Source organism: Sulfitobacter sp. TCYB15, assembly GCF_040435955.1.
Lineage (GTDB): Bacteria > Pseudomonadota > Alphaproteobacteria > Rhodobacterales > Rhodobacteraceae > Sulfitobacter > Sulfitobacter pontiacus.
Window position 1 is genome coordinate 115,121 of sequence record NZ_CP159195.1, and the last position, 56,722, is coordinate 171,842.

At 60.5% G+C, this 56,722-nt stretch carries 55 protein-coding genes (2 of these 55 cut by a window edge); 18 read left to right on the plus strand and 37 right to left on the minus strand.

The genetic code is table 11. The annotated features are described in order from the left end of the window. The 3 genes in view from ABM428_RS16395 to ABM428_RS16405 are tightly spaced (each overlapping or abutting the next) and all read left to right on the plus strand, a layout consistent with a single transcriptional unit that may run on beyond the window. Positions 1–304, plus strand: the 3' portion of a protein-coding gene (locus tag ABM428_RS16395) for a UPF0280 family protein (protein WP_132997983.1). It extends 545 nt beyond the left edge of the window; the window shows 304 of its 849 coding nt (coding positions 546–849); its start codon lies beyond the left edge, outside the window; it ends in the stop codon at positions 302–304. Continuing rightward, entirely contained in the window at positions 297–881 is a 585-nt protein-coding gene (locus ABM428_RS16400; RefSeq protein ID WP_037941918.1) for an amino acid synthesis family protein, read from the plus strand. The genes ABM428_RS16395 and ABM428_RS16400 overlap by 8 nt, the downstream gene beginning before the upstream one ends. Further along, positions 878–1,462: an amino acid synthesis family protein gene (locus tag ABM428_RS16405; RefSeq protein ID WP_037941922.1), complete on the plus strand. Its 585-nt coding sequence runs from the start codon at positions 878–880 to the stop codon at positions 1,460–1,462. The genes ABM428_RS16400 and ABM428_RS16405 overlap by 4 nt, the downstream gene beginning before the upstream one ends. 3 nt (positions 1,463–1,465) lie before the next feature. Here the strand turns inward: ABM428_RS16405 and ABM428_RS16410 are convergent, their stop codons facing one another. Continuing rightward, complete coding sequence (locus ABM428_RS16410; protein WP_184583781.1) at positions 1,466–1,903, minus strand: MarR family transcriptional regulator; 438 nt, start codon at positions 1,901–1,903, stop codon at positions 1,466–1,468. 158 nt (positions 1,904–2,061) lie between these two features. On the opposite strand from ABM428_RS16410, the gene ABM428_RS16415 reads away from it, so the two are divergent. The 5 genes from ABM428_RS16415 to ABM428_RS16435 all read left to right on the plus strand — a co-directional run bounded on the left by ABM428_RS16415 (position 2,062) and on the right by ABM428_RS16435 (position 7,805). Further along, a complete protein-coding gene (locus ABM428_RS16415; RefSeq protein ID WP_353628565.1) occupies positions 2,062–3,129 on the plus strand; it encodes an aromatic ring-hydroxylating dioxygenase subunit alpha in 1,068 nt (355 codons plus the stop codon). A 56-nt stretch (positions 3,130–3,185) separates the two neighbouring features. Then, positions 3,186–4,403, plus strand: coding sequence for an ABC transporter substrate-binding protein (locus ABM428_RS16420; protein ID WP_278425704.1), 1,218 nt, complete (start codon positions 3,186–3,188; stop codon positions 4,401–4,403). A 72-nt stretch (positions 4,404–4,475) separates the two neighbouring features. After that, positions 4,476–6,338 (plus strand): ABC transporter permease, encoded by a 1,863-nt coding sequence (locus tag ABM428_RS16425; protein ID WP_005848902.1) that lies wholly within the window; start codon positions 4,476–4,478, stop codon positions 6,336–6,338. Continuing rightward, the gene (locus ABM428_RS16430) at positions 6,335–7,111 is read left to right on the plus strand and encodes an ABC transporter ATP-binding protein (protein WP_353628566.1); all 777 of its coding nucleotides are present in this window, start codon (positions 6,335–6,337) and stop codon (positions 7,109–7,111) included. Before ABM428_RS16425 ends, ABM428_RS16430 begins: the two co-directional genes overlap by 4 nt. Further along, positions 7,104–7,805 (plus strand): ABC transporter ATP-binding protein, encoded by a 702-nt coding sequence (locus ABM428_RS16435; protein ID WP_180829387.1) that lies wholly within the window; start codon positions 7,104–7,106, stop codon positions 7,803–7,805. Before ABM428_RS16430 ends, ABM428_RS16435 begins: the two co-directional genes overlap by 8 nt. A gap of 28 nt (positions 7,806–7,833) precedes the next feature. Here the strand turns inward: ABM428_RS16435 and ABM428_RS16440 are convergent, their stop codons facing one another. Next, positions 7,834–8,406: a TetR/AcrR family transcriptional regulator gene (locus ABM428_RS16440; protein ID WP_353628567.1), complete on the minus strand. Its 573-nt coding sequence runs from the start codon at positions 8,404–8,406 to the stop codon at positions 7,834–7,836. A gap of 103 nt (positions 8,407–8,509) precedes the next feature. Between ABM428_RS16440 and ABM428_RS16445 the strand changes: the two genes are divergently transcribed. Beyond that, complete coding sequence (locus tag ABM428_RS16445) at positions 8,510–9,727, plus strand: multidrug effflux MFS transporter (RefSeq protein ID WP_353628568.1); 1,218 nt, start codon at positions 8,510–8,512, stop codon at positions 9,725–9,727. Between the two features lie 314 nt (positions 9,728–10,041). Here the strand turns inward: ABM428_RS16445 and ABM428_RS16450 are convergent, their stop codons facing one another. The 4 genes from ABM428_RS16450 to hmgA all read right to left on the minus strand — a co-directional run bounded on the left by ABM428_RS16450 (position 10,042) and on the right by hmgA (position 14,326). Further along, a complete protein-coding gene (locus ABM428_RS16450; RefSeq protein WP_243252046.1) occupies positions 10,042–10,224 on the minus strand; it encodes a DUF2783 domain-containing protein in 183 nt (60 codons plus the stop codon). Between the two features lie 2 nt (positions 10,225–10,226). Further along, positions 10,227–11,852, minus strand: a complete 1,626-nt coding sequence (locus ABM428_RS16455) for an FAD-dependent oxidoreductase (RefSeq protein WP_353628569.1) — start codon at positions 11,850–11,852, stop codon at positions 10,227–10,229. 23 nt (positions 11,853–11,875) lie between these two features. Beyond that, a complete protein-coding gene (locus ABM428_RS16460; protein ID WP_005848911.1) occupies positions 11,876–12,826 on the minus strand; it encodes an MBL fold metallo-hydrolase in 951 nt (316 codons plus the stop codon). Positions 12,827–12,964: 138 nt separating this feature from the next. After that, positions 12,965–14,326 (minus strand): homogentisate 1,2-dioxygenase, encoded by a 1,362-nt coding sequence (gene hmgA / locus ABM428_RS16465; RefSeq protein ID WP_353628570.1) that lies wholly within the window; start codon positions 14,324–14,326, stop codon positions 12,965–12,967. A 283-nt stretch (positions 14,327–14,609) separates the two neighbouring features. Between hmgA and ABM428_RS16470 the strand changes: the two genes are divergently transcribed. The 3 genes from ABM428_RS16470 to ABM428_RS16480 all read left to right on the plus strand — a co-directional run bounded on the left by ABM428_RS16470 (position 14,610) and on the right by ABM428_RS16480 (position 17,572). Next, positions 14,610–15,665, plus strand: coding sequence for a glycosyltransferase (locus ABM428_RS16470; RefSeq protein ID WP_132997991.1), 1,056 nt, complete (start codon positions 14,610–14,612; stop codon positions 15,663–15,665). Positions 15,666–15,972: 307 nt separating this feature from the next. Further along, on the plus strand, positions 15,973–16,818 hold the full coding sequence (locus ABM428_RS16475; protein ID WP_353628571.1) for a glycosyltransferase family 25 protein: 846 nt from the start codon (positions 15,973–15,975) through the stop codon (positions 16,816–16,818). Between the two features lie 22 nt (positions 16,819–16,840). Then, positions 16,841–17,572, plus strand: coding sequence for a hypothetical protein (locus ABM428_RS16480; RefSeq protein ID WP_132997993.1), 732 nt, complete (start codon positions 16,841–16,843; stop codon positions 17,570–17,572). Between the two features lie 5 nt (positions 17,573–17,577). On the opposite strand, the gene ABM428_RS16485 is transcribed toward ABM428_RS16480, so the two are convergent. The 16 genes from ABM428_RS16485 to ABM428_RS16560 form a co-directional block, all read right to left on the minus strand. Continuing rightward, the gene (locus tag ABM428_RS16485) at positions 17,578–18,399 is read right to left on the minus strand and encodes a glycosyltransferase family 25 protein (protein WP_353628607.1); all 822 of its coding nucleotides are present in this window, start codon (positions 18,397–18,399) and stop codon (positions 17,578–17,580) included. Between the two features lie 154 nt (positions 18,400–18,553). Next, positions 18,554–18,718 (minus strand): cbb3-type cytochrome oxidase assembly protein CcoS, encoded by a 165-nt coding sequence (ccoS, locus tag ABM428_RS16490; RefSeq protein WP_288960107.1) that lies wholly within the window; start codon positions 18,716–18,718, stop codon positions 18,554–18,556. Beyond that, positions 18,715–20,835: a heavy metal translocating P-type ATPase gene (locus ABM428_RS16495; RefSeq protein WP_353628572.1), complete on the minus strand. Its 2,121-nt coding sequence runs from the start codon at positions 20,833–20,835 to the stop codon at positions 18,715–18,717. The genes ccoS and ABM428_RS16495 overlap by 4 nt, the downstream gene beginning before the upstream one ends. After that, a complete protein-coding gene (locus ABM428_RS16500) occupies positions 20,832–21,302 on the minus strand; it encodes a FixH family protein (RefSeq protein WP_184583910.1) in 471 nt (156 codons plus the stop codon). Before ABM428_RS16500 ends, ABM428_RS16495 begins: the two co-directional genes overlap by 4 nt. Then, positions 21,283–22,890: a cytochrome c oxidase accessory protein CcoG gene (ccoG, locus tag ABM428_RS16505; protein WP_353628573.1), complete on the minus strand. Its 1,608-nt coding sequence runs from the start codon at positions 22,888–22,890 to the stop codon at positions 21,283–21,285. The genes ABM428_RS16500 and ccoG overlap by 20 nt, the downstream gene beginning before the upstream one ends. Positions 22,891–22,986: 96 nt before the next feature. Then, the gene (gene ccoP, locus ABM428_RS16510; RefSeq protein WP_353628574.1) at positions 22,987–23,892 is read right to left on the minus strand and encodes a cytochrome-c oxidase, cbb3-type subunit III; all 906 of its coding nucleotides are present in this window, start codon (positions 23,890–23,892) and stop codon (positions 22,987–22,989) included. Next, a complete protein-coding gene (locus ABM428_RS16515) occupies positions 23,889–24,077 on the minus strand; it encodes a CcoQ/FixQ family Cbb3-type cytochrome c oxidase assembly chaperone (RefSeq protein ID WP_005848929.1) in 189 nt (62 codons plus the stop codon). Before ABM428_RS16515 ends, ccoP begins: the two co-directional genes overlap by 4 nt. A 10-nt stretch (positions 24,078–24,087) precedes the next feature. Then, positions 24,088–24,924, minus strand: coding sequence for a cytochrome-c oxidase, cbb3-type subunit II (gene ccoO, locus ABM428_RS16520; RefSeq protein WP_005848931.1), 837 nt, complete (start codon positions 24,922–24,924; stop codon positions 24,088–24,090). Positions 24,925–24,929: 5 nt separating this feature from the next. Continuing rightward, a complete protein-coding gene (gene ccoN, locus ABM428_RS16525; protein ID WP_132997999.1) occupies positions 24,930–26,540 on the minus strand; it encodes a cytochrome-c oxidase, cbb3-type subunit I in 1,611 nt (536 codons plus the stop codon). 130 nt (positions 26,541–26,670) lie between these two features. After that, positions 26,671–27,582 carry a sugar kinase gene (locus tag ABM428_RS16530; protein ID WP_132998000.1) on the minus strand — a complete coding sequence of 304 codons (912 nt, stop codon included), beginning with the start codon at positions 27,580–27,582 and terminating at the stop codon, positions 26,671–26,673. Further along, complete coding sequence (gene uxuA, locus ABM428_RS16535) at positions 27,579–28,769, minus strand: mannonate dehydratase (RefSeq protein WP_353628575.1); 1,191 nt, start codon at positions 28,767–28,769, stop codon at positions 27,579–27,581. Before uxuA ends, ABM428_RS16530 begins: the two co-directional genes overlap by 4 nt. A 37-nt stretch (positions 28,770–28,806) precedes the next feature. Further along, positions 28,807–30,117, minus strand: a complete 1,311-nt coding sequence (locus tag ABM428_RS16540) for a TRAP transporter large permease (RefSeq protein ID WP_132998002.1) — start codon at positions 30,115–30,117, stop codon at positions 28,807–28,809. Continuing rightward, positions 30,114–30,608 (minus strand): TRAP transporter small permease, encoded by a 495-nt coding sequence (locus tag ABM428_RS16545; protein ID WP_005848940.1) that lies wholly within the window; start codon positions 30,606–30,608, stop codon positions 30,114–30,116. The genes ABM428_RS16540 and ABM428_RS16545 overlap by 4 nt, the downstream gene beginning before the upstream one ends. A gap of 74 nt (positions 30,609–30,682) precedes the next feature. Continuing rightward, on the minus strand, positions 30,683–31,675 hold the full coding sequence (locus tag ABM428_RS16550; protein WP_353628576.1) for a TRAP transporter substrate-binding protein: 993 nt from the start codon (positions 31,673–31,675) through the stop codon (positions 30,683–30,685). Positions 31,676–31,841: 166 nt separating this feature from the next. Continuing rightward, positions 31,842–33,347, minus strand: a complete 1,506-nt coding sequence (locus tag ABM428_RS16555; protein ID WP_353628577.1) for an aldehyde dehydrogenase (NADP(+)) — start codon at positions 33,345–33,347, stop codon at positions 31,842–31,844. Between the two features lie 71 nt (positions 33,348–33,418). Next, a complete protein-coding gene (locus ABM428_RS16560) occupies positions 33,419–34,165 on the minus strand; it encodes an SDR family NAD(P)-dependent oxidoreductase (protein WP_005848946.1) in 747 nt (248 codons plus the stop codon). A 371-nt stretch (positions 34,166–34,536) separates the two neighbouring features. Between ABM428_RS16560 and ABM428_RS16565 the strand changes: the two genes are divergently transcribed. Next, the gene (locus ABM428_RS16565) at positions 34,537–34,884 is read left to right on the plus strand and encodes a cupin domain-containing protein (protein ID WP_353628578.1); all 348 of its coding nucleotides are present in this window, start codon (positions 34,537–34,539) and stop codon (positions 34,882–34,884) included. Between the two features lie 4 nt (positions 34,885–34,888). Here the strand turns inward: ABM428_RS16565 and ABM428_RS16570 are convergent, their stop codons facing one another. The 5 genes from ABM428_RS16570 to ABM428_RS16590 all read right to left on the minus strand — a co-directional run bounded on the left by ABM428_RS16570 (position 34,889) and on the right by ABM428_RS16590 (position 39,263). Further along, the gene (locus ABM428_RS16570; protein WP_050752188.1) at positions 34,889–35,632 is read right to left on the minus strand and encodes a FadR/GntR family transcriptional regulator; all 744 of its coding nucleotides are present in this window, start codon (positions 35,630–35,632) and stop codon (positions 34,889–34,891) included. Beyond that, positions 35,608–36,324: a ribonuclease activity regulator RraA gene (locus ABM428_RS16575; RefSeq protein WP_005848951.1), complete on the minus strand. Its 717-nt coding sequence runs from the start codon at positions 36,322–36,324 to the stop codon at positions 35,608–35,610. The genes ABM428_RS16570 and ABM428_RS16575 overlap by 25 nt, the downstream gene beginning before the upstream one ends. Positions 36,325–36,382: 58 nt before the next feature. Then, on the minus strand, positions 36,383–37,663 hold the full coding sequence (locus tag ABM428_RS16580) for a TRAP transporter large permease (RefSeq protein WP_005848953.1): 1,281 nt from the start codon (positions 37,661–37,663) through the stop codon (positions 36,383–36,385). A 2-nt stretch (positions 37,664–37,665) separates the two neighbouring features. Then, positions 37,666–38,196: a TRAP transporter small permease gene (locus ABM428_RS16585; RefSeq protein ID WP_235602549.1), complete on the minus strand. Its 531-nt coding sequence runs from the start codon at positions 38,194–38,196 to the stop codon at positions 37,666–37,668. Positions 38,197–38,267: 71 nt separating this feature from the next. Then, entirely contained in the window at positions 38,268–39,263 is a 996-nt protein-coding gene (locus ABM428_RS16590; protein WP_353628579.1) for a TRAP transporter substrate-binding protein, read from the minus strand. Positions 39,264–39,502: 239 nt separating this feature from the next. Here ABM428_RS16590 and ABM428_RS16595 point away from each other — a divergent pair, with 239 nt between their 5' ends. The 3 genes from ABM428_RS16595 to ABM428_RS16605 all read left to right on the plus strand — a co-directional run bounded on the left by ABM428_RS16595 (position 39,503) and on the right by ABM428_RS16605 (position 42,279). Next, the gene (locus tag ABM428_RS16595) at positions 39,503–40,039 is read left to right on the plus strand and encodes a redoxin domain-containing protein (protein WP_289082144.1); all 537 of its coding nucleotides are present in this window, start codon (positions 39,503–39,505) and stop codon (positions 40,037–40,039) included. A gap of 268 nt (positions 40,040–40,307) precedes the next feature. After that, positions 40,308–41,492: a sulfite oxidase gene (locus ABM428_RS16600; protein WP_353628580.1), complete on the plus strand. Its 1,185-nt coding sequence runs from the start codon at positions 40,308–40,310 to the stop codon at positions 41,490–41,492. A 55-nt stretch (positions 41,493–41,547) separates the two neighbouring features. Further along, the gene (locus ABM428_RS16605; RefSeq protein WP_353628581.1) at positions 41,548–42,279 is read left to right on the plus strand and encodes a c-type cytochrome; all 732 of its coding nucleotides are present in this window, start codon (positions 41,548–41,550) and stop codon (positions 42,277–42,279) included. A gap of 1 nt (position 42,280) precedes the next feature. On the opposite strand, the gene ABM428_RS16610 is transcribed toward ABM428_RS16605, so the two are convergent. From ABM428_RS16610 to ABM428_RS16655, 10 genes are all read right to left on the minus strand, one after another. Beyond that, entirely contained in the window at positions 42,281–43,021 is a 741-nt protein-coding gene (locus ABM428_RS16610; RefSeq protein ID WP_353628582.1) for a hypothetical protein, read from the minus strand. Further along, positions 43,018–43,521, minus strand: coding sequence for an RNA polymerase sigma factor (locus ABM428_RS16615; RefSeq protein WP_132997919.1), 504 nt, complete (start codon positions 43,519–43,521; stop codon positions 43,018–43,020). The genes ABM428_RS16610 and ABM428_RS16615 overlap by 4 nt, the downstream gene beginning before the upstream one ends. A gap of 334 nt (positions 43,522–43,855) precedes the next feature. Continuing rightward, positions 43,856–44,221: a response regulator gene (locus ABM428_RS16620; RefSeq protein ID WP_005848967.1), complete on the minus strand. Its 366-nt coding sequence runs from the start codon at positions 44,219–44,221 to the stop codon at positions 43,856–43,858. Between the two features lie 9 nt (positions 44,222–44,230). Next, positions 44,231–45,883, minus strand: a complete 1,653-nt coding sequence (locus tag ABM428_RS16625; protein ID WP_132997920.1) for an ATP-binding protein — start codon at positions 45,881–45,883, stop codon at positions 44,231–44,233. Between the two features lie 135 nt (positions 45,884–46,018). Continuing rightward, positions 46,019–49,135, minus strand: coding sequence for a CHASE domain-containing protein (locus ABM428_RS16630; RefSeq protein ID WP_353628583.1), 3,117 nt, complete (start codon positions 49,133–49,135; stop codon positions 46,019–46,021). A 269-nt stretch (positions 49,136–49,404) separates the two neighbouring features. After that, positions 49,405–50,667 (minus strand): glycerate kinase, encoded by a 1,263-nt coding sequence (locus ABM428_RS16635; RefSeq protein WP_353628584.1) that lies wholly within the window; start codon positions 50,665–50,667, stop codon positions 49,405–49,407. 58 nt (positions 50,668–50,725) lie between these two features. Further along, positions 50,726–51,703: a nitronate monooxygenase family protein gene (locus tag ABM428_RS16640; protein WP_005848974.1), complete on the minus strand. Its 978-nt coding sequence runs from the start codon at positions 51,701–51,703 to the stop codon at positions 50,726–50,728. 101 nt (positions 51,704–51,804) lie between these two features. Then, entirely contained in the window at positions 51,805–52,965 is a 1,161-nt protein-coding gene (locus tag ABM428_RS16645) for an acetyl-CoA C-acetyltransferase (protein ID WP_353628585.1), read from the minus strand. A 24-nt stretch (positions 52,966–52,989) separates the two neighbouring features. Beyond that, the gene (locus ABM428_RS16650) at positions 52,990–53,751 is read right to left on the minus strand and encodes an SDR family NAD(P)-dependent oxidoreductase (protein WP_037941991.1); all 762 of its coding nucleotides are present in this window, start codon (positions 53,749–53,751) and stop codon (positions 52,990–52,992) included. A gap of 124 nt (positions 53,752–53,875) precedes the next feature. Then, positions 53,876–54,556: a DnaA N-terminal domain-containing protein gene (locus tag ABM428_RS16655; protein ID WP_009824377.1), complete on the minus strand. Its 681-nt coding sequence runs from the start codon at positions 54,554–54,556 to the stop codon at positions 53,876–53,878. 504 nt (positions 54,557–55,060) lie between these two features. Here ABM428_RS16655 and ABM428_RS16660 point away from each other — a divergent pair. Together ABM428_RS16660 and ABM428_RS16665 are read left to right on the plus strand one after the other, a co-directional pair. Then, the gene (locus ABM428_RS16660) at positions 55,061–56,359 is read left to right on the plus strand and encodes an AAA family ATPase (protein WP_005848979.1); all 1,299 of its coding nucleotides are present in this window, start codon (positions 55,061–55,063) and stop codon (positions 56,357–56,359) included. Continuing rightward, positions 56,359–56,722, plus strand: partial view of a ParB/RepB/Spo0J family partition protein gene (locus ABM428_RS16665; protein ID WP_005848981.1) — the start only. Its footprint extends 782 nt past the window's final position; the window shows 364 of its 1,146 coding nt (coding positions 1–364); it begins with the start codon at positions 56,359–56,361; its stop codon lies off the right edge, out of view. The genes ABM428_RS16660 and ABM428_RS16665 overlap by 1 nt, the downstream gene beginning before the upstream one ends.

Sequence of the window (56,722 nt, forward strand, 5' to 3'; positions counted from 1 at the left end):
CGATGCCGCGGCGACAAGGTTGGGAAATGCCGTCGAACTGCCCGCCCATCCCGCGATCCGGCGCAGCCCCGCCAACCAGTTGCACGACGACAGTGACCTTGGTGCGGCCCCGGTGGTCACCCATGTCGGGCCGCTCTCCCCTGTCGATGTTAACCACGCCCTCAATGCAGGCGCGACAGCGGCGCAGGGTTTGCGCGACCGTGGCCTCATCTCTGGCGCGGCGCTTTTTCTGCGCGACAAACATACTGTCATCGGCTTGCCCGAAACCCTGAAATCCCTAGTGAAAGCCCCCGAATATGCCTGAGGTTATGACCCGCAAAATCGTCACCAGTGTCGAAGAGATTTTCCACGAAGGCGGCCCCCGCGCCAATACGCCGCTGAAACGCGGGTCGGTCATGGCTGTGATCCAAAACCCCTATGCAGGCTCTTATATCGAGGACATCCAGCCCTTTATGGAAGACCTCAAACCGCTGGGGGTCGCGATGGCGCAAAAGCTGCTGGCGGCGCTCGGGGTCGAGGCGGCACAGATCGAAGGCTACGGCAAAGGCAGCATCGTCGGCACGGGTGGAGAGCTGGAGCACGGTGCGCTCTGGCACGCCCCCGGCGGCTATGCGATGCGCGATGTATTGGGCGGATCGAAGGCGATTGTGCCGTCGACGAAAAAGGTCGGCGCGGCGGGGGTGCGGCTGGATGTGCCTGTGACCCATGTCGATGCCTCATATGTCCGCAGCCATTTCGATTCAATCGAGGTCGGCCTGAACGACAGCCCCCGCGCCGATGAAATGGCGGTGATCCTTGTGATGACCACAGGGGCACGTATCCACAACCGCGCGGGCGGGTTGGATGCAAAGGAAATCGAAGGAAAGGATGGCCTGAGATGAGCGCCGAAATCCGCAAAATCGCCACTTGGGTCGAAGAGACTCACCGCGAGATCGGGCAGCAGATATCGCCCCCCACGCGCAAGGCCGTTGCTGTGGCCGTGATCAAAAACCCCTTTGCAGGCTCTTATACGGAAGACCTGACCCCGCTGATGGACATCGGCGCAGAGCTGGGGGGATTGCTGGGCGATAAATGTGTTGCGGCCCTTGGGATCACCCCCGCGCAGGCCGAAAGCTATGGCAAGGCCGCGATGGTGGGCGAGGGGGGAGAGCTGGAACACGCCGCCGCGATCCTGCACCCGAAGCTAGGCGCACCGCTGCGGGTCGCGGTTGAAAAGGGGGCCGCACTGGTGCCGTCTTCCAAAAAGATGGGCGGGCCTGGGCAGGTGCTTGACGTGCCTTTGGGGCACAAGGACGCCGCCTATGTGCGCAGCCATTTCGACGGGATCGAGGTGCGGTTGAACGACGCGCCGCGTGCGGGCGAGATACTGGTGGCCGTGGCTGTCACAGATTCCGGGCGCCCCTTGCCCCGTGTCGGCGGGCTGACCCATGCCGAGGCCGAAGGCAAGGACGGCCTGCGTTAGAGCCTATAGTTTCTCGAGCAGGGCCAGTAGCCGGTCCACTTCGCGCGGGGTGAGGTTGCCGACGGTCTCGGCCGAGATTTCCTGCGCGGTGGCGATTGCCTTGGCGGTCACCGCGATGCCTTCGTCGGTCAGCGAAATCTCCAGCCGCCGCATGTCGGTCTTTGACGGGGTCGAATGGACCAGCCCCTTTTTGCGCAACCGGTCGATCACGCCTTTGGTGGTCGCCGCGTCCATCCCGACCAGACGCCCCAGGTGGTTCTGGCTGATCCGCGCCTCGTCGCGCAGCTTGGCCAGTACGGCGAATTGTGTCGGCGTGATATCCGGCATCCTCCGGTTAAAGATCTCAAGGTGGCGCTGGTTCGCGAGGCGCAGCTTGAACCCGATCTGTCGTTCCAACGCATAGTCTGCGGTCAGGGTCAGGTCTTGTGTGGTTTCAACCAAGGTTCTTATCCAGTGCTCTTGGGTCAATGCGTATAGATTAGGCACTATCATCCCACGGTTTCCATCTGGGGTCTATATCAGATGGGGTGCAAGAAATTGTTTGACAGCTAACAATTTTTTGGTCCTTCATGAAGCTGTGCAGAGCAAGGAGTGAACCGATGTCCTTTGTCAGAAACGCTTGGTACGTTGCGGGTTGGTCTACCGACTTTGGCGATGAGCTGGTGCCGCTGACATTGCTTGCGCAGAACCTAGTAGCCTACCGCACCAGCGATGGCCAGATCGCCGTGCTCGAAGATCGCTGCCCGCACCGGCTGCTGCCGCTGTCCAAGGGCAAGCGCATCGGCGACACCATTCAATGCGGCTATCACGGTATGACCTTTGGCGCGGACGGGGCCTGCGTGCGGGTGCCGGGGCAATCGAACCTGCCCAAATCCGCCTATGTTGACAGCTATCCGGTGCTGGAACGCCACGGCATTGTGTTCATCTGGATGGGCGACGCCGACAAGGCCGACCCCGCGCTGGCCTTTGACTTGCCCGAGCTGGGTCAGGAGGGGTGGCACGTCCACCACGGGGACAAGCTGCATATCCGCGCACATTACCTCAACGTTGCCGAAAACCTTGTGGATCCGGCGCATGTGAGCTTTGTCCATCCGACGACATTGGGCAATGCGGCCTCCGAAAACGTACCCGTGCATGTCAAAACCGCAGACGAGGTGATCGTGGCATGGCGCTGGATCAGAGACGCGGAACCCATCGGCTTTTTCAAGGCATTCGGCGGCTTTAGCGGCAATGTGGACCGCTGGCATTATTACTATCTGCACATACCCTCGACCGCCGTGATTGACTTTGGGTCGTCTGATGCAAAGCTTGAACTTCCCGAAGATCAGCGCAACAAAGGCGTGCGTATCTTTGCGCTCCATTTCGTCACACCCGTGACAGAGGACTATACGATCGACCACTGGATGCACCTGCGCAACACCGCCCTTGGCGATGACGCCGCGTCGGACCAAATGGACGCGATGTTCCGCGTTGCATTTGCCGAGGACAAGGCGATTTTGGAAGCCGTCCACCAAGAAGAACAGCGCCCCCAAAAACGCAAACCCATCCGCATCGCTATCGACAAAGCGCCCAACGTCTACCGCAAACGCATCCGCGACCGGATCGAGGCAGAGGCGACGGTCGATCTGGGCGACCCCGTCGCACCGGTCTTTGTCCAGCATGATTGATCCATAAAAAGCAAAGCCGCAGCAGACGGCACACCCCAACACGAGAGGACCATCACATGAACAGAAAGACATTCCTGAACAGCGTCATAGGGGCCTTTGCCCTTGGCGTCACCGGCTTTGCCGCATCGGCGCAGTCAGGCGACTCGATCAAAGTCGGAGAGATCAACCACTACAAACGTCTCGCCGCCTTTGCCGAGCCGTATAAACAGGGCATCGAACTGGCGCTTGAGGAAATCAACGCCGATGGCGGTGTGCTGGATCGCCCGCTCGAATTCATCTTCCGCGACGATCAGGGCGACCCTGGTGAAGCGATCAAAATCGCCGAAGAGCTGATGACCAGCGAAGGCACCGTGATGATCACCGGTTCGATCCTGTCGAACGTCGGTCTGGCGATCTCCTCGGTCGCGGCGGAAAAGGGCTGGGTGTACCTCGCCGCCGAACCGCTGGCCGATGCCCTGACCTGGAGCCAGGGCAACCCCTGGACCTTTCGCCTGCGGACCTCGACCTATATGCAGGCCGCAATGCTGGCCGAACAGGCCGCCAAGACCGATGCCGTGAAATACGCGACCATCGCACCGAACTACGCCTACGGCAAAGACGCGGTGGCCGCCTTTAAGGAAGTGCTGACCGAACTGAAGCCCGAGGTCGAATTCGTCGGAGAGCAATGGCCCGCCCTGTTCAAAATCGACGCCGGCGCCGAGGTTCAGGCGCTGGAGCGGTCCAAGCCGGACGCGATCTATAACGTGACCTTCGGCCCCGACCTTGCCAAGTTCGTCCGCGAAGGCACCACCCGTGGTCTGTTCGACGGGCGCACGGTCTACGGCCTGCTTTCGGGCGAACCGGAATACCTTGAACCACTGGCCGACGAAGCCCCCGAAGGCTGGGTCGTGACCGGCTATCCCTGGTATGACTTCTCGGATGAAGACGGCGCGAACAAGCCTTTCGTTGATGCCTATCAGGCGAAATTCGACGAAACGCCAAAGCTCGGGTCTCTCGTCGGGTATATGACCGCGCAAAGCATCGCCGCCGCGATCAGCAAGGCGGGATCGACCGAGGGTGACGCGATCCGTATGGCCTTCGAAGGGCTGGATGTGGCGACGCCCGTGGGCGACATCACTTTCCGCGAGATCGACAATCAGGCCACCATGGGGGCCTTTGTCGGGAAGACCATGCTCAAGGACGGTGCGGGCGTCATGACCGACTGGACCTATCTGGACGGTGCCGACTACCTGCCGTCTGACGAAGAGGTGTCGAAACTGCGTCCGGCAGAATAATCCGGACCCGCAGCCAAGGGGGGAGGCCCCCTTGGCTGCATCTGACCCCATCCCCAACATCAAGAGGTGCCCATGGGCCTTTTCATCGCACAGATTCTGACTGGGCTTGCCAATGCGGGTGCGCTCTTCATGGTTGCCTCTGGGCTGTCGCTGATCTTTGGCGTCACGCGGGTGGTGAATTTTGCCCATGGGTCGTTCTATATGCTGGGGGCTTATGTCGGCTATTCGCTGATGCAGGTGCTGCCGGGCATGGTCGGCTTCTGGGGTGCGATCCTGCTGGCGGGGCTGATTGTCGGGCTGATCGGGGTGATCGTCGAGATCTGCGTGCTGCGCCCTGTCTATAGCGCGCCTGAACTGTTCCAACTGGTCGCGACCTTTGGCGTGATCCTTGTCATTCAGGATCTGGCGCTGATGATCTGGGGCCCGCAAGATCTGCTGGGCCCGCGCGCGCCGGGGCTGAAAGGGGTGATCCGCATCATGGGGGAACCCGTGCCGCAATATGACATCGCGCTGATCATCATCACGCCCTTCGTGGCCATCGCCCTGTGGTATCTGATCACGAAAACCCGTGTCGGCACCTTGGTGCGCGCCGCCACCCAGGACCGCGAGATGGTCGGTGCCCTTGGGGTCAATCAGGCGTGGCTGTTCACGGGCGTCTTCTTTCTGGGCTGTGCGCTTGCAGGGCTTGGCGGCGCGTTGCAACTGCCCAAGGGTGGTGCCGATCTGTTGATGGATTTCAGCATTATCGGTGCGGTCTTTGTGGTCGTGGTCATCGGGGGCATGGGATCGCTGCCGGGGGCCTATCTGGCGGCTGTGATCATCTCGGTCCTGAATGTGTTTGGCGTGACCTATGCGCCGCAGTCGACGCTTGTTCTGATGTTTGTCGTCATGGTGATCGTCCTGATGTTCCGCCCCTTCGGCCTGCTCGGGAAAGAGGAGATCGCGGGCGAGCACGGCCAGACCGGAGAGCCGGAGCGCCCGATCAAGCCCGCGGGCAATCGCATGCGCTTGCTGGTGATGGCGGGGCTGTTCATCCTTGCGCTGCTGCCGTTCTACGGTGGGAATTTCGCCGTGGTGCTGGTGACCGACATCATGATCTTCTGTCTCTTCGCCGCCTCGCTGCATTTCATGCTGGGGCAGGGCGGGCTGGTCAGCTTTGGCCATGCGGCCTTCTTTGGCGGGGGGGCCTATGCCGCGGCGCTGTTTGTGACCTATGCCGACACCCCGATGGAGCTGGCGCTGGTGCTGGCGCCGATCTGCGCGGGGCTGGCCGCCGTGGTGATCGGCTGGGTCTGCCTGCGGTCCACCGGTGTCTACTTCGCCATGCTGACGCTGGCCTTCGGGCAACTGCTCTGGAGCCTCGCGTTCCAGTGGGGCGACGTCACCGGCGGCGACGACGGGCTGGTCAACATCTGGCCGTCCGATTGGGCGTCGGACAATGATGTCTATTACTACCTCGCTTTTGTCTTCTGCATCGGGGGCATCCTGCTGCTGCGCCAAGCTGCACATGCGCCCTTTGGCTATGCCATGCGCGCGGCCCGCGACAGTGCGCGACAAGCCGAGGCGATGGGGATCAACACCAAACGCATCCAATGGGTCGCCTTTACCTTTGCGGGCATCATGGCGGGGCTCGCGGGCGGGTTGTTCGTCTTCTCCAAGGGCAGCATCTTCCCCAACGAGCTTGAAACCGCCCGCAGTTTCGACGCGCTGATCGTGGTGTTTCTAGGCGGGGTGAAGACCCTGTCGGGCGGCTGGGTCGGCGGAGCCTTCTTTGAGGGCGTCAAAGACTACCTGACCCGCTTTGAATATTGGCGGCTCGCCTTGGGCCTGCTGATCATCTTTGTCGTGATCCTTGGCCCCGAAGGCATTGTCGGATCGCTGCGCAAGGCGGGCGAACGCATTGGCCTGCTGAAAACACCGGAGGACGCGAAATGAGCCCGATCCTGTCTGTGCGCAACCTGTCCCGCAATTTTGGTGCGATCAAGGCGGTGGATGACGTGAGCTTTGATCTTGCCAAGGGAGAGCTGCTGGCGCTGATCGGCCCCAATGGCGCGGGCAAAAGCACCTGTTTCAATATGCTGATGGGACAGCTCAAGCCGTCGTCGGGCACCGTGCAGCTGATGGGCAAGAACATCGCGGGCATGCAACCGCGCAAGATCTGGCGCATGGGGGTGGGGCGGACGTTCCAGATCACCGCCACCTATGCCTCGATGACCGTGGTCGAAAACGTGCAGATGGCGCTGATGTCGCATCACAAGCGGCTCTATTCCCTGACCACCTTCGCCCATAAACTCTACCGCGAAGAGGCGCTGGCGCTGCTTGATACCGTGGGCATGGTCGACCAGTCCGAACGTCACTGCGCGGTGCTGGCCTATGGCGACCTCAAACGGCTGGAGCTCGCCGTGGCGCTGGCCAACGACCCGATCCTGCTGCTGATGGATGAACCCACCGCTGGCATGGCCCCGCGTGAACGGATCGCGCTGATGCAGCTGACCGCCGATATTTTGGAGCAGCGGGGCATCAGCGTGTTGTTTACCGAACATGACATGGACGTGGTCTTTGCCCATTCGCACCGCATCATGGTGCTGAACCGTGGCCAACTGATCGCCGACGGCACCGTCGACGAGATCCGCAACAACCCGCAGGTGCAAGAGGTCTATCTGGGCGGCGGCACGCTGTTCAAAGCGCAGGAGGGTGCCCATGCTTGAGGTGAACGGCGTCAATTCATTCTACGGCAAGGCGCAGGTGCTGAATGACCTGAACTTTACCGTGGATCGCGGCACTGTCGTCGCCCTGCTGGGGCGCAATGGTGCGGGCAAGACCACGACGATGAAGTCTATCATGCAGCTGGTCCGGCCACGGCAGGGCAAGATCATCTATCAGGGCCAAGACATCACCGGCTGGCCCAGCCACAAGGTCGCGCGCAACGGTCTGGGCTATGTCCCCGAGGAACGCCGGATTTTCACCCAGCTTACCGTGATGGAAAACCTGGAGGTCGGCCGCCAGCCCCCCCGCGACGGCTGCACCACCTGGACCGAGGACATGGTTTTCGACCTCTTCCCCAACCTCGCCGAACGCCGTCACAACCGCGGCAAGGCGCTGTCGGGGGGCGAGCAGCAGATGCTGACCATCGCCCGCACCCTGATGGGCAACCCCGCATTCATCCTGCTGGACGAACCCTCCGAAGGTATCGCGCCGGTGATCGTCGAACAGATGGCCCGCGTGATCCTGCAACTCAAGGCAGAGGGGCTGACGGTGCTGCTGTCCGAACAGAACCTGCATTTCGCGCAAGCGGTCGCCGATGGCGTGGTGATCATCGAACACGGCACACAGAAATTCGTCGGCACGCTCGCCGCGCTGCAATCGCAGCCGGAAATTCGGGATCAGTATTTGTCGGTGTAGGGGCAGCGCCCGCAATCACAAGGCCGGTTCAGGCAAAGGTCTCTGCCACGAGCTCTTTCGCGAAAGTCGCATCCAATACGCCGCGGTTTAGCAAGCGATACCAGAATGCACCGTGGATCATGGTCGACAATACCTCGACGTTGCGCGCGGGTGAAAGCGCCCCGTGGTCCTGCGCCCGACGCAGCATCAGCGTCATCATCTGCTCGCGCGGCAGAACGAATTTGGCATGGAACGACGCGTGAAACTTCGCGTCTTGCTGTGACGATGCAATCAGCGACCGGATCGTTGCGCCGTCCAGCTTCAGGTGTTCGAAAACCTTGATCAGGAAGTCTTCAAGCTGCGCCCTATAGTCTTGCGCGCTATCCAAAGGCGGTTCAGCGGCATAAGAATTCGTCGCCTCGAAAATCGCTTCGAGGATGAGGTCCGCCTTTGTGTTCCAGCGGTTGTAGAGCGTTTGGCGTGCAACGCCCGCCTCGGCAATAATCGCCGCAATAGAGACTTTTTCGTACCCCGTTTCCCGCACAAGCCGCAGTGCGGCGGCTCTCAAAGCGGCGCTGGCTTCCTCATTCGCGGGACGTCCGCCCGACTTCTTTACCGACATGCACAGCTCCTGTTCATCGATGCAGCGTGGTATGACGTTGATTGTTAGACTGCGATCTACTAAATGCAAGTAGACCGTAGTCTATTATCTCGTTGGAGCGAAGATGTCTCAAATTTCCTTGTCCTCAAGCCGCGCGTTCGCTGTGACCGCGACCCTCGGCCTGCTCTCCCTTTTTCCGCCCTTGGCAACCGACATGTATCTGGCTGCCCTCGGGGATCTCGCGACGTCGATGGACGCCACCCATACGGCGGCCGAGCTCTCGCTTTCTCTCTTTTTCCTGGGGCTCTGTTTCGGGCAAATCCTGATCGGCCCGTTGACCGATACCTACGGGCGCAAGGGGCCGCTTTTGATCGGCACCGTCCTTTTCACCGTGACCTCTCTTGTTCTGCCGATGCTCAGTGACATCGCGTGGTTCAACGCGCTTCGTTTCATTCAGGCCATCGGGGCGAGCGCGGGCATGGTCGTGGGGCGCGCCATGGTCAAGGACCTGTACGAAGGACGAACGGCGGCCAAAGTCATGACGGTGCTTGTCATGTTGCTGACGCTTGGCCCCATCGCCTCGCCCACGTTGGGCAGCCTGTTGCTTGAAGCGTTTGGCTGGCGTTCCATCTTTGCGACAATGGCCCTTATCAGCCTTGTCGCGCTGGCCTTGTCCGTGATCACCTTGCCCGAGACATTGCCCACCGAAGGCCGCCAGCCTCGGCCCTTCCGCACGGGTGCAAAAACCGCCAAGCGGCTCCTGTCCGAGCGCGGATTTCTCATCATGGCGCTGGTCGCGGGGCTTATTCAAAGCGGCATGTTCGCGTTTATCACGGGCTCCTCTGGGGTCTTCCAAGGGATCTTCGGGCTGAGTTCAATCGGCTTTGGGCTCATGTTCGCGGCTATTGCGACCGCACTTATCATCTTCGGCCGAATCAATGGCATGCTGTTGAACCACTATAGCCCCGAACAGATCCTCACCGCCGTCTTGCCGCTGTTTTTCGCCGCTACTTTGGTGCTGGCGCTGCTGTCGCAGACAAGCTCGCTTCTGGTATTCGTCATTCCGCTGTGGATATCGATTGGTTGCGTCGGGCTGCTTTCCGCGAATGCGATGTCCATCGCGATGTCGCTGACAGAGAAAGGTGCCGGCATGGGATCGGCGTTGCTGGGGGCGATCCAGTTTGCCCTTGCCTTTGCCGTCTCTACCTCTGTCGCGATTGGCGGGACAGCTACGGCGCTCCCCATGTCCCTTGGGCTTGCGATCCCTGCTGGGCTGGCAACGGTGCTGTTCTTCGTGGCAGGGCGCTTCACCGTGCCTTCGTCATCGCGACTGACCTCCTAAGCCCCATACGTGTTGAGGTGGGAAGCCGCACCCGCCCCGACACGACTTCGCCAATCCGAAACCGCTGAAACGCGCCACCCGACAGCGACATCCAAGCGTTACTGGCACCGCATATATGAGCTGGGATATGGGTCGGGCTGGCCGCTGGGTTGAACATAATATTACATAATTATGATTATCAGTTACAGTTTCCGCACAAGGGCGCGACAGGGAACGCGTCCCATTAGACGAGAACTGTCTCCGCTCTTGCCGGCTACAACGAACGTCAGCGATAGCATCCCAAGTCTCGATGCGGCTTCAGACGCCGGACGCCCCTATTTGGCGGCGGCCAATGCTGCGCGCAGGATATCTCTGTCACCGATATGGTTCGCGAGGATGAGGATCAGGCGGGCGTTGAATGCGTCGCTTTCGTCCTTGCTTCGCCCTTCATGTGCGCAAAGCAATTCATCATAGAACCCGTCCGGATCCTTGATGTTCGGTTGAAGGTTGAGCCCCATCGTTACTGCCCCTTTCCTGTTGCGATGCCTACGGCTGACCGGATGTCTGCGGCGCTTGCGCGGGTCCAGCGTGCGGCGACATGCTGGTCCGGGCGGATCAGGTAGATGCCGCAGGGCGTGTCGCCGAGGTAGCGTGCCGCAATAGCACCGCTGGGATCGTCGGTTTGCGTGTTCAGCGTGACGGTGTTTACCGTGACCCCGCCAACCTCGGCCAGCGCGGGCGGGTCGGTATTGATCGCCAGAACGGTGAACACGCCGCCCACCACGTCCAGCAAGAACCCGTCCCTCAAGGGCGCGTCGCTGCAGGTGGCGCCGACACGGTTTGTCGCGGGGCCATTCAGTGCATCGGGGCCGTTCAGTGACAGCCCGTCATAGACACATGGCACGGACAAACGACCGGAATTCACCAAGGGCCGTGCAAAGGGGTGACGGTGTGCGAGGCTCAACACCGCATTGCGGAAAATCTTGCTCATCTCTGTTTTGGGGGTAAGGAAATCCGTTGCGCGGGTGGAATTCAGGATATTCTCGTCAGCGCCGTGGACCCGCTCTTGCGAATAGCTGTCGAGCAGGCGGTCGGGAGCCAAGCCCTTGATCACCAGATCAAGTTTCCACGCCAGATTGTCCGCGTCCTGCACGCCAGAGTTGGCCCCCCGCGCCCCGAAGGGAGAGACCTGATGCGCGCTGTCGCCCGCAAAGAGCACCCTGCCGTGTCGAAACTTTTCCATACGCCGACATTGGAACGTGTAGATCGAGGTCCATTCGAGCTCGTATTCCGCCCCCTCGCCCAACATGGCATCCACGCGGGCGCGGATATTCTCGGGCTTCAGTTCCTTGGCGCGGTCAATGTCCCACCCCAATTGGAAATCGATCCGCCAGATATCGTCGGGCTGCTTGTGGAGAAGCGCCGACGCGCCGCTGTCTTTGAAGGGCGGCTCGAACCAGAACCAGCGTTCGGTCGGGAAATCGGCTTTCATCTTCACATCGGCGATCAGGAAATTATCCTCGAACACGCGGCCCTCAAAGCTCAGGCCCAGCATCTCGCGCGTGGGAGACCGTGCGCCATCGCAAGCGACCAGCCAGTCGGCCTCAAGCTGGTAGGGGCCGTCAGGTGTGGTGATATCCAGCACCACGTGATCGCCCCGCGGTGTCACCCCCGTGACCCCGTTGCGCCCGCGGATTTCAATGGGCGCGCCGTCAGATTGCGCCACACGGATTTCATCCACGAGGTATTTCTCGAAATAGGGCTGTTGCAAGTTGATAAACGCCGGAGCCTTATGGCCGTCTTCGGGTTGCAGATTGAATTCGAACACCCGCTCATCGCCATGAAACACTTTGCCGACGTTCCACTGAACGCCCTTGTCGATCATCGCTTTGCCCGCGCCAAGGCGGTCGCAGATCTCGAGCGTGCGTTTGGCAAAACAGATGGCGCGACTGCCCTGTCCGACACCTTCATGATCATCCAATACCACAACAGGTGTGCCCTTGCGCCCAAGATCAAGCGCCAGCGCCATCCCGACGGGCCCGCCCCCGACGATCACCACAGGGTGACGCCGGGGGGCAAGATCCTGATCCGCACCCTTTTGGTAGGGGTATAGTTTGAACGCGAGATCATAGCGCATATCGACCATGGTTTGCCCTCCCAGACCTAGCCTTAGCCCTGCAACTGCGCCCACATTTCCAGATCGCGCTTGTCTGTCCAGATACGCGGATGCCAGATGCCGCGGGCCTCGTCGAAGGCGCGGCTGACGTTGAACGGCAGGCAGTGCTCGTAGATCGCGTAATCCTTGAACTTCGGGTCGCATTCCGCGCGCACCGCATCCCATGCCTCTTTCAACGTGCCGCCTTTCATGGCGACCCGCTGCGCTGGCTTGAAGGTGCTTTCGACGAAATCACGCGTGCTTTCAATCGCCCGTTCAACGGCGTCCTTGCCGATCAAGGCGCCCCCCCGTCCCGGTGCGATCGCATCCACGTCATAAGCCTTGATGTTATCAAGCGTTTGCCCCCAGTCGCCGAAGTATCCGTCGCCGCAATAGCAGGCCGAATGATCCTCAACGATATCGCCCGTGAACATGACGTTCTGATCCGGCACATGGATCACCGCATCACCCGCCGTATGGGCGCGGCCGATATGTTTGATATCAACGCGACGTTTGCCCAGATAGACGGTCATGCTGTCGCTGAATGTGGTGGTCGGGTAAGTCAGCCCGGGGATTGATTCATGCCCCTCGAACAATCGGGGAAAGCGTTGGAATTCGCTGTCCCAATCTTCCTGTCCGCGTTCCTCGACCATCGCGCGGGCAACGTCGGACATGATGATCTGCTGTGCCCCATAGGCAGAGGCCCCCAACACGCGCACCGCGTGATAATGGGTCAGCACCACATGGCTGATCGGCTTGTCGGTGACTTCGCGCACCTTCTCGATGACCTTATTGGCCAGACGCGGCGTCGCCTGTGCCTCTACAATCATGACGCTGTCATCGCCGATGATCACGCCCGAATTCGGGTCGCCTTCCGCGGTGAAGGCCCACAGGCCCTCGCCGACTTCGTCGAAGGTGACTTTCTTCTCTGTCATATCCCCTTGGGATGCGAATGCTTTTGCCATGGTTCTGGTCCTTTTACTTTGGGGAATTTGTTGCGGATCGAACGATGCTTTGGCACCTGCCCAACCTCATCTGATACCCGTCACGCCCTGCGGCATCGCGCCGGGTCAACGTTGTGCTTTCACCGGCCGGAGTGCGCTTCATTTCTTGCCCGGTGTCCCGTCGAACTTCTTTTCGATGTCCGCCCAGCAATCGATGTAATCATCCTGCAAGGGGGCCTCCTGTCCGGCGAATTTCGTGAGTTGCTGCGGGAAGCGGGTCTCGAACATGAACGACATCGTATTGTCGAGCTTTTGGGCCGCCAGCTCTGCGTTGGAGGCCCCCTCGAAGGCATTGCGATCAGGCCCGTGCGGCAGCATCATATTGTGCAAGCTGATCCCGCCGGGAATAAAGCCTTTGGGCTTGGCGTCATACTGGCCGTAGATATTACCCATCAATTCGGACATGATATTCTTGTGATACCACGGCGGGCGGAACGTATCTTCCGCCACCATCCAGCGTTCCCGGAACAAGACAAAGTCGATATTCGCCGTCCCTTCGACACCGGAGGGCGCGGTGAGAACGGTAAAGATCGACGGGTCAGGATGGTCGAACAGCACCGCCCCCACGGGGCAATAGGTGCGCAGATCATATTTCACCGGCGCGTAGTTCCCGTGCCATGCCACCACATCAAGCGGTGACTGCCCGATCTTGGTTTCATGGAACGCCCCGCACCATTTCACCGTCACGGTAGAGGGGACTTCGCGGTCTTCAAACGCGGCAACGGGTGCTTTGAAATCGCGCGGGTTGGCCATGCAGTTGGCCCCGATCGGCCCACGATTTGGCAGCTCGAACTTTTGGCCGTAGTTTTCGCAGACGAACCCGCGGCACGGCCTTTCAAGCACTTCGACACGGTAGACCAGCCCCCGCGGGATGATCGCGATTTCCTGCGGCGCGAGATCAATGATCCCCAGTTCAGTCGAAAACCGAAGGCGACCTTCCTGCGGGACGATCAGCATCTCGCTGTCGGCAGAATAGAAATACGCATCAACCATGGAGGCATTCACAAGATACACATGGGTCGCCATGCCGACCTGCGTATGGACATCGCCCGCCGTCGTCATCGTGCGCATCCCCGTCAGCCATGTCAGCGGCGTGTCTGTGTGCGGCAGCGGATCCCAGCGATATTGCCCAAGGCTCGTGACATCCGCGACGATGTTGGGCGCGGATTTCCAAAGCGGCAGATCGATCTTGTGATACCGGTGCGAGTGTTTGACCGACGGGCGAATGCGGTAGCACCAGGTACGTTCGTTCTGATGGCTTGGTGCCGTAAAGGCGGTCCCGCTAAGCTGCTCACCATAAAGCCCGTAGTTGCATTTTTGCGGGCTGTTCATCCCTTGCGGCAAGGCATCCGGCAGCGCTTCTGTCTCGAAATCATTCCCGAAGCCCGGCATGTATCCGGCGTTGGCCCCGGGAAGAGACGGGGCTTGGGTCATACGGGTCGGATGTTTTTCGACAGTCATACTCGGCTCCTCGCGTTCCACTAGCGCTTGCCTAAAGGTTGCATTTGTAACTAACAACTGGTTTTTGCGTTGCGACATGAAGGGGGCAAGGGATGGGTAAAGCATCTGGCGTCAGTTCCGCGGCACCAAGGCTCGCCCCGCTACAGCCACCGGACACGTCCCGAACAGATAGGCACCCTAGCACGGCATCCTTGCAAAAACCGTTCTGGACTTCGCAACACCTGTGCGCATTATCTACCGTTTGGTCTATGCAACGCCCAAAGCGCGTATTGGAGAAGAATATATGAAAACGATAGTTCTCGCTGTTTTCAGCCTACAGGGCGGTGGTGCAGAGCGCGTTGTTCAGACCTTGGCCCGCACTATGAATGCCATGGGCCACCAAGCACATATCGTTGTTTTTAAAGACGACATCGATCACGATCTCGACCCTGAGGTGCCAATTCACAGGTTTCCATATCGGCTTTGGCGTTCATTGCCGCGCAAAATTCGGGGCAAAGTCGCGGCCATGGCTTTCGACAGATTTGTCAAAAAACATATAGGTGTGCCTGACCTCGTTCTCTCTAATCTGTTCCCAGTTGATCTCATCCTCTCGCACAGCCAACTGCCGAATGTTCACTTTGTCATGCACAGCACTGCGTCACATGAATATGCCCTAGGGGGTCAGCAAAACGCGGAGCTGGAAAAACTGCGCCGCGTCTACAGCGGAAAAAAATGTATCTGCGTCAGCAAAGGCGTCGAAGAGGACATGCAGGCGCTGTTTGGGCAATCGATCGAGACGCGCACAATCTATAACCCGGTCGAACCGGCTTTGATCCAACGGCAGGCCGGTGAACCGGTGCCGCCCCGGAAGGACTATATCGTCAACGTAGGCAAGTTCAAAAAAGCAAAGCGCCACGACCGTCTGCTACATGCATATGCGCGGGCAAAGACCCCGTATGACCTGCTGCTCGTCGGGTCCGGACCCTTGCTGGGAGAAACCAAAGCATTGGCGCAGTCTTTGGGCATCGCAGACCGCGTGCATTTTGTGGGCTTCCAGAAAAACCCGTTCCCGTTGATCAAAGCGGCAAGATTCATGGTTGTATCGTCGGAATATGAAGGGCTGAACATGACAATCCTCGAAGCGATTGCCCTTGGTGTCCCCGTCATAAGCACGGATTGCCCCTCGGGGCCGGCTGAAATACTGCCCATACAAAATCTCGTGTCACCACCCGATAACATCGAAGCGCTTTCAGCCCGAATGACGGAAGCCTCAGACAATCCGGAGCGCTTCAGGATCGACTTCCCCGAAAAGTTCGATGCCAAGGCCGTGACCCGCGCTTATATGAGCCTCAGCGCTTGATGGATGTGTCGGAAACATTTGACGACAAGACGGTGTGACGTCCTTGGGGCTTAATACTCCGCACTCAATATGCCCACGCGATACATAGCTTTCGTAGTCCGGTCACGGGTTGTTGCGCCTGAAAGTGGGGAATGCCTCGTGAATACCAGATATGTGGCGTCTATGAGTGATCTTGACCAACAACCTGAAGTCGTATCCTAAGGGGTACCTAACAATATCTGGTCCGATCAAGGTTTTGGCCACACAAGCTCTAGCTGGAAAAATAAAGGTACTGGATACTGTCCAGTTGTAAATAACGAGGAACTCTGTGGATACTTACCTGATCAACCTAGAGCGGCGTCCTGACCGACTGTCGGAGGTTTCGCGAAAGATGGCTGACCTAGGATTGCCATTCAAAATCTTCCGCGCCGTCGACGGGCAGGACGAAGATGCGAAGCTCCCAGATTTAAAGCCACACCTATTTGTAATTAATCAAAAAAAACAGCCCGTTCGCGGTGAAATTGCTTGCGCAGCCTCGCACATCGCCGTTTGGCGGCAGTTTCTTGAAACAGACGAAGAATATGCACTGATCATTGAAGATGATATTGATATCGCACCGGAGTTGGAGATGGTTCAGAAGCAAATGCCCGGCCTTGGCCTGGATTTCTTGAATCTCTCCTCTAACGCGCCCTACACCTACACGCTGGATGAAGAGACACTCAGTCAACTTGCGAACGACGCAGTTAGAACACGCCCAACGGTGTTTGAACGGTCACGGCGTCGCCTATGGCGCAGGCTTGAATGGCGTAGGCGTTGGCGGATTTTTCACCTTCATCCGCTCCCCAACGGCCATGTGGCGTGTGAATGTGATCCGGCACCGCTACTGGGAAGCGGGTACATCGTTTCACGTCGTGCGGCAGAGGCGTTTCTGCAGACCACCGAGCACCTCTTCTTTCCGGTCGATCTCGTTTGGCGGCACGCCCCGGGCATGCTGCGGCAGGGCTTTTTAGCCCGACCTATTGTGACGCAAACTGACAAGGACTCCGATATTCCGGGGCGCTTTGACCAAGGGAAGATGGCGCTGAAATACCGGCTTCTCAGACCCTTCCTAAAAAGCCGAAGACTACGTCGGCGGTTTGATGTACTGCGTCTTTACGGAGTGTTGCGCCACTAAATCGATAGGAAAAGCGAGACCAATGCGAAAGAAACCCGGACGGCTTAGACGGTTTTTATCCCTCAACCAGCATCGCAAACGCTGGGGCGCGCGCAGGCATGCGACGGCGGAACATAATCTAGCCGAGCTCAAAGCGACGATGATTGACGCGGGCGATCCGGTTCAGACGCGAGGGTCAGCGAAATCCATCGACCTGCATCTGCAAAATCTAAGGACGGAATTTTCGGGGCAGTCTGCGCTGCTGCTTTATCATGCAGAGTTGATCGTGCTGATCCGGCGCGACCACAACCTGGCTGAAACCTATCAGAAATTCCGCACCCTGTGGATGGCCGAGGGGGACTTCCTGCGGGAGAAACTGAATATCCGCTGGCTTGTCTCAGCCACCGACACATTTGCGGCCCATGATAGCGATATGGCGGTGCGCGCGGTTGCCATGATGACAAGCGCGGTCGTCAACACAGTTAAAATGTACGAAAGTGAACGGTATCTGACGGATACCTTGGCCACCACGATGGCTCCAGCACATGTCGAGGATGTTCAACACCGGCTCATTCCGCTTTTCGAAGGCATGTCCTGCTTTACCGTCGGAACGGATGACACCCTGCGCAATATGGTCTGGAGGATGGAACCGTTTATGGCGCTTGATCCCGTCGGGCCCATTTTCCAGGAAATCTGGGCGCGGCTGCAGATCAATGACACCGCGTTTGCGCGCTTCAAGGCACAGCACAAACGGGAAAAAACAAGCTGGTGGTAAAGGGCTTAGCGCCGCGGCCCTTGGGGGACCGTATAAAACTCGGCGGGTGACAACGATATCTCGCGGCGTTCGGCATCCACGGCATGCAGCAAGGCCTGCATGCCCATGCGAAGTTGGGCGGCGATGCGGCGCAGCTTGAACCTCGCGGTGGTTGGCTGCCGTGTCGGTACACCGGCCCCGATCAGCGAATGTGTCTTAAGCCCGACAGCTACGCCGTAAGCCTCCGCTTGGTCGATCTGGATCGCGCAGGCCGGTTCGACCTGATAGCTCTTAAGCTCGTAAGCACCACAGATCATCGCATCGGCAAGTGCTGCCTGTGTCTTTGCACGCTGCAACAGTTTTGCCGCCCCTGACGGCCATAGCACATATGCGGCGGCACCGCTGCGATCCTGATAGAGACGGCGCATAACGTGGTCGTCTGTCAGCGGTTGTGCGTCTTTGGCGACAATCTTCCGACGCTGGCGTACCTCAAGCGTCAGATGGTCGACATCCACCAGCCCGCGACAGGACTTGAGCATTATCGGCGTCGCACGAGAAAGCACGACATCGTCCTCAAGGATCAACGCAGGTTCCCCCAAAGCCGCAACACGCTCCCATGCTGCTACGTGGCTCAGAAAACAAGCCTTCTCGGTTTCCTTAAGGGGGCGTTGCCAACTGGCCCAATAGGCCGCGTTATGCGATCCGCTCTGCGCATCGGGGGTAACGGCTTCGAGCCGTTGATAGGGTAGACCTAGCGCATCCATCTGTTGCGCCATAAAGGCCATACGGTCCCGAGCCGAAGCGACGTTGATGATGATCGACAGTATGAGGAGCCCCTCCGGACAGATGGCGTGCGACTACCGGCTTCTATCAACAGTCACCTCACACGGCAATCTAAGATGATTATTCTCGCCCCTCGTGATCCTTATGGGGCCGAGGGCGGGAGCGGCCATCAGATCCGCTGCGGCGTGGTCGGCTGTGACACGCGTCCTAAGCCCAGCTCTACCCCTCTTCACCTTCAACACACATGTCATCCTCCAGCAAGATACGCGCGGCATCGCCCTCCAGGTCTTCGTACTGACCACTGCGTAATGTCCACAGACAGGCGATCAGCCCTGCTGCGCCGAGGCATATGGAAACGGGGATGAGGACAATCAGAATATTCATCGACGCAGCGCATTCAGGACGACAAGGATGGAGGACGAAGACATAACCGCCGCCGCCATCAGCGGTGTGGCAAAGCCCATGACCGCGACCGGGATCGCCACGCAGTTATAGGCGGCGGCGAGGGCGAGGTTCTGCTTGATACGGCTGCGCGCCCGACGTGCCAGGCTCAGGGTCGGCGCAATGGTGCCGAGAGTGCCCCCCAGAATGACCCCGTCCGAGGCGACCCTTGCCGCGTCCAGCGCTGAACCGGGGGCGAGCGATGCATGAGCGGCGGCAAGCGCTGCGGTGTCATTCAGCCCGTCACCCACCATCAGCACCCGCCTGCCCTGTTCGGCCATGCCACGCACCAGATCGACTTTCTCGTGCGGCAAGACACCGGCATGTATTTGATCAATCCCAAGCTTTGCGGCAAGGGCGGCGGCGCGGGCCGATGTGTCTCCGGTGATCATCGCGACCTGCCACCCGCCGGCGCGAAGCGCGGCGATCAAGGCGACGGTGCCGGGGCGCGGGGTCTCGGTCAGCGGCAGGGGGATGCACCGATCGGGTAGATGAAGCTCGGGCCCGTCCTCACCGCGCGCCAGCCCCACGGGCACACCATTCCAAAGGCCGGTGACCCCCTTTCCTGCGACCTCGACCACGTCGCGCAATTCGGCAGGAGCCCGCCCCGCAAGGGACGCCGCCAGCGCTCGGGACGCGGGGTGGTTCGACGCTTGGGCCAAGCTCAAGGCAACTGACGCGGCGTCGGGATCAAGCGCGGGAAGAACAGCCACCCCTTCGGTCAGCGTGCCGGTTTTGTCAAAAACGACCGTGTCGATGTCAGCCAGCCGTTCCAGCGCCGTGGGCGATTTCAGCAGCACGCCCGCGCGGAACAGCCGCCCCGTCATCGCCGCCGTCACTGCCGGAATGGCAAGCGCCAGGGCGCAGGGGCAGGTAATGATCAACGTCGCGGTGGCCACCGCAATGGCGTGATGCAGATCCCCCGTCAGTGCCCACCAGACCGCGAAAGCCACCGCGGCCAAACCATGCACCACCGGCGCATAAAGCCGCGCGGCGCGGTCCGCGATCCCGCTGTAGCGGTGCTTGCCGGTCTCTGCGACCTCGACGAGGGCCGCCAAACGGCGCAGGGTGCTGTCTTCGGCGCGATGCGTGGCCCGCAGTGTCAGCGGTGCACCAAGGATCACTTCGCCCGCGCAGGCCAGATCCCCTGCGGCCAAAGCGACGGGGTCCGCCTCTCCGGTCAGGGCAGAGCGGTCCACCATTGCGGCGATTTCAGCTATGCCGTCCACAGGCGCACGGGCCCCTGCGGCCAATGCGATCCGGTCGTCCGGCATCAGCACGGCGACATCCACGGTTTCGCGCCCTGTCGCGGTCAATCGGGTGGCGCGCGGCAGTTCCAGCGCCGTCAGCTCTGCTGCGGCAGAACGCGCCGTCGCCCGCGCGCGGTGTTCAAGATACCGCCCCACCAGCAAGAAAAACGTGAGCGACAGCGCGGCATCAAACCATGTATGCGCCCCGCGGGCCGCAAAGGTTTCATAAAGCGATGTCGCAGCGGCCAGCAGGATCGCCAGCGCAATGGGTACATCCATGTTCACCCGCCCCGCCCGCAAGGCACCCCATGCCGAGGCAAAGAAAGGCACCGCAGAAAACGCCAGCGCGGGCAGTGCTATTGCGGCCGAGACCCAGTGGAACATCACCCGTGTCACATCCCCGGCCCCCGACCAGACCGCGACAGAGATTGCCATCACATTCATCATCGCAAAGCCCGCCACCGCAGCACGGGCCAGCAGGCGCCGCCCCGCGTCGTCATTGGCGGGGCGCAGGGCGGTCGCGTCCAACTCATGCGCGTCAAAGCCTGCGTCGTTCAAGGCCTGAAGGGCAGTGCTGACGTCACACCCGGGGGCGAGCACAAGGCGAACCCGCTTGGCGCTCAGGTTTACTCTGGCCGCTTTCACAGAGGGCAGCTTGGCCAATACCCCTTCGACCCCCGCAATACAGGCGGCACAGCGGATCTGCGGCAGCGCAAGGTAGACTGCCGCCTCGGTGTCGGGCACGCCCTTGCGCGCGGTATCGACCGATGGGGCCAGCGCGATACAGCCCGGACAGGCAGCGACAGTCATCGCAGGCCCCGCAGCGGGATGCGGCGCCGAAAGAGCGTGCCGTCAGCGGCCCGCATCTCTATCCGCAGGTTCCAGTTGCCGGGGCCCGACGTGACGGGGGCAACCCATGCGGTGCCGTCCCAGCTGAATTCCGGCGTGATGTCATCCGCTACCGTTGTTGCGCGTCCCAATGTGGCAAAGATGATCTCGGGCCTTACCACGCGATTGCCCCCATCTGTCACAGAAAGCCTAAGCGTCGTGTCGGTCAGCGCCGTCCGCACGGTCCAGCCCAAAGCTTCCTGTGCGGCGCGGTCGGTGTCGAAGTTCTGCGAGGCGACATAGCTCGACTCGGTCTCTTTGCCGGGGAAAGTCCGCACCGCGTTGAACGCCAGCGCGAGGTTCACCGAGATGATGATCGAAAAGCCGCCGATAAACATCGCCAGCACATGCCAGCCGGTCAGCGGGCGTTCAGTCTGTACCACGCTCATCAGATCCTTCCTTTCCGTTGAAAATTGTATTGCCATAGGCCCGCTCGCCCGAGGTGACATCTTCGACCCAAAGGCGCAGGTCACTGCGCTGCGCGCGGGCGGCGGGGGTCTGCGGCGGGGCGATCACATAGACACGTTGCAACCGGCTGGTGTCAGCGGGCACGTTGACCACGGCGTTACTTGCGCCCTCTACCGCCAGTTCCAAGGGGCTGTCAGCCACCAGCGACACTCTGAAATCCCGCGCTTCGTTGTGTTTGTTGCGCAGGCGGATGTCATAGGCGTTGCGGATGGACCCGTCCGACAGGGTGACAAAGGTCGGGTTGCGCACCGGCGCGATGGTCATGTCGATCTCGGGCCGGATAAAAAGCGCGACGACCAGCGCCACACCGATGGCGGCCCATGCCGTCGTGTACACAATCGTTCGGGGTCGAAAGATATGCTGCCAAAGCGGCTTGGGCTGCCACGGGGGCAGCGTGGCACCGGCAACGTCACCGGCGGGGGCGTCGGCATACCCCGCGACTGCGGCGCTTTGTTGCGGGGCGGTTGGCGGTTCGTCATCCAGTGCGAGATAGTCGATCAGCCCCCGTGGCCGCCCGATCTTGGCCATCACATCGTCACAGGCGTCGATGCAGAGGGCGCAGGTAATACACTCCATCTGCTGACCCTCGCGGATATCGATCCCCATCGGGCAGACGGCGACACAGGCGTTGCAATCGATACAATCCCCCAGCACGTCGCCGCTGCGCGACTGGCGGTCTCCGGCGGAGTTTATGTCCAGCGCGGCACCATAGCGCGCCACGGCATCGCCGCTCCCAATCGCGGCGGCGGCGGCTTGCTGGCGCTTCACCCCACCCTTCCCGCGCGGCTCCCCCCGCCATTTGCGGTAGCCGACGGTCAGCGTGCCGGGGTCCATCATCGCGCCTTGGATGCGGGGCCAAGGGCACATGTAAATGCAGATCTGTTCGCGCATGAAGCCACCAAAGATAAAGGTCGTGGCAGTGAGCACGGCGATGGTGGCATAGGCCACGGGGGCGGCTTGCAGGGTCACGAGGTCGCGCGCCAATGTGGGCGCATCGGCAAAGTAAAAGACCCAAGCCCCGCCCGTCGCCACCGCGATCAGCAACCAGACCCCCCATTTCGCCCCCCGCAACCGCGCCTTGCGCAGGCTCCACGGCGCATTGTGCAGGCGGATACGCGCGTTGCGGTCGCCCTCGATCCAGCGCTCCACAGTCATGAAGAGGTCAGACCAGACGGTTTGCGGGCAGGCATAGCCACACCAGACCCGACCCAAGGCAGAGGTGAACAGGAACAGCCCCAGCCCCGCCATGATCAGCAGTCCGGCGACGAAATAGAACTCATGCGGCCAGATCTCGATCCAGAAGAAATGAAAACGGCGGTTCGCAAGATCGACCAGAACCGCTTGATCCGGCAGGTTCGGCCCTCGGTCCCAACGGAGCCACGGGGTAACGTAATAGACCCCCAGCGTGAGGATCAGGATAACCCACTTGAGCCGGCGGAAAAAGCCGCTCACCCGGCGGGGGAAGATCGGCTCGCGCGCGGCGAAAAGCGGGGGGGCGGCGTTGGACATGGGCGGGGGGCTCCGGGGTTACGTCTTGCGGCCTACACCCGTGGTGCGCAGGCCGCTTTGATCTGCATCAAACAACAGGTCTTGTCGTGCGGCGGCTCAGTCGGCAGGCGTATCTTGGGCCGTGTCCATCGCGGCCTCCCCCCCGCCCAGACCGTGCACATAGGCCGTCACAGCGCGCACATCGGCTTCGCCCAAACGCGCCTGCCAGGGCGGCATGACCCCCATGCGCGGCGTTTTCAGCTGTTGGATGATCGCTTCGTGACTGCCGCCGCGCAGCCAGATCGCATCGGCAAGGTTTGGCGCGCCGATCTCGCGATCCCCAAGGCCCGTTTCACCGTGGCACGCGCTGCAATTCGTGGCGAAGATATCCGCACCCGCTTGGGCCGCTGCCTCGTCATGCGCGAGCCCGGAAAGGCTGCGTACGAAATGGGCCGTGGCGTCCAGCTCCGCAGCGCCCAGCCAGTCAAAGGACGGCATCTGCGACACCCTCGCGTCGGCGTCATCCTCGTTGCGGATGCCGTGGCGCACGGTATAGGCGATCTCGGCCATCGTACCGCCCCAAAGCCAGTCATCGTCCAGAAGGTTCGGATAGCCCGAGGCCACCACACCCCCTGCCCCGGCGCCATGACATTGCGAACAATTCGCCGCAAAGACCGAACGCCCCGCCTGCACGGCGAAACGGTGCAGTTCTTCGTTGCCTTTCAGAACCCCCATATCGACGTTGATCAGGCTTTCCGTCAGATCGGCATTCGACTGATCGACACGCGCGATTTCAGCCGCGACCTCGCCACGGGTGGAATAGCCCAGCAACCCCGCCGTCGCCCCCGAAACCAAAGGCCATGCGGGATAGAGGATGGTATAGATCACGCCCCAGACGATGGTGGCGTAGAAGGTCCAAAGCCACCACCGCGGCAAGGGCGTGTTCAGCTCTTCGATGCCATCCCAGCTGTGGCCCGTGGTTTCGGTGCCGGTGGTGGGGTCGATCTTGCGGTTGTCGGTCATTGGCGGGCTCCGTCTTGGCGGGCTTGGTCGGGGTCGTCGTTGCGAAACGGCACATCCGCCGCGTCATCATGCAGCGCGCGCGAGCCGGGGCGATAGGCCCAAGCAATGACCCCCAGAAAGATCAACGTCAGGATCAAGAGCGCCCAGCTATCAGCCAGTTCACGCAAGAAGGAATAGGTGTCCATGGCAAGCTCCTCAGCGGGTGGCATCGGGCACAAAGGTCGAGAAATCGACCAACGTCCCGAGCATTTGCAGATAGGCGATCAGGGCATCCATCTCGCTGACACCGGGCTGCCCGTCAAAGTCGCGCACCTGCGCACCGGGGTAGCGGTCAAGCAGCGCGTCATAATCCCCCATCGGGTCAACCTGCATGCGGAAATCTCCGCTCGCGCTGGCGATCATCTCGTCGGTGTAGGGCACGCCAACCATGCGGTGGGTCGCCAGCAGATCGGTCACATCCTCGCTGTCCAGCTTGGCCTCCATCAGAAAGGCGTATTTCGGCATCACGCTTTCCGGCACGACCGACTGCGGGTCCATCAGGTGGTCCACATGCCACTCGTCCGAATAGCGCCCACCGACCCGCGCCAGATCCGGACCGGTGCGTTTCGAGCCCCATTGAAACGGGTGGTCATACATGGATTCGGCGGCGAGGCTGTAATGGCCATAACGCTCCGTCTCGTCGCGCATCGGGCGGATCATCTGGCTGTGGCAGACATAGCAGCCCTCGCGCACGTAGATCTCGCGCCCCGCCAGTTCCAGCGGCGAATAGGGGCGCATGCCCTCGACCTTCTCGATCGTGTTCTCCAGCCAGAACAGCGGCGCGATCTCGATGATCCCGCCAATACTGACCACCCCGAGAGAGGCGATCAGCAGCAGCGTCGCATTGCGTTCAAACCGCTGGTGAAAGGTGATCGTCTGCGTCTCGGGCGGCAGCTCGTTGGGGATTTTGCCCTTTTTCATCCCTTCGCTGGCGGTCACCACCTTGGGATCGTCAGCGGGGTCATAGTTGGGGCTTTGGGGGTTCTTGGCCATTGATCTTACTCCGCTGGCAGGGCGACGGTGACGGGGCGGGCTTGCGGGGCGCGGATGGTCATCCACATGTTCCAGACCATCACCGCACCCCCCGCGAGGTAGAGCACCCCGCCCAGACCACGGACCACATACATCAGGAATTTGGCTTCGACGGTGTCGGCAAAGCTGTTGACAAGGAAGCCATTGGTATCGACCTCGCGCCACATCAGCCCCTCCATAATGCCCGAGACCCACATCGACGCCGCGTAAAGAACGATGCCCACGGTCGCGAGCCAGAAGTGCAGGTTGATCGCCGACAGCGAATGCATCTGCGCCCGCCCCCAAAGCCGCGGTGTCAGGAAATACAGCGCGCCGAAGGTGATCAGCCCGTTCCAGCCAAGCGCGCCGGAATGCACGTGCCCGATGGTCCAGTCGGTGTAGTGGCTAAGGCTGTTCACCGCGCGGATCGACATCATCGGCCCCTCAAAGGTCGACATCCCATAGAAGGCGAGCGAGGCGACAAACATGCGGATGATCGGATCGGTGCGGATCTTGTCCCATGCGCCTTCGAGCGTCATCAGGCCGTTGATCATGCCGCCCCAACTGGGCATCCACAGGATGATTGAAAACACCATCCCCAGCGTCGCCGCCCAATCGGGCAAGGCGGTGTAATGCAGGTGGTGCGGACCCGCCCAGATATACAGAAAGATCAGCGCCCAGAAGTGGATGATCGACAGTTTGTAGCTATAGACCGGACGGCCTGCCTGTTTCGGGACAAAGTAGTACATCATGCCCAGAAAACCGGCGGTCAGGAAGAAGCCCACGGCGTTATGCCCGTACCACCACTGCGTCATGGCATCCTGCACGCCCGCAAAGACCTGCACCGATTTGGAGCCCCAGATCGACACCGGAATGGCGAGGTTGTTGACCACATGCAGCATGGCCACGGTGATGATGAAAGCCAGAAAGAACCAGTTCGCCACATAGATATGACGCTCGCGCCGGTTCAGGATCGTACCGAAGAACACGGCGAGGTAGGTCAGCCAGACGATGGTCAGCCAGATGTCGACATACCATTCCGGCTCGGCATATTCCTTCGATTGGGTCGCCCCCAGCAGATAGCCCGTCGCTGCCAGCACGATGAACAACTGATAGCCCCAGAAAACAAACCAAGCAGCGTTGCCGCCCCAAAGCCGTGCCGCCGACGTACGTTGCACGATGTAAAAAGAAGAGGCGATCAGGGCGTTGCCGCCAAAGGCGAAGATCACCGCGCTGGTGTGCAGCGGACGCAGACGGCCAAAGTTGGCATAGGGCTGCGCCCATTCGATATTCAGCGCGGGAAAGGCGAGTTGAAAGGCGATGTATGTCCCCGCAAGGAACCCGACAACACCCCAGAACGCCGTGGCAATCACGCCATAGCGGATCGGCCCGTCCATATAGCCCTGCGGCGCTGGCGCGTGGGGCGCGGCGACACCGTCGACCGGCATATTGCGCAGTTGCCAGAAGAACAGGCCGGCGGCGATCACCATGATCAGCAGCGCATGGACCATATAGGCCGGATCCCGCGCCCAATCGGCCGCCAAAGCTGCGAAAAACACAATGAGCGCAAGCACGACCAACTTGAGCGTATCGAACATATCCCGAATCCCCTTTATTTCGGGACACGGTTCTCATGGCGGCAGGGGCGGCGCCTTGATCTAGATCAAATGCGGCACGGGCTTGGCGGCAATTCCAGGGGGCAATCTATCGGCGGGTGCGCGCGCTCTGTCAGACCAGCCCCAGATCATTGCGCGAGATAATGGCACCCTTATGCCTGATCACCTGCCCCGCACATCTCTGCGCGGCCGATATAGCGTCCTCGGTCGGCAAGCCGCGCAGAAGGCACGCAATATAGGCGCCGTTAAAGGAATCTCCGGCGGCTGTCGTATCGATAATGTCGCTGACCGGCGCCACGGGGAAAGCCGTCAACTGGCCGTCCTGCAGGTGGATCGTATCCGCAGGCCCGTTCTTGACCACAACATGCCCGGCCCCCAGATCGGCATAACGTTTCGCGCTGTCCTGCGGTGTCCGGTCGCCAAAGGCCGTTGTTTCATCGTCGAAACTTGGCAGTACAAGATCGCTCAGCCCCGCGGCCCGCGATATGACATCAAGCATCCGGTCTTTATCCGCCCAGAGGTGAGGCCGGATATTCGGATCAAACGCCAAAAGCCCGCCTTGCTTTTTATGCTCTACCAAACCGGCCAGCAGTGTCTCTAGGTCGTCGGGCGGCAGGATCGCCAGCGTGATGCCCGAGAAATAGACCACATCCGCCCCTGCCACATCGCGCCAAAGCGGGCCGGGGTGGCGCACCATCATCTGCGCCGCCGATGTGTCGCGCCAATAGGTAAAGCTGCGCTCGGCCCCGTTCAGCTGGATCGTATACAGACCGGGGCGCCGATCGGCGATGCGCGGCGTCTCCGCACAGCGGATCCCACCCAACTGGATAAAGGCCAGCATCTGGTCCGACATAGGGTCCGTGCCGACAGCGGTGTGAAAGGCGACATCCGCATCATCGGCGGAATGCGCCCGCGCGTACCACAGGGCGTTGAACACATCGCCGGAAAATCGTTGCCGCCACAGGTCGCCGCCCGCCGACGACAGTTCGATCATGCATTCGCCGATGCCAAGAAGTGAGGTCATTGCACCTGCCTTGCGTGTTTTGATCCGATGTCTGAATGGTCCAGCGCGGCCAAGGCGCCTCTGAGCTCCGCCAATCCTTTGAGCCGCCCCAGATAGGAATAGCCCGGATTTGTTTTCTGCTGCTGTTCGAACGCCAGCAGGTGACCGTGATCCGGCCGCATGGGGATAGCGCGGGCGGGCTGCCCCTGTTCTGCCGCGCGCAGGGCCGCGAGGACCGCAATCATATCGGTGCTCCCCCCAAGCGCTGCGGCTTCATGAAAGCTGCCATCCCCCTCGCGCTGCACATTGCGCAAATGGGCAAAGTGGATATGCGCGCCAAAGCGGCGGGCCATGTCGGGCAGATCATTATCCGCGCGGGCCCCCAGTGATCCGGTACAGAAGGTCAGCCCGTTCGCAGCACTCGGCACCGCATCAAGAATAAACGCCAGATCCTGCGCGGTCGAAACGCAGCGCGGCAAACCGAAAAGCGGGAACGGCGGATCATCGGGATGGATGGCAAGCCGCACCCCCAAGGCCTCTGCCTCTGGCACGACGACGCTCAGGAACGCGGCCAGATTGGCTTGAAGGTCGTGGTGCGACAGGGATGCGAAACTTTCGATGCCCGCCAGCAGATCCGCCCGCGTAAACCCTTTCGCGCTACCGGGGAGCCCTGCGATGATATTCGCCTCTAACGCGGCGATCTCGGGCTTTGTCATATGCCCCCACCGCATCTGCGCTGCGGCCAGCAGATCGGGGGCGTGGTCGGCCTGGGCGTTCGGGCGCGCAAGGATATGCACGTCGAACACCACGAAATCCACCATGTCAAAACGCAAGGCCTGCCCCTGCCCGTCGATCTCGAAGCGCAGATCGGTGCGGGTCCAGTCCAGCAGCGGCATGAAGTTGTAGCAGATCGTCTGGACGCCCGCGCGCGCCAGATTGCGCATCGTCTCGATCCATGCCGCGATCTCTGCCGTGGCACCGGCACCCTTCAGCTTGATCGCGTCCGGCATCCAGATCGACTCGCATACATCCCAGCTCAGGCCGGCCTCCTCGATCCGCGCCTGAAGGGCAGTGATATCCCTCAGCGGCCAGACCTCGCCGGGGGCGTAGTCGTGCAAAGCGGTCACAATGCCCGACGCGCCTGCCTGCTTGATATGGGTAAGCGTGACCGGATCAGTGGGGCCAAACCAGCGCCATGTTTCTTTCATGGGATATCCTATTCGATCAGATGTCTGCGCCGACGGGTCATTGGAATGACATCGGCATGAGCGTGCGCGGCAGCCACAGGGCGATCTGAGGAAAGAGAATGACCAGCAACAAGATCACCAGCATCGGGGCCAGAATGATGCAGACATCCCGCAGCACCTTGACCACATTCATCCCCCCGATCGACGCAGAGATCAGCAGACACAAGCCATAGGGCGGCGTCACCAGACCAAAGGCCAGCGAGATGATCCCGATAATCGCAAAGGCTACCGGATCAATCCCCGCCGCACGCGCCACGGGCAAAAGCACCGTACCCAGAATGATAATGGTCGGGATGGCATCGATGAACAGACCGAAAAACAGGAACAGCGCCGCAATGATCAGCGACGTGCCAATGACGCCAAGCTCGTGCGCGGTCAGCACGTCTACGATCAAACGCGGCACGTTGTAGAACGCCAGCATCCAGCCAAAAGCCGAAGCCGTCCCGATCGCAAAAAGCGAGATCGACGCAAAACGGCCCGTGTCATAGAAGATCCCGCCAAGATCCCGCACCGACACGGTACGATAAACAAAAACCCCAAGGATCAACGCATAGCCCGCCGCGATGATCGCGCTTTCGGTGGGGGTCACAATGCCCCCCACGATGCCGCCGATCACCAGAACCGGGGTCAGCATCGCCAGCGCCGCGCCTTTGAACGCCGACCAGAACTGCCCGAATGTGGGCCGCAGAGTGACGGGGTAGTCGTATTTTTTGGCATAGCCATAGACCGTCGCCATCAGGGCAAAACCGATCAGCAAGCCGGGAATGGCCCCCGCCAGAAACAGCGCGCCGACCGAAATCTGCATGACCCCGCCCCAGACTACCATGAGGATGCTGGGCGGAATGATCACCCCCATCACGGACGAACAGGCCGTGATCGCGATGGCAAAACGGGTGTCATAGCCTTCTTTGACCATCGCGGGGATCAGGATCTTGCCGCAGCCCGCCGCATCCGCTGTGGACGACCCCGAGATACCGGCAAACAGCATCGACACGGCGACATTCACATGCCCCAACCCTCCGGGCATCCAGCCAGTCAGCACGCGGGCAAAATCAATCAGCTTTTGCGTGATCAACCCCGAATTCATCAGGTTCGCCGCCAACAGAAAGAACGGCACGGCAAGCAGGATGAACGAGTTATACGACTGGAACATCCGGTCGATGACGATGAAGGGCGTCAGCCGGATATCCAGCATCACAATCGGAATTGTCGCGATCCCCAAGGCAAAGGCGACCGGCACCCGCAACGCCACCAGCAGGATGAAACCGCCGACAAGAATAAGACAGGCAAGGCCCGTTGAAACGATCATGATACGGCCCGCCCCTCTGTGCGGTAGACCGCAAATGCTTGATACAAACGGTAAAGGGCAAAGACCGCCCAAAGCACACCGGCGATCGGGACAGAGATATGCGTAAACATCAGATTTGCACGCATCATGACCGACGTCTGGTTGCCCCCGAATTTGGCGTAATCAATGCCGTACCATGCGAACAACAGCGCAAACCCCGCGACCAGCCCAAGCACCAGCGCTTGCTGCAAGAACGCCAGCAGCGGATGTTTGGCGCCGGGGATGACCTGAACGTCGAAATGCGTCCCCTCCCACACCGCCAGGGCAGACCCGAGCATCACAACCCATACAAAGATGAACGTGGCCAGCTCTTCGGTCCATAAATAGACGGGGATCACCCCAGTGTAGCGCGCAATCACCTGCAGGCCGACGGGGATCGCCAGTGAAAACATCAGCACCCCCACAACAAAGCGGAGCAAGGATGCGAGCAGTTCCAGACCACGCAGGATCATGTGCTTACCGATCAACTTGAGTGAAAATAAAATCCCCCTCGGGTCGCAAGAACCCAAGGGGGCATCCGCGGGGATTACTTGGCGCGGACCGCTTCAAGCAGCTCCGATGCACCGATCTCGGCGGCATAGGCATCCTGCACCGGCTTGACCATCTCCAGCATCTTGTCGCGGTTTTCGAATTCGGACACGGTTAGCTGACCGGCATCGACCATCTCTTGCAGCTTTACGCCGTCCTCGCGCGATTCCAGCTCGCGGCCAAAGGCCCCTGCCTCTTCGCCTGCTTCAAGCACGGCGGCCTGCAGGTCTGCGGGCAGGCTGTTGAAGGTCTTGCCGCTCATCACGATGGGGCGCACGGTGATCGAATGGCGCGTGAGCGTCAGGTTCGGGGCCACCTCGTAGAACTTGAGGTTCTGAATGCTTGCGGCCTCGTTTTCAAACCCTGCGATGACGCCGGTCTGGATCGCGTTGTAAACCTCGTTATAGGCAATCGCCGAAGGGGCTGCTGTCAACGCCTGGAAGATCTGCGCCTGGATCGGCGCGCCCATGACCCGCATCTTGTGTCCCTTCAGATCATCAAAGGTCACGACAGGGTTTTTGGACAGCAGATTGCGCGTGCCCCCGCCGGTGTAGCCCACGATCTTGATATCGGCTTTCTCCAGCAGCTCGTCCTCCAGCGGCGCAAGCACATCGCTGGACAGGACCGCATTCCAGTGATCCAGATCGCGGAACAGGAACGGCATGTCCATCAGCGGGATGGACGGGGCGAACTTGGCCATGTTGGACGGCGCAAGGATCGTATAGTCAATCGCCACACCCTGGTTCAGGAAGGTGACGTAATCGCTTTCGACGCCAAGCTCCCCGTTCAGACGTAAGTCAAACGTCACATCGCCGTCGTATTTCTCGCCGACCAGTTCCTCGAATTTGCGCAGTGTTTTGGTAAAGGCATGTTCCTCGTCGAACATGCTGGCCCCCCGCAGAACCGTCTCGGCCTGCGCGGTCGCGGTAAAGAGCGTCGCAGCAACGGCGGCACCCGAAACAAGCTGTGCTGTCTTAGTAAAAAATGACATGGTAGTCCTCCCTGATTGTTGCCTGACCAGATACGTGCCTGACCAGATTCTCCCTGACGTGAAATATGTCGTTAGTATTTGTAATGCGTCAAGTTTATTTGTAATTATTTGTATACATCAAGTTTATCAGCGGCTTACCCCCCAAGCGCCGCTGCCCCGCACAGGGTCAAACGACCGGCAGCAGCTCTGCTGGAAGGTCTTGGTAGCAGACAGGGCGCAGGAAACGGCGGATCGCCAGCGTCCCGACCGAGGTCGCGCCAAAGTTGGTCGACGCGGGATAGGGCCCGCCGTGGACCATCGCGCCGCTGACCTCCACGCCCGTGGGAAAGCCGTTGGCCAATATCCGCCCCGCCTTGCGCTCTAGCACCGGCATCAAGGCCTTGGCCGCAGCGGTATCGCCTGCATCCATTTGCAACGTGCAGGTCAGCTGCCCGTCCAGCCCTTTGGCAACCGCGGCCATCTCATCCGCATCGGCCACACGCACGATAATGCCAAGTGGCCCGAAGACCTCATGCGCCAGCGCGTCGCTGTTCAGCCAATCGGTGCCAGAGACCTCGAAGACAGCGGGGGTGACACCACGCGCCTCGCCCCGATCCGAAGAGACGAGCGCGCGCGTACACCCCGCGCGCGCGATACGATCACGCCCGTCGAAATAGGCATCGGCAATCCCCGCCGTCAGCGTTGTTTGGGCAGGGCTGTCGTGCAAGGCGGCGACAGCGGCATCGCGGAAGGCATCGGCACCGGGGCCGTCAGTGACCACCACCACGCCGGGGTTCGTGCAGAACTGCCCTGCCCCCATCGTCAACGACGCGGCCCACCCCGCGCCGATCTCTGCGCCACGGGCGGAGGCTGCGGCGGGCAGTACAAAGACCGGGTTGATCGACCCCAGCTCGCCAAAAAACGGAATGGGTTCGGGCCGCTGCGCGCATAGATCAAACAGCGCCCGTCCGCCGCGCAGTGATCCGGTAAAGCCGACGGCCTTGATCAACGGATGCTGCACCAGCGCCTGCCCGACCTCTAGCCCGCCCCCCTGGATCAACGAGAATACTCCCGCGGGAATGTCGCAAGCTGTAATGGCGGCGGCAATCGCTGCGGCCACGACCTCTGCCGTGCCGGGGTGCGCGTGGTGCCCCCTGACAACCACCGGACAGCCCGCCGCCAAGGCCGACGCCGTATCCCCGCCTGCCGTCGAGAAAGCGAGCGGGAAGTTCGACGCCCCGAAGACCGCAACAGGGCCAATCGGGCGCTGGATCATCCGCAAATCGGATCGCGGGAAAGGCGTGCGATCCGGCAAGGCCGCATCATGGCGCGCGTCCAGAAACTTGCCTTCAAGGATATGTGTCGCGAACATGCGCAGCTGCCCGGAGGTGCGCCCTGTTTCACCGCGCAAACGCGCGTCTGGCAGGCCGGTTTCCTGAGCGCCGATCAGGGCCAATGTGTCGATACGGGCGTCAACCTCGTCCGCGATCGCATTCAGGAAGGCCGCGCGATCCTGCGCTGTGGTGGCGCTGTAGGCGTCAAACGCATCCTCGGCAGCCTGCGCGGCGCGGTCGACCAGATCAACGGTGCCGGCGGCGAAAATCCGTGGCTCCCCTTCGGCGGGGTCGGATGAAAATTGCTCTGCCGCGCCGGTCCATTCGCCTGCGATCAGGTGTTTGCCCATCAGTTCCATGCTGCGTTCCCTTTAGCTTCTGTCAAAAATCCGGCGGCCGCGTGCATCCGCAGCCGCCGGTCGTGTCGTTGTCAAGAAAACAGCATGCCGCCGTTGATATCGACGTTGGCACCTGTGATGAACGCCGCATCATCCGAGGCAAGGAACACCGCCAGCTTGGCCACATCTTCCGAAGTCCCCTCGCGTTTCACGGGCGAGACATTGGCCACATGGGTGCGCACTTCGGGTTTGGTAAAGATGTTGTGGAAATCGGTATCGATCATCCCCGGGCAAAGCGAATTCACGCGGATTTTCGGACCAAGCTCTTTCGCCAGACCCCGCGTCAGCGTCATCAGCGCCCCCTTTGATGCGCCGTAAGCCGAGGCACCGGGCCCGCCGCCATCGCGACCGGCCTGCGACGCGAGCCCGACAATCGACGACCCTTCGGTCATATGGGGCAGACATTCACGCACCATCAGCACAAAGGATGTCAGGTTCACGTCCATGACCGACTGCCAGTGATCCAGCGTCATCTCCGACATGGTGACCCGCGCGACCAGCCCGCCCGTGACGTGGACAAGCGTATCGACCTGTCCGAATTCCTTGACGGTCTTTTCTACCAACGCGGCAACATCGGCCTCTTTGGTCATATCGCCCTGCAGCGCGAAGGCATTGCCGCCCGCCGCCTTGATCTCGGCGACCGCGCTGTCGGCCCCTTCAGAGCTTGCCATATAGTTAATCGCCACATTCGCGCCCCGCGCCGCGAGCTCAAGCACACAGGCGCGGCCGATATCGCGGCCACCGCCGGTTACAATTGCGGTTTTCCCTTTGAGGTCCATGATCGTCTCCTGAATATAAAATTCTGCGGAGGAACCTGACCGAGCAGTGCTCTCCGCGTCTCCCTTCGATGCACAATGGGGTTCAAGGGCGGCGATGCACGCCCAACAACTGCATTATCCGTCCCCTTGCTTAGGGCAAACCTCGGGGCGCGACAATACAAATTATTACAAATATAGAGATTGGTAAGTCGCGAAGGTCTTTGACCCCAGCGGAAAAGCCCGAGAAAACAGTAGAATATCCACCTGATTAGGCCCAAAAACCTATGATGATCGTTGCGGACTACGGCAAGCCTCTCACCCAAATCTGTTGACAACATCCAATAATGGTTACAAATTATTACATCTGATAAACGCCTGAGGGAGGCATACCAATGGACACCACAGCAGACGCATCACAGAGTTGGATGACCTCTGGCCCCGGCGCGCAGCGGCGCATCTTGTGTCAGGACAAAGCGCTGATGATGGTAGAGTTCATGTTCGAAAAGGACGGCGTCGGCGTGCCGCATTCGCACCCCCATGTGCAGACGACCTTCGTGTCCTCTGGCCAGTTCGAATTCACCGTTGGGGGCGACACGCAGATCCTGAACCCCGGCGATGCGTTGATCATCCCATCGAACGTCGAACACTCCTGCCTGTGCTTGCAGGCGGGGAAACTGCTCGACAGTTTTGCACCGCGGCGGGATGATTTCATGGCGGCCCACGGGCTACCGCTAGAGTAAGCGATTAGCCTTCGAACACACGGTTCTTTGCATTCTCGACATGGGCGCGCATGGCGGCACGGGCTTCGGCCTGATCCCGTGCGATGATCGCGGCGAGGATGCGGCGGTGTTCTTGCTGGACAAGCTCCATCCGCTCGCGCGGTTTGCTGAGCGACAGGTTCCGCGTCAGGTTAAGGCCGGTCAGGATGTTCGACTTCATTGAGGTGCGCGCAGTTGCGAAATACTGGTTGCCGGACGCCTCGCAGATCGCCTGATGAAAGGCCTCGTCTGCTTCGACGCCCAACTCCCCTTCGCGAATGCAGCGGTCCAGCTCCTTGAAATGCGCGCGCAGCTTGGCCAGATCCGCTTCTGTATGGCGCACGGCGGCAAGGAACGCCGCCTCCCCCTCGATCGCGGCGCGGAATTCGAAGGTGCGCTGGATATCAGCGATGGACCCCACGGGCGCAAAGGTCAGCACCGCCGTATCGGGGCGGCGCTGCACGAATGACCCGGACCCCTGCCGCGACACCACCACGCCGTCTTCGCGCAGTTGCTTGAGCGCCTGACGCAGCACCGGCCGGGACACCTCCAGCATCTCGCTCATGGCGTGTTCCGTCGGCAGCTTATCCCCGACCGCGGTCTCCCCGCTGGAGATCATCGCGAGGATTTTCTCGTAGGCGTGATCCGCGAGCGTGCGTTCCTTGGCGGGCTTGCCCATGGCGGAACGGCTCGCATCTGCGCCTGCTACCGGTTGTTTTGTTCCCGCCATGCTTTGAATTCGTCCTTCGTTGCCGGATCTGTCGGTGGGTAAAGCCCAAAAATCGAAGCACCATTTTGCACCATTTCCAGAACGAAGTCTTCGAAAACGGTCATCTCTTCGGTTTCTGACGCTATTTCTGCCACCAGATGCTTGGGGATGCAAACGACGCCTTCATTGTCGCCCACGATAATATCACCCGGAAAGACGGAAACACCGCCACATGCGATAGGATCATTGATCGCGACGGCGTGGTGTTTGGTCAGGTTTGTCGGCGCACTGGGGCGCGTGTGATAGGCGGGCATCTCCAGCGCCGAAATTTCGGGCGTGTCGCGGAACCCCCCGTCGGTGACGATCCCCTTGCAGCCGCGCTTCATCAATCGGGTGGCCAGAATACACCCCGCCGACGCCGCCGTTGAATCGCGCCGCGAGTCGATCATGAAGACGGACCCGGGGGGGCATTCCTCTACGCCCTTGCGCTGCGGGTTGGCGCGGTCCGCGAAAGACTCTAGCCCGTCCAGATCCTCGCGCGCGGGAATATAGCGCAGGGTGTAGGCCGGCCCGACCATATTCGGCCCGGGGTTCATACGGTACGGCCCCTGAATAAAGACGTTACGAAAGCCGCGCTTGAACAATGCGGTGGTCAGCGTTGCCGTGCTGACATGCATGAGCTTTTCAAGGAGTTCTGGCGTCGGTTCAGTCATGGTGAATACTTTCTACTATGGTATTTCGGGCGTTTTGAAAGGCGTGGAAAAGATCGGCTCATTCAAGCAATGAGGGCAGGAACAGCGACACCGCAGGGACATATGTGACCAGCAAGAGCGCCATCAGAATGGCCAGGTAAAAGGGCCATATGGTCCTGAGCGTTTCCTCGATCTTGACCCTGCCGACGGCACAGCCCACGAACAGACAGGTGCCAACGGGGGGCGTGCACAGACCAAGCCCGAGGTTGACCAGCAGCATGATCCCGAACTGGGTGGGGTCCATGCCAAGATCGCGCACAATGGGCAGGAAGATCGGGGTGCAGATCAGGATCAGCGCGGCCATATCCATGATCATCCCCAGCACCAGCAGCATGATGTTGATCATCAGCAGAACGGCGATCTTTTCTTCCGAGATGCCAAGCATGAAGCTGCTCAGCTTTTCGGGCACCTGATACAGCGCCAGAAGATAGGCGAATGAACTGGCAAAACCGATCAGCACCATGACCATCGCGGTTGTGCGCACGGCAGAGACGACGGCGGTCTTGAACCCGTTCCAGTCAAGGCTGCGATAGACGAAATAGGTCAGCAGCAGCGCATAGATCGCACCGAAGGCACCGGATTCAGTCACGGTGAAAATACCCGACAGCACCCCGCCTACGATAATTACAGCCGTCACCAGACCCGGCAGCGCATGCAGCGATGCAACGCCGACCGCACGCCAGCCGGGGAAGGGCTCCGCCGGATAGTTACGTTTGATCGCAATGACATAGGCCGCCACCGCAAGGCACAGACACATCAGCATGCCAGGCACCACCCCCGCGAGGAACAGCTTCGAGATAGAGATCCCCCCGCCTGCGGCCACCGCAAAGATAATCATATTGTGGCTGGGCGGAATAACGATGCCTGCAATCGATGATGTAACGGTCACGTTCACCGCGTAATCGGAATGATAGCCCCGTTCCTTCATGACAGGGATCAGAATAGACCCAAGCGCCGAGATATCAGCCACAGCCGATCCCGAAATCCCGCCGAACAACATGCTGGAAAAGATGTTCACCGATGCCAGACCGCCGCGCACGTGACCCACAAGGGCCGAGGCGAACTTGACCAGACGCATCGCGATACCGCCGTGCAGCATCAGCTCGCCTGCGAAAACGAAGAACGGGATCGCCAGCAGCGAGAAGACAGAGATGCCGGAAACCGACCGTTGAAAGGTGATCAGCAGCGGAAAACCTTCGTACCAAAAGGCGGTCAGGGCTGCGATACCCATTGCAAAGGCGACGGGGATACCGATCACGACGGAGACACCGAAAATGCCAAGAAGGATTGTCAGACCCATGATTAAAACAGACCTTTTTCATGATAGGGGATACCGCGCAGAAGACAGGCGATCCGAAACACCGCGCGCAGTCCGGCAAATAGAAAGACAAGCCCGCCGCACATCGCAGCCGACAAGGACCGGAAACTCTCGGGGATGTTCAGCATGGGGAGCATTGTGCTCCACCCGAATTTCACCAGTTCAATACTTGCGACCAGCATGATCAGGCCAAAACCGGCAAGGACGATATCAATGACGAGTTTCAGGAAATTACTGACCCGCCAGCCCATCATGTCGCGGAACAGCGTCACCCCGAGATGCGTGTTCTCATGGATCCCGACCGCCGCGCCCAGATAGGTCACATAGCAGATCAGCAAAAGCGCCAGCTGTTCGACCCATGTCGGTGTGACGTTCAAGACATAGCGCCCGAACACCAGCCAGCCGAAGGTCGCGATCAGCACGACGATGGCGATAGAGGCCGCGAGCATGCAAAGAAAACTCAGCCCGTCGAGCGCACGCTCGGTATGCTTCATCCAGAGGGGTGCGTGTTCCACGGCCCTATTCCTTTGTGAGAGAAGGGGTGCGCCCCGTTACAACAGGGCGCACGATTGTCCGGCCGCGCTAATCAGTCAGCGTTGCGGAACAGATTGACGAGATCCGTCATCTCTGGATTGGCCGCCAGATACTTTTCGTAGACGGGCACCATCGCTTCCTGGAACGCCGATTTGTCGGCGATCTCGTTCACTTCGACGCCACCGTCCATGATGATCTTCATCGACGCCGCCTCGCGTTCGCCCCAGAGTTTGCGCTGCAGATCGGTGGAGTTTTTACCGGCGGTTTTCACGATTTCCTGCTGTTTTGGTGTCAGACCGTCAAAGGTCTTTTTGCTCATGCACAGACATTCGGGAATGATCAGGTGCTGGGTTAACGAATAGTATTTCGCAACCTCGAAGTGGCTGGTGGATTCATAAGACGGCGGGTTGTTCTCTGCCCCGTCAACAACGCCCGTCTTGATCGACTGGTAGACTTCCGCAAAGGCCATCGGGGTGGCGTTGCCGCCCATGGATTCGATCATGCCGACGAACAGATCGTTGTTCATCACGCGCACTTTCATGCCTTGCACGTCTTCGGGCGTATTGATCGGCTTGACCGAGTTATAGAAAGACCGCGCGCCGGCGTCATAGTAACCAAGGGGGACGATCCCCTTTTCCTCTAGCGCTTCCCCAAGTGCGGCACCGGGTTCGCCGTCCATCAGCTCATACATCTGTGGCACGCTTTTGAACACGAAGGGCAAGGACACGACGTTGGTCGCAGGCACGGCCTGACCCATCGGCCCAAGGCTGAAGACGCCAAAATCCATGATCCCGAGACGCAGCTGTTCAATCGCATCGGGCTGCGAGCCCAGAACGCCAGCGTGGAACACCTTGCCCTTGATCTCGCCCCCGGTCTTTTCGGTGACCTCTTCCATGAAGGCTTCCATACCGTGCGATACGGGGTAATCCTCGACGTGGATATTCCAGCCGCGCCAGTCTTTTGCCTGCGCCGTCACGGGCATGACAGCCAGCGTCGATGCCGCGGCAATCGCAAAGGCACCACGGGTGATGATTTTATTCAGTTTCATATTTGTTTCCTCCCAAAGACAAATTATTGCAAAAGTGATCACATGACTTACAAATATTTACAAGTACTATTTTTCGAGTTTTAATGGGGACGCGCCCGACCTTGTCGTTTTGATCTTCGCTGCGCCGGCCCAAAAATTTAGAATTTTAAAGGGCTTAAGGTCTGCGAAGAGACGACTAAGGCGACGGAAATTTCGCCCCTGCTGCACGGGCGGGCCAACACATAGGAAGAGATAGATACATGACAAATTCGCATTCCAACCAGACAACCAAACTACAGGCGGGCACCGCCTTTCCCGTGTTCGAGGTGCCTAAATTCGGCGGCGGCACCATGACGGTGGGCGGCGCGACCGACGGCTGGACGCTGCTCATCGTATACCGTGGCAAGCATTGCGGACGCTGCAAGACCTACCTCAGCAAGCTGGAACACAACTATGCAAAGTGGGAAGACGCGGGTTTTGCGGTGAAATGTGTCTCGGCCGACCCGCTGGAGAAAGTCAGCGATGATGTCGCGCGCTTCGGGTGGACCTTCGACATCGGCTACGACCTGCAAGAGAGTGACATGCGCGCCATGGGGCTTTACGTCAGCGACCCTCTGTCTTCGCAGGAAACCGACCGTCGCTTTGCAGAGCCCGGTATTTTCTGCCTGCGCCCCGACGGCACGACGCAGATCATAGCCATCTCTAACGGTCCGGCGGCGCGCCCCGATCTGGATGAACTTCTCGACGGGATGATATTCACGATCAACAACGACAAACCTGTCCGCGGGAACGCCTGAACCCGGCCTGAGCCTGCACAGCGCAAGACAGCCAAGAGGAGCACCCCCAATACAACACAACGGCTCCCGCTAGGCGACAGACCCGAGTTCTGCCAAACCGCTGGATACAGCGGGCCTGCGCGAACGGGCACCGATCCAGCGGGCGCCCCCAAACTTTATCGAAAGTTATTTTGTCACGCGGGAATAAACCGCACCCCCCGGACGTCACTTGGTCATAGAGCCTTTGCCCACGATGCAGAGCAAAGGCCCGGAACCACGGGAGGAAGACATGAAAGTCATTGAAAACGTTAAGCGTCGGCACTTTTTGATCGGATCGGCAGGCACGATGGCAGCCGTCGCGGTCGGGGCACCGGCGTTGGCACAATCAGGCGCAGAGCCTTTGCCGGATTACGTCGCCTGGAAAGACGCCGAGGACATGATCGTCCATTCCAAGCAGACGCTCGAGACGAAACGCGCCGCACAGGGGTCAGAGCTGATCACCCCCACGACCGAACTTTACATCCGCAACAACTTGCCCGCCCCCTCGGACAAGATCGTTGCCGATCGCGATGCCTGGGAGGTCGAGATCGACGGTGTTGCAAACCCCGGCAAGATGACCGTCGGTGCGTTGAAAACGCTTGGCGTCGAAACGGTGGTCTGCGTGCTGCAATGCTCGGGCAACGGGCGCGCCTTCTTCGATCACGAGACGAGCGGGTCGCAGTGGTCTGTCGGGGCGGCGGGCAATGTCGTGTGGACAGGCGTGCCCGTGCGCGCCGTTATTGACGCAATGGGTGGCGCCGACGCAGATGCCGAGTATCTGACCGGCACGGGCGGAGAGGACATTCCCCAAGGGCTGCCGCCTGAATCGATCCAGGTTGAACGCTCTGTCCCCAAGGCTGCGATGGATCGCGCGATCCTCGCGTGGGAGATGAACGGCGAACCCGTGCCGCTGGCGCACGGTGGCCCCCTGCGGCTGATTATCCCGGGCTACTACGGGGTCAACAATATCAAGTATCTCAAACGGTTGGCGCTGACGGTCGAGGAATCGCCCAATAAGATCCAGCAAACCGGCTACCGCGTCCGCCCTGTCGGCGAGAAAGGTGATCCCTCGCAACCCTCCATGTACGAGATGTCCGTGAAATCATGGATCACCGGACCCCTGGTGGATGCCGCAACGGGCAAGGTACAGATCCACGGCGTCGCCATGGGCGGTGTCAGCGGGCTTGAGAAAGTCGAAGTGTCCACCGACGGCGGGCAGACCTGGGCCGATGCGCAGTTTCTGGGCCCTGACCTGGGCCCCTACGCGTGGCGGCCCTTTGTGCTGATCACCGACCTGACGGAAGGCACGCATATGCTGGCCAGCCGGGCAACCAATGCCGGAGGCGACGCCCAGCCAGAGAACTTTCCGCCAAACGAACGCGGTTATGGCAATAACGGATGGCGGGCACATGCCGTCGACGTGACTGTCAGCTGACCCCAAAGACCGGCGGCCTTGGCCGTCGGTCCGACCCTTACCCGGAGACATTGAAATGACCCCATCCCTGACGCCGCGCCTTGGCGGTGCCCTTTTCCTTGCGCTGATCGGCAGCGCAGCAGCAGCCGACGCCTCTCTTGACGCAGGGCGCGCCCTTTTCAACGAGACAGCGCAGCCGCAATGTGCCCTTTGTCACAGCTTGAAAGACGCAGGTGCCGAAGGCGAGATCGGCCCGAACCTTGATGACTTCAAGCCCACCGTCGAACAGGTCCGCGCCGCAGTGACAAGCGGGATCGGCATTATGCCCGGCTTTGCCGAAACGCTGACCGACGCAGAGATCGAAACGCTATCGACCTATGTGGCGACGGTCGCTGGCGGATCAGACCCCGCGGCCAACAGCGACGCCAGCGCGCCGACCGAGGACGCCGCCGCAGCAGAGCCGGAAACCCCCGGTGCCGAGATTCTGGCACAAGGCGATCCCGCCGCGGGCGAGAAGGTGTTCAGGAAGTGCAAAGCCTGTCACACGGTCGAAGAAGATGGCCCAAGCCGCGTCGGGCCAAATCTGTACGGGATCGTCGGTGCCTCGGTCGCGGCGGTGGACGGGTTCCGCTATTCCGGCGCGCTGACCGACCATGGTGACGACTGGACACCCGACCGGCTGGCGGCGTTCCTAGCCAACCCCCGCAAGGCCGTGCCCGGCACCAAGATGAGCTTTGCCGGGCTGCGCAAGCCGGAAGACCAAGCCGATGTGATTGCCTATCTCGCCAGTTTGTCAGACGCCGACTGACCTAACCGACGCAAGGCCGCGCCAAACGAACCGTCTTTGAAAGCGCTGCCATCACGCTTTCAGAGGCGCGTTCGCGCGTTTCGAGCCTAAGATAGCGGGCAATGGCATCGAACCGGGTGCGGTCCATCCCCGTCGCAACGATAATATGGCGCTGTTGGTCCCGGGAATCCCAGCTCGCGATCTGCTTTTCTGACGTACTCTTACCCTCTGGCAGGGCAAACCCGCCGCGCAGGTAGGTCAGCCGACATCCATTCTGGCCCGCATAATGCATGATGTCGCCCTGCTTTGCCACGCGGGACGCGACGGCTGTCAGGTTCGCGCCCTCAAGATCCGGCACACCTGCCAGTCCACCCCCCGCCACGGGGCGCAGATCGCCAGAGCCTACATCATAGGTCTGTGCTGCCAGTTCGGTGTGAATGTCGAAAGCCGTAGGGGAGGCGACGAAGCCAGACCCGAATACCATCGCCAAAGCCACCGCTGCGGCGACAGCGCCGCCCCAAAGCCAAGTTCGCGGGTGCCGGTTGCTGTTTGCAGCCCTCGTTTGCGGCGTAGCGTCTGGGTCATCCAGCACCGGACGCATCAACGCCAAACCGCGCGAAACGCGCCGCACATCCTCAAGCGCCGCAGCCAGCGCAGGTTCGGCTGCCAACCGCGTCTCTAGGCCACGCATTTCCGACGCGTTCAGCGCGCCATCATGGTAGGCGTTGACCTGTTCCCAGTCTTTGTCGTTCAACTCGCTCATGTCTTCCGCGTCACTTCCTGTTTTGCCGTTCCAGCCCCATCGACCATGTCCAGCAACGCCCGACGCGCGCGGCTGATCCGGCTCATCACTGTGCCGTTCGGCACATCCATCACTTTCGCCGCCTCGGCGTATTTCAGGCCCATAATGTCCACAAGGCACAGCACCTCGCGGGTTTCGGGCGGCAGCTTCTCGAACGCCAGCCGGATCAATACATCCCGCGCGGTGTCCGGTCCGCCCGCTTCATCAGATAGACGTTTCTCCTCCGCCGAATATTCACGGCGCACGCGCCTTTTTCTCAGCTCGTCATAATGCAGGTTGCGAATGACGCGGAACATCCACGGGCGCAATTCCTCCAGCAGCTCGGGTCTGCGATCAGATCGCAACCCCCGCTCCACCGCGTCCTGCACCAGATCCTCTGCCGCGTCGCGCGACTGACAGATGGCCGTGGCATAGGCCCTCAACTCAGGCAAAAGAATCTCGATAAGGGTACGCTGCGCCATATCAATCCGTACCGCGTTTTCAGGCCGGATCAAAGCCAACACAGACCGCTGTCGGAATTCTTCGTGCAGTGTCTGGCGTAGGGATTGCGTCGAGAATATCCGTGATGCTTGCCGGAAAAATCGCGGCCCCCGCGGCTGAATCTGAAACGGTATTCAGGTGGCTTCACCGGCTGGGTTTAAGCGTTCGCCATTATTTAACATAACGTTGATTAAAAATTTATAATTCCCGAACAAACGTCCTACCCGTATCAACCTGACAAACAACGACAGTCACAAAGGAAAAAAAAACCGCAGCATTTCCGCCGCGGTTTCTTCATCTAAAGTCTGGCCCTATTCAGGCGATGGCTGCCTTGATCTGGTCGGCGAGCGACATGGGATCAAAGGGTTTGCTGATCACCTCTGTCGCGCCGATGCCGCGCAGTTCTTCCAGCTCGTTCGGCTGGGCACGGGCGGTCATGAAGATCGCGGGTACATTCGCGAAATCCGGATTCTCGCGCAGTTTCTCAAGCGTTTGACGGCCGGTCATGCCGGGCATCATCATATCCAGCAAAAACACATCGGGGATATAGTCCAGCGTCTTTTCAAGCGCCTGTTCGCCGCAGTCGCATTGCTCAACCACGAAATCACCCGACAGTTCGAGTGACATTTTGGCGATTTCGCGAATATCGGCGTCGTCTTCTACGTGAAGCAATTTAATCATACGGGACTCTTATCCAACGTTCTCTAGTCTTTCAAAATCATTCTCTGGCCCAGAATGGCGCGTTTTGACAGGTAAAGTGAAGGTGAAAGTTGTCCCCCGCCCTTCTTTACTGACAAAATCAATCGTACCACCCAAACCTTCAACAATTGCTTTACAGATGCTCAGCCCCAAACCGGTACCGCCTTTGGTCGCCCGGTCGGAATTCGCCATATCTGCAAACCGCTGAAAGATCTTATGCTGGTCTTCGGGCGCAATGCCCATACCCTCATCGCGTACAGACACACATACGTTTTCGGGCGTTTTATCGACGGAGATCTCCACCGTGCCGCCCGGCTTGGAAAACTTCGCAGCATTCGACATCAAGTTGGTTAAAACTTGAATGATACGGTTGGCGTCGGTCTCGATATAGGTGGGCGTATCCACCCCGTGGCACTTGATCTGCAAGCCGAACCGCTGATGGGCGGTCGCATTGGCGCGCAGGGATTCGGCCACCAGTTCCGACAGGTCGGCGGTTTCCAGTTCGAAATCCAGACGCCCGGAGGAGATCTTCTCCATATCCAGAATGTCGTTGATGATCAGCACCAGACGATCGGCATTGCGATGCGCGATCTCCAGCAAGCCCTCGGCCTTGGGCGGCAGCTGGCCCGCGGCTTTCGACAACAGCAGCCCCATCGACCCTTTGATCGAGGTCAAGGGCGACCGAAGTTCATGGCTGACCATAGAGATGAAATCCGCCTGCAGCCGCTCTTGTTCAAGCCGTTCGGTGATGTCGTGCAGCATGATCAGCAGACGCCCGTCGACTGTCCCCTTGTTGAGCCACTTGATCGACCCTTCAAAGTTCGTGCCCGATATCGTTGCGCTGAACGTCATATAGGTGTCGCCGATATCCATCATCCGTAGACAGGCGTCGAGCACATCCTCGCAGCCGCGCTCGGCCGCCATATCGCGCACCGTTTGCCCGTTCTTGGGCCGCGTCGACCAGCCGAACCGCGCCTTGGCGGCAAGGTTCATATAGCGCAACTCAAGGTTGTCTTCGGACACGATCCAGATGTCGTCGCGCAGCTCGTGCAAGGTCATTGCCGTGTCGCGTCGCGCGATCAGCTTGGTGGTAGATGTGATGTCCGTCCGCGCCGAGATCGACCCGATCCAGCGGCCATTCGCATCCAGCAACGGGGTCACTGTCGTCTGTGTCACGCAGTTTGACCCGTCGCGATTGCGCAGCGTCGTTTCACCCTGCCAGCTTTTGCCCTGCCGCAGCAGATCGCGGATTTCAGTGGCGGTGGTTCTATTGTCCTTGGAATACAGCATCGCGACCGGTTTGCCGATCAGCTCTTTGCGGGTATAGCCGGTTGCCTCTAGCAACAGGTCGTTCACCTCGACCAGCAGGTTATCGGTGTCGACCACGTTTACCATCGTGTGCATCTTTAGCACACGCAGCTGTTGGGCGACGCTGTCATCAACCGTCGCACGCGCCGGCGTGGCCCGCACATTCGCGGCGATCAGCGGCACCAGACTGGCAATGGCGATGGCCCCGATAACCGGAACGGTTTGCGCCGGTGTGCCCGACAGCAGCGCCGAGGTCGCGGCATACCACCCCCCAGCCAAGGCCGATCCGGCGACGAAACCGGTCGCACTATGGCGCTTCTTTCCGTTCCAAGACATATCGCGTCCTTACTTACAAAAAGAAGGCACCATCCCTAGCCAAGCACCCTCTCCATCCCTTGCGCCATCATAGACAAAAGTATCTAGACATTTTTAAGGCGATTTTTAGCAACTTTAGAAACAACCATAAGGAGATCAACTCGCTCTTTGTGTCGGACCTACAATACTTTCGATAATGTGGTTCAGGTCGGTCTGAGACTTCACCAGATGGGTGCCCACCCGACTATCCTTCTCGCGCGCCGCGTCAGAGGTCAGCCCGACCACCCGCGCCGTTGGCTGAAGCTCAGCGATATCGTCCAGGACGGCAGCGGCGTCGCCATCTGGCACGGTCCAGTCAAGGATAATCACATCCAGCGGCCCCGCGCTCAGCGCTTCGTGGACCTCGTTCAGCCGCGTGACGTTATGGACATCGGCAAAGGGTCTCAGCCCTTCGCGCAGCACCTCTGCAAATTCTTCGTCATCCTCAAGGTGCAACACCCTAAGGTTGTTCCTCGTGCCGTCGATCACTTCGAACGTGCGGGCATCGGGCAGCACGTCATACCCTTCGGCATCGGTGGCCAGCGGACAGGTGAACCAGAAAACCGTGGTCCCGCTCGGCTTGCTTTCAAAGCCAATGTTGCCGCCCTGACGCCAGACGATCTGTCGCGTGATATTCAGCCCAAGGCCCGTCCCGCCCTTGGCCCGCGTGTCCGATCCATCGGCCTGAGAAAACGCCTGAAAAATCCGGTTCTTGAAATTCTCGGGCACGCCGGGGCCGAAGTTCTGAACGTAAACAATCGCCATGTCGCCAATCGTCTCGGCCTTGATCGTGACGTCGGTGCCTTCGGTCGAGTACTTACACGCATTCGACATCAGGTTCGCCAGCACCTGCATCATCCGTGACCAATCGGCGGTTACATTGATGTCGGTGTCGGGCAGATCCATCACCAGTTTGGTGTTATGGGTGACGGCAAAGGGCATCATCTCTTGCACGGCCGAAGAGATGACCTCGTTCAGGCTCATCGGGCTGAGGTCAAACTCGATCTTGCCCGACGATATCTTTTCGAGGTCGAGGATATCGTTCACGATGGTGGTCAGACGGTCGGCGTTGTTGCGCGCGATCTCGATCAGGCGCAGCGCCGAGGCAGGCATGGTGTCACGCGCCGACATCTCGATCAGGCCAAGCGCCCCCTTGATAGAGGTCAGCGGCGTGCGCAATTCATGGCTGACCGTGGAGACAAATTCATTCTTGATCTCGTCGATCTTCTTCTGGTCGGTGATATCGTTGACCTGCGCGATAAAGACATAAGCCCCTTCGTTTTTGTCGAAGGTCCAGGTGATGTTGAACAGCCCCCACCGCTGGCCGCCGTCCTTGTGCAGGATCGGATGTTCGCCGCGGTAAACCTCGTTCGACCCGCTTTCGGTGAACTTGGTCACGATATCACGCATCAGCTTCACATCTTCCTCGGGGATGATCTGCGCAAGGTTGAACCGGTCGGTCATTACCTTTTGCGAATATCCCGTCAGCTCGCACATGGCGTTGTTCACGCTGGTGAACTGTCCGTTGCTGTTCAGGGTCGCCATGCCAACGGGGGCCGCATCCAGCACGGTGCGGAATCGCTTCTCGCTCGCCTCAAGCGCGTTGCGGGCGTGACGCAGCCCGGTAATGTCGCTTTGCGTCCCGACCATCCGTATCGCCGACCCATCGTCGGCGCGGTCCACGACCACGGCATCCGACCGCATCCAGCGCCAGCCTTCGCCGAACTGCATCCGGTATTCGGTCCGCGACCGTTCTGCCTTGCCGGTGATACAGTGCTGATCCGCCTCGATCAGACGGGGCAGATCGTCGGGGTGGATACGGCTCAGGAACTCTTCCTGCGTATCCTCGACCTCCGGACCGACCTCCATGATCTTGCGCCACGTCGGCGAAACCACCGATTTGCCCGACATCAGGTCGATCTCGAACACGCCAATTTCTGACCCCGCGAGAGCATGGTCATAGCGTTCCTTGATCCCCGCCAGTTCCCCGACGGCCCCGACCTCGACCGATACATCCCGCACAATAGCGGTGATGCGTTTGACGCCATTCAGCGTCTCCCATTCGTTATAATGTAGATCGAGGTGCAGCGTGGATCCGTCATGTTTGGTGCCCGTGGCGTTATAGCCTGCCTCTGCGGGCAGCCACCCCGCCTCTTTCACGAATTTCTTCAGGGGCAACCCGCCCATCCCGTCTTCACGCTTGTCGAAAATCTCGAGCGCGGCGTGGTTGGCAAACAGGATCTCGCGGCGTTCATCCAGAATGAAGATGCCCACAACGCTGTTCTCGATGATCGACCGGTTTTCCTCTTCGCGGGCGCTGATCTGCTGTTCGCGCAGCGCGGCCACCTCAGCCAGAGAATCCCCGCGTTGGCGAATAGCGCGCAGCACCACGATCAGCATCGCGGTCAGGGCAATCCCTGCGATCAGCGCAAGCAGCGGCGTTCCACCGGGGAACAACGCCTCGAACAAGGGGGTGCTTTCATATTGGACGGTCCAGGTCCGCCCGAAGAATTCGGTGGCATAGGCCACACTATACTTACCCGCCGCATGTTCGTGATCCTGACTAGCATAGATCAGAGCCTCGGGGTCGGTCGTGTCGCCGTCATAGACGTGGAAATCATACACATTGTTCTGGTTCGGCGTCAGGTCCTGCAACAGGTTACGGCCGATGAACGGCGCATAGACCCAGCCGCGAAACGTCCCCTCGCGCGGGCCGGAGGCATAGAACAGCGGGCGCAGCAGCAAGAACCCCGGTTCCTTCATCGCGTCCTGCACCAGCAGGATGCGCGGTGTCAGCTGCGGGGTATTGGTTTCTCGCGCCCGATCCGCCGCCTCGCGCCGCCCTTTTTCAAAGCTAATGTCCAGCCCGACGGCTTCCTTGTTGGGCAGCACCGGCGCGATATATTTGATCACATATTTCTGGTCATGGTTCGTTTCTGGCCTGATCTCGAACCCCGGCGTCCCATTGGCACGCATATCGGCGACGAAAGCATCCTCGTCCACCTTGGCCACGGGTTCGACAAACCCGATCCCGTTGATGCCGGGCAGGTAGTTTTCGAAATCCAGACTTTCGACAAAGGTCTCGAAATCGTCGTATTCGATATTCTCCGAAGATTGCATCATCCCTGCGGCGCCGTTCAGACTTTGCAGATAGATGTTCATCCGACGATCCAGCGCCTGAAGCCCGTCTTCGGTGATGCGGGTGAATTCGGCCTTGGCCGCGGCGCGGTTCATTCGCGCGCCTTCAGCGTAGATCCCGAAGGTCACGAGAAGGCAGACAACGACCAAAATCAAATCTAAGCGCTTGAACAAAACTATACTCTCACATTTCGCGAAACTGAAAAAAGCGCCTAATCGATGAAAGCCACCCGCTGATCATGTTACCGGCATCCCTCACTTATAAGTAGCACCGGTTTCCCTGCCAACGTTAATTATTGCTTGCGCACAGGATAAAGACAGAAACCTCAAGAGAATCTAAAGACGCCCCAACTCAGGGTTGCTGATCATACGGGATGCACAATCATAGCACGGAAGTCGTTGACGTTCGTCAGCGTCGGTCCCGTCACCACCTGACCGCCGATCCGGCCAAAGAAACCGTGGGCGTCATTTACCGCTAACGCCGATTCTGCGTCGGCGCGCGCGGCCCCGCCCCGTGCCAATGTGTCGGGCCCGATGATCGCCCCCGCGACCTCTGCCGCACCGTCGACGCCGTCGGTATCGCAGGCCAACCCCCAGATACCCGCCGCCCCGTTCAGCGCCAGCATCAGCGCCAAGGCATATTCCGCATTCGGTCCACCAACGCCATCCCCGCGCCGCGTGACCGTCAGCTCGCCGCCCGACAGGATTACAATCGGCGCATCGCCGGGATGTAGACGCGCCTGCTCTTGCAGGGCCAAAGCGGCATGGGCGCGGGCGACCTCGCGGGCCTCGCCCTCTAGGTCATTGCCCAGACGGATCACGCGAAACCCCTCTGCCTCGGCCAAAGCCTGTGCCGCATCCAGCGATTGCTTGGGGGCCGCATAAATCCGGTTCATCACACGCGACAGCCGCGCATCATCCGGCGGCACGACCTGCGACCCCGCAGCCAGCGCCCGCGTGACCGAGGCCGGAACCGCCACGCCCCACTGCGTCAAGATCGCCTGCGCATCGCGCGAGGTGGAGGCATCGCCCACCGTGGGGCCCGACCCGATCATCGCCATATCATCCCCCGGCACATCCGAGATCATCAACGTGTGCATCGCCGCCGGATAGGCCGCCGCCGCCAGTTGCCCGCCCTTGACCTGCGACAGATGCTTGCGCACCACATTCATCTGCGTGATCGGCGCGCCAGAGGCCAGCAACCCCGCGTTCACCGCCTGTTTCTCGGCCAGCGTAATCTCCCCCAAGGGCGCGGTCAGCAGCGCCGACGCCCCGCCCGAGATCAACGCCAGCACAAAGTCCCCCTCGCCCAAGCCCTGCACCAGTTGTAGCATCCGCGCGGTTGCGGCCTGTCCGGCGGCATCGGGCACGGGGTGGGCGGCCTCGACAATCTCGATCCCCTGACAGGGGCGGGCGTATCCATAGCGGGTGATCACCAAACCGTCGCAGCGGCCCCAGGCCGCCTCTACCGCCTCGGCCATGCGCGCGCTGGCCTTGCCTGCACCGATCACCACCACACGCCCCGCCGGTTTCGGCGGCAGATGCGCGGCCAGCGATTGCATCGGATCCGCCACGGCGACCGCGCGATCGAACAAGCGGCGTAAAGTCGTCTCCGGCGCGGTGTGCATGGCGATCCCTATCCCGTCATCAAAAAAGCCGCCCCCGAAGGGACGGCCTGTTTTACACTCACGCGGTCTGATCGAACAGACGTTTGCGGGCCGCGGCGTATTCTGTCGCCATCCGCTCGACCACCTCGGCGGCGGGGCGCACATCCTTGACCGCACCGATGCCCTGACCGGCCCCCCAGATCTCTTTCCAGCTTTTGGGCTTTTCGCGATCGGCACCGAAGTTCATGTTCGACGGGTCGGACCGTTCAAGATTGTTCGGGTCCATGCCCTGCGCCTCGATCGAGGCTTTCAGATAGTTGCCCCAAACGCCGGTGAACAAGTCGGAATACACAATATCCGAAGCCCCCGAATCCGCGATCATCTGCTTGTAGCGTGCGTCGGCATTCGCCTCTTGCGTGGCGATAAACGCCGACCCGGCATAGCCGCCATCCGCGCCCATGGCCTGCGCCGCAAGAATGCTGTCACCCTTGGCAATCGCCCCCGACAGGAACAGCGGTCCGTTGAACCATTCGCGGATCTCCTGGATCAGCGCCAGCGGCGACAAGGCACCGGCGTGCCCCCCTGCCCCTGCGGCCACAGCGATCAGACCATCGGCACCTTTTTCAATCGCCTTATGGGCAAAGCGGTTGTTGATGATGTCGTGCAAGACAACACCGCCCGCGCCATGCGCCGCATCGTTCAGCCATTCCTGCGCCCCAAGCGACGTGATCCACAGCGGCACCTCGTGCTTGACGCAAATCTCTACGTCCCGTTCAAGCCGCGCGTTGGATTTATGCACGATCTGGTTCACCGCATAGGGGGCGGCAGGATTGTCGGGGTTCGCTTGGTTGTGACGGTCCAGCTCTTCCTTGATGCGCGTCAACCAGCGGTCCAGCTCAATCGGCTCCCCCTCCGCTTCACGTGCGTTCAGCGCTGGAAAGCTGCCCACGATACCGGCCTTGCACTGTGCAATCACCAGATCAGGGTTCGAGATAATGAACAGCGGGCTGCCAATCAGCGGGATACGCAAATTGTCGAAAAGGGCGGGTAGCGTCATCTTGTTCCTCCGGGACGTATTATTTTCCTGCAACTTGTCAGGATGTGCGCGCTTTGGAAATGACGAACGTTGCGTCCGTCACCCCCTTCTTGTGATCGAGGCTACAGCGCCTCGATGATGGTGACATTGGCGATGCCGCCGCCTTCGCACATGGTTTGCAACCCGTATTTTTGGCCGCGCGCATGCAGGCTGTGCACCAGCGTCGTCATCAGCCGCGCACCAGAGGCCCCCAGAGGATGCCCAAGCGCAATCGCGCCGCCATTCACATTCAACTTGGCCGGATCGGCCCCGGTGTGCTTCGCCCATGCCATCGGGATCGGCGCAAAGGCTTCGTTGACCTCGAACAGATCGATGTCGTCGATCTTCATACCGGCCCGCTCCAGCGCGCGGTCGGTGGCGGGCAGCGGTTCCTCCAGCATGATCACCGGATCGCCCGCGGTCACCGTCAGGTTCACGATCCGCGCCTTCGGGGTCAGCTTGTATTTCTTGAGAGCGGCTTCGGACACGACCAACACGCCCGCCGCCCCATCGCAAATCTGCGACGCATTCGCGGCAGAGATCATGCCGTCCGGATCCAGCAGTTTAACCGAGGAAATCCCGTCAAGCGTCGCATCATCGCGGATGCCTTCGTCGCGGGTGTGCATCCCGCCCTCGATGGTCAGCGGGATGATCTCTGCGTCAAAGACCCCACCATCCCGCGCAGCGGTGGCGCGGCGGTGGCTTTCCAGCGCATAGGCGTCCAGTTCCGCGCGGGTGAACCCGTGCTTCTGCGCGACCATTTCCGCGCCGATGAACTGGCTGAAATTCTTGGTGCCGTAGCGCGCCTCGATCCGGTCGCTGAACGGGCCCTCGCCCAACCCCGCCTTGGCATAAAGCGACACGTTCGACCCCATCGGCACCCGTGTCATGCTTTCGACACCCATGGCGACAACCACATCCTGCGTGCCCGACATCACCGCCTGTGCCGCGAATTGCACCGCCTGTTGCGAGCTGCCGCATTGCCGGTCGATGGTGACAGCGGGCACCGATTGCGGCAGATTCGACGCCAGCACACAGTTGCGCCCGAAGGCAAAGGATTGCTCTCCGCCCTGGCTGACGCAACCGACAATCACGTCGTCAATCACCGCGCCGTCGATCCCGGACCGCGCCACCAGCGCATTCAACACCTCGGCCCCCAGATTGGCAGGGTGCCAGTCGCGCAGCGCGCCGCCACGGCGCCCCCCTGCGGTGCGGGCTGTCTCTACGATATAGGCATGTGCCATAACGCTTTCCCCTCTATTCAGTCTCTATTTCGGTGCCATGCGGATCGCGCCATCAAGGCGGATCGTTTCACCGTTCAGCATCGGGTTGTCGATAATCGCCCCGACCATCTTGGCGTATTCCGACGGATCGCCCAAACGGCTGGGGAAGGGCACCTGCGCGCCGAGCGAATCCTGTGCCTCCTGCGGCAGACCCTCCAGCAGCGGAGTGAGGAACAGCCCCGGTGCAATCGTCATCACCCGGATGCCATAGCGCGCCAGCTCGCGGGCGACGGGCAAGGTCATGCCCACGATCCCGCCCTTCGATGCCGCATAGGCCGCCTGCCCGATCTGCCCGTCAAAAGCCGCGACCGATGCCGTGTTGATGATCACGCCGCGTTCCTCGCCCACGGGCTCCGCCTTGTGCAAGGCGGCGGCGAATTTCGACAACACGTTGAACGACCCCAGCAGGTTCACATTCACGACATTGGTAAAGCTTGCCAAGGGCAGCGCCGCGCCGTCACGATCCACGACTTTGGCGGGCGGGCCGATGCCCGCGCAGTTTACCAGAATACGCGCCTTGCCGTGCAGCCCTTCGGCCTCTGCGATCGCGGCCTCTACCGCGCTTTCGTCGGTGACATCAACGCGCAGGAACTTGCCCCCGATGGCGGTGGCTTTTTCCTCGCCCAGTTCGGCGTTCATATCAAAGATGGTGACCTTGGCCCCGGCCTGCGCCAGAAACGCTGCCGTGGCCCCGCCCAATCCCGAAGCGCCACCGGTGACGATGGCGGCCTGTCCGTTCAATTGCATGGTATCCTCCCCTTCCCTGCTGACGCAGGGGCAACAGTTTAATTGCGGGGAATGTCGCCTGCAGTTTCGCGGATTACAATGGCAAAGCGTGGGGCACGCGGTGCCCCCGTTCAGCCGATCCGGTTCAGGCGGTGATCACGACCTCGGACACGTCACTATCTACGGCCTGCAATGCGGCCAGCACGCGGGTGGTCAGATGGGTCTGCACATAGGCCCCGTGAAAACGGCTGGGGGCCTGAAGCGTGACACGCCCCCCTGCCCGATCCTGCCGCGTGAGATTATGCAGCCAACTGCCATAGACACCGGCATCTTCGGCATGAAGCACAGCCTGCGCCAGCGCCCATTCGCTGCCCCCTTCGACAGGCGGCGTCGGGGCGGTGCCACGCACGGGCAAAGGCACCACCCGCGTCGGTTCCGGCGCGCCCTGCATGCGCAGATCAAAGTCCGGCCCGACCTGCGGCCATTGCGGGCGCGTCTTTTCAAGGATCGCATCAAGGTCGAGCCCGTATTCCGTCACCCGTCCGCGTGCGCCCTGACGTTTGACCACCAGCCAGCCGCAGCCGCGCAGTTTCGCCATTTCGCGTTTGACAGTGCGTTCATCAACGGACCAAAGCTGCGCGATCTCGCGCTGACCGACGGCCAGTTCATTGCGCGCCCAGTTGTAGCGCGCCGTTACAAGTGTAATGAAGCGCAGCACCAGACGGTGATCATGTTTCCCGCCGGCAAGGGCATAGGCCCCCAAGGCGGTGATGATATCATACTTGCGCGCGGCGGCGTCACGCCCCACGGGTTTCGGTGAAAGCATAGCTGCTCCGATCTGGCACGGTGTGAATGTGCAGCCTCAGTTCGATCTCTTGATGGATCCTCGGGGCGTAGACAACGTCTTTTCCGCCTCTTCCCTGATTTGCGTCCGGAAACCCGATTCTGTCAAGGATTGGTTTTGCACCGACCCTCTTTCTTCCCCATTCAAATTTGAAAGTTGAGGTATCATTGGTATAGGGGGTCATGCAGAGCGTCCCCTATTACAGCGTTTTTGTCCCCCAATATGTCGCGGGGCCGATCCTGCTGTCCCCCTATATTTCCGCCCCGGAGCTATAGAGCCGCGCCTATCGCCCGAATCGCGCCGAGGCCCTGTGGTATAAGGGATATTGAAAACCTGTTTATAGAATAAATGTCTTTCCATAAGATGCAAATTCAGCGTAAATCCAAATTGAGTAGTAATTAGCGTTCTCTTTCGGGTTTTCCGGTGCCGCCACAGCGTGCGGGGCGGCGGTTCCCCGCGGGGAACGGGTAGGGAAAAGGACAGCTTATGTTTACCTATGCGGACCTGGCAAAGCTTCAGGCGCAGTCGCTCAAGATGCAGGGGCACATCCGGCATCAGACCTATTCGCCCGAGATGGAAAAGACCCTGCGCCGGTTCTCAAGCTGGGAAGTGGCGGAGCTGATCTTCAAGACCAACCCGTCGACCCTGCGCGGCCGGCTGGCCGCCGACCCGTCCCTGCCCGAGGGGCAGGTGGAAGAGGAAGGCCGCCAGCGCTGGTATTCGCTGGAAGAGATCAACGAGCTGCGGCGCAAGCTGAAGATCAAGAACCGGTCGCTGATGCCGCCGCGCCCTGCGGGTAAGCGGGCGGTGCGTGCCGCGATTGCCAACTTCAAGGGCGGCGCGGGCAAGTCCACCGTCGCGCTGCATTTCGCCCATGCGGCCGCGCTTGACGGCTACCGCGTGCTGGCCGTGGACTTTGATCCGCAGGCCACGCTCAGCCATTCGATGGGGCTGTCGGATGTCTCGGAAGAGGTCACCGTCTGGGGCATCATGGCCCGCGACCTGATCCGCGAGACAGAGCGGATGAACGCGGTGCAAGGCGGCGCGGAAAGCGGGGCCACCCTGCCCCAACGCAAACTGCCTGCCTCTGTCACCGGTATGGGGCTTAGCGAATTGCGGGCCACCGATTTCATCAAGCCAACCAGCTGGCCCACGATCGACCTGATCCCCAGCTGTGCCAACGCCGCCTTCGTCGAATTTGCCAGCGCGCAGTACCGGCATCTGAACCCCGAATGGTCGTTCTTTGCCGCCGTGTCCCGTTATCTTGATACGATCCCGCCGGACGCCTACGACCTGATCATCTTCGACTGCCCGCCCGCCATTGGCTACCAGTCGATGAACGCGGTCTTTGCGGCGGATGTTTTGTATATTCCCTCCGGCCCCGGCTATTGGGAGTATGACAGCACCACCAGCTTCATCGGCCAGCTGTCTGAAGCGCTTGAGGATCTGGGCCGCTTCCGCGGGCGGCTGCCGTCGGGCACTGATCCGGTCAAGGCCTTTGCTGACATCAAGTTTCTATTGACCCGTTTCGAGCCGAATAACGATCTGCACCGTGCGATGCAGTCAGCATTTAATCAGGTCTTTAAGCCACATGTAGCAGAGCACCCGATTGAAATGACCCGCGCGGTTGAGCAGTCAGGCCGGTTCCTGTCGTCGATCTACGAGATGGATTACCGCCAGATGACCCGCGAGACCTGGCGCCGCGCGCGGGCCTCCTTTGATCGGGCCTATGATGAATTCCGTGCCACGCTTGTCGATGCGTGGGATAAACTGGAGGATGAATAATGGTTAAGAAACGCTCTGTTTTCGATATCAACTTCGATTTGGATGAAGAGGAAGACGCGGGGTTCCCCGCGGGGAACGCACCTGCCGAACCGCCCGTTGTGAAGGAGTACAACATTCAGGGCCATCCGTTGCAGAACTCTGATCCTGTGCCCAACCCCCCTGCCCCGTCGCGACGCGGCCCGATGGCAAGCGCGATCTCGGAAACGCTTGAAGCCACTTCCGAGCGCGCCAGCGCAGAGGCCGCCATTCGCGCGGAAAACGACGCGCTTGCGCATGAGCATGTGCGGCTGAAACGGCTGGGGTTGATCACCGACCTGATCCAGACCTCGGACGTGCATACCGACAAGCTCACCCGCGACCGGT

Bases quoted from the DNA above. Each gene is read 5' to 3' on its own strand.
- ABM428_RS16575 (WP_005848951.1), bottom strand. From the start codon at position 36,324: ATGACTGAACCGACGCCAGAACTCCTTGAAAAGCTCATGCATGTCAGC.
- ABM428_RS16425 (WP_005848902.1), top strand. From the start codon at position 4,476: ATGGGCCTTTTCATCGCACAGATTCTGACTGGGCTTGCCAATGCGGGT.
- hmgA (WP_353628570.1), bottom strand. From the start codon at position 14,326: ATGACTGTCGAAAAACATCCGACCCGTATGACCCAAGCCCCGTCTCTT.
- ABM428_RS16630 (WP_353628583.1), bottom strand. From the start codon at position 49,135: ATGAACCGCGCCGCGGCCAAGGCCGAATTCACCCGCATCACCGAAGAC.
- ABM428_RS16550 (WP_353628576.1), bottom strand. From the start codon at position 31,675: ATGTCATTTTTTACTAAGACAGCACAGCTTGTTTCGGGTGCCGCCGTT.
- ABM428_RS16570 (WP_050752188.1), bottom strand. From the start codon at position 35,632: ATGGCGGGAACAAAACAACCGGTAGCAGGCGCAGATGCGAGCCGTTCC.
- ABM428_RS16645 (WP_353628585.1), bottom strand. From the start codon at position 52,965: ATGGCACATGCCTATATCGTAGAGACAGCCCGCACCGCAGGGGGGCGC.
- ABM428_RS16625 (WP_132997920.1), bottom strand. From the start codon at position 45,883: ATGTCTTGGAACGGAAAGAAGCGCCATAGTGCGACCGGTTTCGTCGCC.
- ABM428_RS16500 (WP_184583910.1), bottom strand. From the start codon at position 21,302: ATGAGCGTGGTACAGACTGAACGCCCGCTGACCGGCTGGCATGTGCTG.
- ABM428_RS16470 (WP_132997991.1), top strand. From the start codon at position 14,610: ATGAAAACGATAGTTCTCGCTGTTTTCAGCCTACAGGGCGGTGGTGCA.
- ABM428_RS16515 (WP_005848929.1), bottom strand. From the start codon at position 24,077: ATGGACACCTATTCCTTCTTGCGTGAACTGGCTGATAGCTGGGCGCTC.
- ABM428_RS16620 (WP_005848967.1), bottom strand. From the start codon at position 44,221: ATGATTAAATTGCTTCACGTAGAAGACGACGCCGATATTCGCGAAATC.
- ccoN (WP_132997999.1), bottom strand. From the start codon at position 26,540: ATGTTCGATACGCTCAAGTTGGTCGTGCTTGCGCTCATTGTGTTTTTC.
- ABM428_RS16440 (WP_353628567.1), bottom strand. From the start codon at position 8,406: ATGTCGGTAAAGAAGTCGGGCGGACGTCCCGCGAATGAGGAAGCCAGC.
- ABM428_RS16540 (WP_132998002.1), bottom strand. From the start codon at position 30,117: ATGATCGTTTCAACGGGCCTTGCCTGTCTTATTCTTGTCGGCGGTTTC.
- ABM428_RS16400 (WP_037941918.1), top strand. From the start codon at position 297: ATGCCTGAGGTTATGACCCGCAAAATCGTCACCAGTGTCGAAGAGATT.
- ABM428_RS16545 (WP_005848940.1), bottom strand. From the start codon at position 30,608: ATGATCCTGCGTGGTCTGGAACTGCTCGCATCCTTGCTCCGCTTTGTT.
- ccoS (WP_288960107.1), bottom strand. From the start codon at position 18,718: ATGAATATTCTGATTGTCCTCATCCCCGTTTCCATATGCCTCGGCGCA.
- ABM428_RS16415 (WP_353628565.1), top strand. From the start codon at position 2,062: ATGTCCTTTGTCAGAAACGCTTGGTACGTTGCGGGTTGGTCTACCGAC.
- ABM428_RS16615 (WP_132997919.1), bottom strand. From the start codon at position 43,521: ATGGCGCAGCGTACCCTTATCGAGATTCTTTTGCCTGAGTTGAGGGCC.
- ABM428_RS16590 (WP_353628579.1), bottom strand. From the start codon at position 39,263: ATGAAACTGAATAAAATCATCACCCGTGGTGCCTTTGCGATTGCCGCG.
- ABM428_RS16635 (WP_353628584.1), bottom strand. From the start codon at position 50,667: ATGCACACCGCGCCGGAGACGACTTTACGCCGCTTGTTCGATCGCGCG.
- ABM428_RS16655 (WP_009824377.1), bottom strand. From the start codon at position 54,556: ATGCTTTCACCGAAACCCGTGGGGCGTGACGCCGCCGCGCGCAAGTAT.
- ABM428_RS16445 (WP_353628568.1), top strand. From the start codon at position 8,510: ATGTCTCAAATTTCCTTGTCCTCAAGCCGCGCGTTCGCTGTGACCGCG.
- ABM428_RS16405 (WP_037941922.1), top strand. From the start codon at position 878: ATGAGCGCCGAAATCCGCAAAATCGCCACTTGGGTCGAAGAGACTCAC.
- ABM428_RS16420 (WP_278425704.1), top strand. From the start codon at position 3,186: ATGAACAGAAAGACATTCCTGAACAGCGTCATAGGGGCCTTTGCCCTT.
- ABM428_RS16600 (WP_353628580.1), top strand. From the start codon at position 40,308: ATGAAAGTCATTGAAAACGTTAAGCGTCGGCACTTTTTGATCGGATCG.
- ABM428_RS16660 (WP_005848979.1), top strand. From the start codon at position 55,061: ATGTTTACCTATGCGGACCTGGCAAAGCTTCAGGCGCAGTCGCTCAAG.
- ABM428_RS16640 (WP_005848974.1), bottom strand. From the start codon at position 51,703: ATGACGCTACCCGCCCTTTTCGACAATTTGCGTATCCCGCTGATTGGC.
- ABM428_RS16555 (WP_353628577.1), bottom strand. From the start codon at position 33,347: ATGGAACTGATGGGCAAACACCTGATCGCAGGCGAATGGACCGGCGCG.
- ABM428_RS16580 (WP_005848953.1), bottom strand. From the start codon at position 37,663: ATGGGTCTGACAATCCTTCTTGGCATTTTCGGTGTCTCCGTCGTGATC.
- ABM428_RS16455 (WP_353628569.1), bottom strand. From the start codon at position 11,852: ATGGTCGATATGCGCTATGATCTCGCGTTCAAACTATACCCCTACCAA.
- ABM428_RS16480 (WP_132997993.1), top strand. From the start codon at position 16,841: ATGCGAAAGAAACCCGGACGGCTTAGACGGTTTTTATCCCTCAACCAG.
- ABM428_RS16495 (WP_353628572.1), bottom strand. From the start codon at position 20,835: ATGACTGTCGCTGCCTGTCCGGGCTGTATCGCGCTGGCCCCATCGGTC.
- ABM428_RS16610 (WP_353628582.1), bottom strand. From the start codon at position 43,021: ATGAGCGAGTTGAACGACAAAGACTGGGAACAGGTCAACGCCTACCAT.
- ccoO (WP_005848931.1), bottom strand. From the start codon at position 24,924: ATGGCCAAGAACCCCCAAAGCCCCAACTATGACCCCGCTGACGATCCC.
- ABM428_RS16450 (WP_243252046.1), bottom strand. From the start codon at position 10,224: ATGGGGCTCAACCTTCAACCGAACATCAAGGATCCGGACGGGTTCTAT.
- ABM428_RS16435 (WP_180829387.1), top strand. From the start codon at position 7,104: ATGCTTGAGGTGAACGGCGTCAATTCATTCTACGGCAAGGCGCAGGTG.
- ABM428_RS16650 (WP_037941991.1), bottom strand. From the start codon at position 53,751: ATGCAATTGAACGGACAGGCCGCCATCGTCACCGGTGGCGCTTCGGGA.
- ABM428_RS16430 (WP_353628566.1), top strand. From the start codon at position 6,335: ATGAGCCCGATCCTGTCTGTGCGCAACCTGTCCCGCAATTTTGGTGCG.
- ABM428_RS16605 (WP_353628581.1), top strand. From the start codon at position 41,548: ATGACCCCATCCCTGACGCCGCGCCTTGGCGGTGCCCTTTTCCTTGCG.
- ccoG (WP_353628573.1), bottom strand. From the start codon at position 22,890: ATGTCCAACGCCGCCCCCCCGCTTTTCGCCGCGCGCGAGCCGATCTTC.
- ABM428_RS16460 (WP_005848911.1), bottom strand. From the start codon at position 12,826: ATGGCAAAAGCATTCGCATCCCAAGGGGATATGACAGAGAAGAAAGTC.
- ccoP (WP_353628574.1), bottom strand. From the start codon at position 23,892: ATGACCGACAACCGCAAGATCGACCCCACCACCGGCACCGAAACCACG.
- ABM428_RS16565 (WP_353628578.1), top strand. From the start codon at position 34,537: ATGGACACCACAGCAGACGCATCACAGAGTTGGATGACCTCTGGCCCC.
- ABM428_RS16560 (WP_005848946.1), bottom strand. From the start codon at position 34,165: ATGGACCTCAAAGGGAAAACCGCAATTGTAACCGGCGGTGGCCGCGAT.
- ABM428_RS16595 (WP_289082144.1), top strand. From the start codon at position 39,503: ATGACAAATTCGCATTCCAACCAGACAACCAAACTACAGGCGGGCACC.
- ABM428_RS16530 (WP_132998000.1), bottom strand. From the start codon at position 27,582: ATGACCTCACTTCTTGGCATCGGCGAATGCATGATCGAACTGTCGTCG.
- uxuA (WP_353628575.1), bottom strand. From the start codon at position 28,769: ATGAAAGAAACATGGCGCTGGTTTGGCCCCACTGATCCGGTCACGCTT.